This window comes from Membranihabitans marinus (assembly GCF_021729155.1).
Classification (GTDB): Bacteria; Bacteroidota; Bacteroidia; order Chitinophagales; family Saprospiraceae; genus Membranihabitans; species Membranihabitans marinus.
This window is the reverse complement of record NZ_JAJQYA010000008.1, coordinates 57,672-115,342: the sequence shown is the minus strand read 5'-3', so window position 1 is coordinate 115,342 and position 57,671 is coordinate 57,672. Positions and strand designations below refer to the sequence as shown.

General features: G+C 38.3%; 37 protein-coding genes (1 of these 37 only partly in view). 33 read left to right on the top strand and 4 right to left on the bottom strand.

The window, feature by feature from the left end; genetic code table 11:
• From LVD51_RS07330 to LVD51_RS07290, 9 genes are all read left to right on the top strand, one after another.
• Positions 1 to 1,003: the final stretch of a DUF6797 domain-containing protein gene (locus LVD51_RS07330; protein WP_236970559.1), read on the top strand. The gene continues 1,775 nt to the left of window position 1, outside the view; 1,003 of the gene's 2,778 nt are visible here — the last part of the coding sequence; its start codon lies off the left edge, out of view; it ends in the stop codon at positions 1,001 to 1,003.
• 4 nt (positions 1,004 to 1,007) lie between these two features.
• The gene (locus LVD51_RS07325; RefSeq protein WP_236970558.1) at positions 1,008 to 1,979 is read left to right on the top strand and encodes a sugar phosphate isomerase/epimerase family protein; all 972 of its coding nucleotides are present in this window, start codon (positions 1,008 to 1,010) and stop codon (positions 1,977 to 1,979) included.
• A gap of 68 nt (positions 1,980 to 2,047) precedes the next feature.
• The gene (locus LVD51_RS07320) at positions 2,048 to 3,424 is read left to right on the top strand and encodes a mandelate racemase/muconate lactonizing enzyme family protein (protein WP_236970557.1); all 1,377 of its coding nucleotides are present in this window, start codon (positions 2,048 to 2,050) and stop codon (positions 3,422 to 3,424) included.
• Between the two features lie 41 nt (positions 3,425 to 3,465).
• Complete coding sequence (locus LVD51_RS07315; RefSeq protein ID WP_236970556.1) at positions 3,466 to 4,395, top strand: AraC family transcriptional regulator; 930 nt, start codon at positions 3,466 to 3,468, stop codon at positions 4,393 to 4,395.
• A 69-nt stretch (positions 4,396 to 4,464) separates the two neighbouring features.
• Positions 4,465 to 5,841, top strand: a complete 1,377-nt coding sequence (locus LVD51_RS07310) for a glycosyl hydrolase (RefSeq protein WP_236970555.1) — start codon at positions 4,465 to 4,467, stop codon at positions 5,839 to 5,841.
• Between the two features lie 7 nt (positions 5,842 to 5,848).
• On the top strand, positions 5,849 to 6,679 hold the full coding sequence (locus LVD51_RS07305; protein ID WP_236970554.1) for a sugar phosphate isomerase/epimerase family protein: 831 nt from the start codon (positions 5,849 to 5,851) through the stop codon (positions 6,677 to 6,679).
• Between the two features lie 14 nt (positions 6,680 to 6,693).
• Positions 6,694 to 7,863 carry a Gfo/Idh/MocA family protein gene (locus LVD51_RS07300; RefSeq protein ID WP_236970553.1) on the top strand — a complete coding sequence of 390 codons (1,170 nt, stop codon included), beginning with the start codon at positions 6,694 to 6,696 and terminating at the stop codon, positions 7,861 to 7,863.
• Between the two features lie 3 nt (positions 7,864 to 7,866).
• On the top strand, positions 7,867 to 8,637 hold the full coding sequence (locus LVD51_RS07295; protein ID WP_236970552.1) for a 3-ketoacyl-ACP reductase: 771 nt from the start codon (positions 7,867 to 7,869) through the stop codon (positions 8,635 to 8,637).
• A gap of 42 nt (positions 8,638 to 8,679) precedes the next feature.
• On the top strand, positions 8,680 to 9,948 hold the full coding sequence (locus LVD51_RS07290) for an MFS transporter (RefSeq protein ID WP_236970551.1): 1,269 nt from the start codon (positions 8,680 to 8,682) through the stop codon (positions 9,946 to 9,948).
• Positions 9,949 to 10,539: 591 nt separating this feature from the next.
• Here the strand turns inward: LVD51_RS07290 and LVD51_RS07285 are convergent.
• Positions 10,540 to 10,725, bottom strand: a complete 186-nt coding sequence (locus LVD51_RS07285) for a DUF1801 domain-containing protein (protein WP_236970550.1) — start codon at positions 10,723 to 10,725, stop codon at positions 10,540 to 10,542.
• Between the two features lie 110 nt (positions 10,726 to 10,835).
• On the opposite strand from LVD51_RS07285, the gene LVD51_RS07280 reads away from it, so the two are divergent.
• The 3 genes from LVD51_RS07280 (at position 10,836) to LVD51_RS07270 (ending at position 18,372) form a co-directional block, all read left to right on the top strand.
• Entirely contained in the window at positions 10,836 to 11,684 is an 849-nt protein-coding gene (locus tag LVD51_RS07280) for a sugar phosphate isomerase/epimerase family protein (RefSeq protein WP_236970549.1), read from the top strand.
• 1,416 nt (positions 11,685 to 13,100) lie between these two features.
• A complete protein-coding gene (locus tag LVD51_RS07275; protein WP_236970548.1) occupies positions 13,101 to 16,313 on the top strand; it encodes a SusC/RagA family TonB-linked outer membrane protein in 3,213 nt (1,070 codons plus the stop codon).
• A gap of 55 nt (positions 16,314 to 16,368) precedes the next feature.
• Complete coding sequence (locus LVD51_RS07270; protein WP_236970547.1) at positions 16,369 to 18,372, top strand: RagB/SusD family nutrient uptake outer membrane protein; 2,004 nt, start codon at positions 16,369 to 16,371, stop codon at positions 18,370 to 18,372.
• A 162-nt stretch (positions 18,373 to 18,534) separates the two neighbouring features.
• Here LVD51_RS07270 and LVD51_RS07265 read toward each other — a convergent pair whose 3' ends face one another.
• Positions 18,535 to 19,074 (bottom strand): RNA polymerase sigma factor, encoded by a 540-nt coding sequence (locus LVD51_RS07265; protein ID WP_236970546.1) that lies wholly within the window; start codon positions 19,072 to 19,074, stop codon positions 18,535 to 18,537.
• Positions 19,075 to 19,298: 224 nt separating this feature from the next.
• Here LVD51_RS07265 and LVD51_RS07260 point away from each other — a divergent pair, with 224 nt between their 5' ends.
• The 6 genes from LVD51_RS07260 to LVD51_RS07235 all read left to right on the top strand — a co-directional run bounded on the left by LVD51_RS07260 (position 19,299) and on the right by LVD51_RS07235 (position 29,967).
• The gene (locus LVD51_RS07260) at positions 19,299 to 20,237 is read left to right on the top strand and encodes a FecR family protein (RefSeq protein ID WP_236970545.1); all 939 of its coding nucleotides are present in this window, start codon (positions 19,299 to 19,301) and stop codon (positions 20,235 to 20,237) included.
• Positions 20,238 to 20,264: 27 nt separating this feature from the next.
• Positions 20,265 to 23,810, top strand: a complete 3,546-nt coding sequence (locus tag LVD51_RS07255; RefSeq protein WP_236970544.1) for a SusC/RagA family TonB-linked outer membrane protein — start codon at positions 20,265 to 20,267, stop codon at positions 23,808 to 23,810.
• 20 nt (positions 23,811 to 23,830) lie between these two features.
• Complete coding sequence (locus LVD51_RS07250; protein ID WP_236970543.1) at positions 23,831 to 25,600, top strand: RagB/SusD family nutrient uptake outer membrane protein; 1,770 nt, start codon at positions 23,831 to 23,833, stop codon at positions 25,598 to 25,600.
• Between the two features lie 27 nt (positions 25,601 to 25,627).
• Positions 25,628 to 27,307: a family 10 glycosylhydrolase gene (locus tag LVD51_RS07245; protein ID WP_236970542.1), complete on the top strand. Its 1,680-nt coding sequence runs from the start codon at positions 25,628 to 25,630 to the stop codon at positions 27,305 to 27,307.
• A gap of 21 nt (positions 27,308 to 27,328) precedes the next feature.
• A complete protein-coding gene (locus LVD51_RS07240; RefSeq protein ID WP_236970541.1) occupies positions 27,329 to 28,549 on the top strand; it encodes an exo-alpha-sialidase in 1,221 nt (406 codons plus the stop codon).
• A 197-nt stretch (positions 28,550 to 28,746) separates the two neighbouring features.
• Entirely contained in the window at positions 28,747 to 29,967 is a 1,221-nt protein-coding gene (locus LVD51_RS07235) for a sialidase family protein (RefSeq protein ID WP_236970540.1), read from the top strand.
• A 468-nt stretch (positions 29,968 to 30,435) separates the two neighbouring features.
• On the opposite strand, the gene LVD51_RS07230 is transcribed toward LVD51_RS07235, so the two are convergent.
• Positions 30,436 to 30,975 carry an RNA polymerase sigma factor gene (locus LVD51_RS07230; RefSeq protein WP_236970539.1) on the bottom strand — a complete coding sequence of 180 codons (540 nt, stop codon included), beginning with the start codon at positions 30,973 to 30,975 and terminating at the stop codon, positions 30,436 to 30,438.
• A 219-nt stretch (positions 30,976 to 31,194) separates the two neighbouring features.
• On the opposite strand from LVD51_RS07230, the gene LVD51_RS07225 reads away from it, so the two are divergent.
• The 12 genes from LVD51_RS07225 to LVD51_RS07170 all read left to right on the top strand — a co-directional run bounded on the left by LVD51_RS07225 (position 31,195) and on the right by LVD51_RS07170 (position 51,728).
• Positions 31,195 to 32,112: a FecR family protein gene (locus tag LVD51_RS07225; protein ID WP_236970538.1), complete on the top strand. Its 918-nt coding sequence runs from the start codon at positions 31,195 to 31,197 to the stop codon at positions 32,110 to 32,112.
• A 26-nt stretch (positions 32,113 to 32,138) separates the two neighbouring features.
• Entirely contained in the window at positions 32,139 to 35,525 is a 3,387-nt protein-coding gene (locus LVD51_RS07220; RefSeq protein WP_236970537.1) for a SusC/RagA family TonB-linked outer membrane protein, read from the top strand.
• 22 nt (positions 35,526 to 35,547) lie between these two features.
• Positions 35,548 to 37,053, top strand: coding sequence for a RagB/SusD family nutrient uptake outer membrane protein (locus LVD51_RS07215; protein ID WP_236970536.1), 1,506 nt, complete (start codon positions 35,548 to 35,550; stop codon positions 37,051 to 37,053).
• Between the two features lie 10 nt (positions 37,054 to 37,063).
• Complete coding sequence (locus LVD51_RS07210; RefSeq protein WP_236970535.1) at positions 37,064 to 38,542, top strand: sulfatase; 1,479 nt, start codon at positions 37,064 to 37,066, stop codon at positions 38,540 to 38,542.
• A gap of 186 nt (positions 38,543 to 38,728) precedes the next feature.
• The gene (locus LVD51_RS07205; protein ID WP_236970534.1) at positions 38,729 to 40,096 is read left to right on the top strand and encodes a sulfatase-like hydrolase/transferase; all 1,368 of its coding nucleotides are present in this window, start codon (positions 38,729 to 38,731) and stop codon (positions 40,094 to 40,096) included.
• Between the two features lie 96 nt (positions 40,097 to 40,192).
• Entirely contained in the window at positions 40,193 to 41,677 is a 1,485-nt protein-coding gene (locus LVD51_RS07200) for a sulfatase (RefSeq protein WP_236970533.1), read from the top strand.
• 368 nt (positions 41,678 to 42,045) lie between these two features.
• Entirely contained in the window at positions 42,046 to 43,632 is a 1,587-nt protein-coding gene (locus LVD51_RS07195) for a sulfatase family protein (protein ID WP_236970532.1), read from the top strand.
• 99 nt (positions 43,633 to 43,731) lie between these two features.
• Entirely contained in the window at positions 43,732 to 45,201 is a 1,470-nt protein-coding gene (locus LVD51_RS07190) for a 3-keto-disaccharide hydrolase (protein WP_236970531.1), read from the top strand.
• Positions 45,202 to 45,221: 20 nt separating this feature from the next.
• Positions 45,222 to 47,171, top strand: coding sequence for a hypothetical protein (locus LVD51_RS07185; RefSeq protein WP_236970530.1), 1,950 nt, complete (start codon positions 45,222 to 45,224; stop codon positions 47,169 to 47,171).
• 6 nt (positions 47,172 to 47,177) lie between these two features.
• Positions 47,178 to 48,011, top strand: coding sequence for a helix-turn-helix domain-containing protein (locus LVD51_RS20125; protein WP_236970529.1), 834 nt, complete (start codon positions 47,178 to 47,180; stop codon positions 48,009 to 48,011).
• A 77-nt stretch (positions 48,012 to 48,088) separates the two neighbouring features.
• Positions 48,089 to 50,572, top strand: coding sequence for a TonB-dependent receptor domain-containing protein (locus tag LVD51_RS07175; RefSeq protein ID WP_236970528.1), 2,484 nt, complete (start codon positions 48,089 to 48,091; stop codon positions 50,570 to 50,572).
• A gap of 151 nt (positions 50,573 to 50,723) precedes the next feature.
• On the top strand, positions 50,724 to 51,728 hold the full coding sequence (locus LVD51_RS07170; RefSeq protein ID WP_236970527.1) for a DUF3500 domain-containing protein: 1,005 nt from the start codon (positions 50,724 to 50,726) through the stop codon (positions 51,726 to 51,728).
• A 140-nt stretch (positions 51,729 to 51,868) separates the two neighbouring features.
• On the opposite strand, the gene LVD51_RS07165 is transcribed toward LVD51_RS07170, so the two are convergent.
• A complete protein-coding gene (locus LVD51_RS07165) occupies positions 51,869 to 52,756 on the bottom strand; it encodes an IS1595 family transposase (protein ID WP_236970526.1) in 888 nt (295 codons plus the stop codon).
• A gap of 789 nt (positions 52,757 to 53,545) precedes the next feature.
• Between LVD51_RS07165 and LVD51_RS07160 the strand changes: the two genes are divergently transcribed.
• From LVD51_RS07160 to LVD51_RS07150, 3 genes are all read left to right on the top strand, one after another.
• The gene (locus tag LVD51_RS07160) at positions 53,546 to 55,441 is read left to right on the top strand and encodes a glycoside hydrolase family 97 protein (RefSeq protein ID WP_236970525.1); all 1,896 of its coding nucleotides are present in this window, start codon (positions 53,546 to 53,548) and stop codon (positions 55,439 to 55,441) included.
• Positions 55,442 to 55,585: 144 nt separating this feature from the next.
• A complete protein-coding gene (gpmI, locus tag LVD51_RS07155; protein WP_236970524.1) occupies positions 55,586 to 57,112 on the top strand; it encodes a 2,3-bisphosphoglycerate-independent phosphoglycerate mutase in 1,527 nt (508 codons plus the stop codon).
• On the top strand, positions 57,090 to 57,656 hold the full coding sequence (locus tag LVD51_RS07150) for a hypothetical protein (RefSeq protein ID WP_236970523.1): 567 nt from the start codon (positions 57,090 to 57,092) through the stop codon (positions 57,654 to 57,656). The genes gpmI and LVD51_RS07150 overlap by 23 nt, the downstream gene beginning before the upstream one ends.
• Positions 57,657 to 57,671 lie beyond the last annotated feature (15 nt).

Genomic DNA, 57,671 nt, shown 5'->3' with positions numbered 1-57,671 from the left:
CGATAAAATGGGCCCTCTTCAAGATGATTTAATCCACTTGTCATTTGGTAGACCCGGATTGTTTAGGGTCTTGTTGGACAGTACCTCGAATGATGTACAGGGAGGGATCTCTTATTTGCCAGGGTATTATCCTGCACCGACCAACAAAGGGGTGATGAATCCCGTGGATGGTCAGTTGTATGTAGCTGGGTTTAACCTATGGGGATCAAAATCCAAGGTGGTGAGTGCTATGTTGAGATTGCGATACACTGGAGCTGAGTTCTATTTGCCAGAAGGTTTTAAAGCTGGTCAGCAAGGGGTTATATTGCAATTCGAAAATGAATTGGACGAAGAAATGGCAGAAAATCCCGGTAATTTTATAGTGAAAAGATGGAATTATGATCGAACTGAAGAATATGGATCAGGTTATTTTAAAATGGATGGTAGCCCTGGTCAGGATGTGATTCCTGTGTTGGCCTCTCATTTGTCGGAAGATGGCAAGTCTGTTCTTTTGGTTGTTCCCAATATGAATGAGGTAATGCAAATGGAAATCGATTATCGATTGACGTCCAATGGTCAGGCGATTGAAGATGAATTTTGGTTGACCGTCAATGATTTGGAGCCATTGGCCTTGGAGGAATTGGGTTTTGGAGATGTGGAAATAGGTGATCTTAATATAGATATCAGTCAATTGGATATTGAGTCTAAATCAGAGGAAAAACCATCTATTGCCAAAGGTGAGGCAATCTTTAAAAATATGGCTTGTATTGGCTGCCACTCATCGGGAACAGTGACTAAGGGAATGTATGGTCCTCCTTTCCAAGATCTATTTGGAAGTACTCGAACTTTCAATGATGGGAGCAGTAGAAAGGCAGATGCTGAATATATCCGATCTTCTATCCTTACACCTGATTTGGAGGTCGTGGAAGGGTATGATTCAGAGATGCCTTCATTTGTAGGAATTCTTTCAGATACAGATATCGAATCGTTGACCTTGTATATTCAATCACTTTCAAAACATTAGAGTCATGGCAAATAAGATTCCAAAAATATATGGTTATCCTAGAAGACAATTTCTAAAAAATACAGCAGTGGTAGGAGCTATGTTGCCAATGGTGAATGTCATGGGCAATATTGGATCGAAGAATCAGTCAAACAATGGTATTGAGGTTCACGTGTTTTCAAAGCACTTGCAATTTTTAAATTATGAAAATATGGCTGGTCAAGCCAAGGCCTTAGGCTTTGATGGCATTGATCTGACGGTGCGGCCCAAAGGACATGTCTTGCCCGAGAATGTAGGGCGAGATTTGCCAAAAGCCGTTAAAGCCATTCGTTCAGCTGGACTCTTGTCTACCATGATGACTACGAGAATAGAAAATGTGGATGAGGATCATACAGAAGCAATTTTGCAAGCAGCCTCTGAATTGGAATTAAAGTATTATCGAACAGGTTATTTCAGTTACCGAAAAGATTCTACTATCCCAGAAGATATTAAATATTATCAGAAACAGGCTGTAAAGTTGTCAAAGTTAAATGCCAAATACGATTTGGTGGGGTGTTACCAAAATCATGCCGGTACTAGAATGGGGGCTTCGATTTGGGAATTATACGATATTCTTGACAAAGTGAAAAACGACCATTATAGCGTTCAATACGATATTCGCCATGCTGTAGTAGAAGGGGGATTGTCTTGGGAAAATGGATTGAGACTGATAGCGCCCAAGATTGATACTTTAGTGTTGAAAGATTTTAAATGGGGACAAGTCAATAATAAGTGGAGAGCCATTAATACACCCTTTGGCGAGGGTATGGTCGATTTTGCATCCTATTTCAAATGGTTGAAAGCCAATAATATCAATGTGCCCATGTCTATGCATTTTGAATATGAATTGGGAGGTGCCAATCACGGTGCTTTTAAAATAGATATTCCACCACATAAAGTATACAGTGCCATGCAAAGAGATTTGGATAGAGCACGTGAACTGTGGGCGTCGGTATAGTTATATGCATTTTTAGAGGGAAATATAGGGTTAGGAGGAGTGATTTTTTAATTCGTAAAATAACAAATATGGAGAGGAGAGATTTTATTCGATTGTCAACGGCCGCATCTGCCGCATCTGCATGGCCTCTAGATATTTTAAAATTTTCAAATACTCCTACGAAAAAAATTACCATTGTTGCTGTAGGTTCTAATTTTGAAAGAGAATCACTGAATCCATACCGATTTAAAGGGGGGGCAATTACCGATAGTTGGCAGTCTATAGCCTGCCTTAAGAGTGAAAGTGGAATTAAAAAAGTAGGTATTGGCACTCAAGGTGTTTTGTGGTCCGATGCCAGTGTGGCTGAGGCTCACTCTGAAGCAGGTGGCAATGCACTGATGTATGCTGTGACGGAATGGGCCTTGCAACAACTAAAAGGACGTTCGTTTTACAATCCTGTAGATTTATTGGATGAAATGTTTCCCGAAGTTTATGCCTATGCTCAGACGATAACGCAAAATTCAGATTTGAGAAAAACCTTTGCACTCAACGCTTTGGTAGCTGTGGACAACGCGGCGTGGTTGCTTTATGCAGCTGAAAATGGCATAACGACATTTGATGATATGATTCCCAAGGCCTATAGACCAGGGTTGGGATATCGTCAGGCTGGTGTGGCCAGTATCCCTTCTTTTCCCGTAGGTACGCCGGCTTCAAAGTTGGCTGAAGCTGCTGCAGAGGGATATTTTATAATGAAATTAAAAACCGGGGCACCGGGAAGCCAGCGGGAAATGCTAGAAAAAGATAAAGCATTTTTGACCGCAGTACACCAAACCATAGGCCATATCGAGACTCCTCATACTGCAGATGGGAAGATCCCGTACTACTTTGATGCCAATGGACGATATCATAAAAAAGAAACCTTGCTCAGATTTGTAGATCACGCCAAGAAAATAGGTGCTTTTGATCAACTCGCAGTCATCGAAGAACCCTTTCCCGAGTCCAATCAGGAATATGTAGGTGACATAGGGATACGAGTGGCAGCTGATGAAAGTGCCCACACCGTAGAAGATGCTGCACATCGAATCGAATTGGGTTATACTGCATTTGCCGTAAAAGCCATAGCCAAGACACTGAGTATGACTATGAAAATTACCCAGTTGGCTTTTGAAAAAGATATACCCTGCTTTTGTGCTGATTTAACCGTTAATCCGATATTGATTGAATGGAATAAAAATGTAGCAGCTCGACTCTCATCATTTCCCGATATATCGGTCGGATTGCAAGAGGCCAATGGGCATCAATATTATAAACATTGGGATAAATTGATGACCTATCACCCTATGCCCAATGCGAGTTGGGTAAAACCTGTGGATGGAGTCTTTCCGACAAAATCAGAATTTTTTGAAAAGAGTGGTGGTATTTTTTCACCTATACCTCATTATGAAGCCATGTTTGCAGATATGTAAACGAGAAATTTTTTTAGCGGTGAAACAATGGAATTGAGAAAATGAAATCCGGAGAAAATAAAAAGAAAATAATCCCAGTTCATCACCTTCCCGAAGACAGAAGTCAAGGTTTTGATTTTAAGTTGTATCATTTAAAAGGTGAATATGCTTACAATAAGAAGTTGACCTCTATGCCTGGAGAAACTTCAGTGCCTCATAGACATAAATTTTATGAAGTATGTTTTTTTACCAAAGGAGGTGGGGTTCATGAAATCGATTTTCAGTCTTATGAAATTAAGGAGCGCAGTATTCATTTTATATCACCTGGCCAGGTTCATCGGATTGCTGGAAAGGCAGAAAATCAAGGTTTTGTACTAGCCTTTACGGGTTCTTTTTTATTAGAAAATGATCAATATTTACCAGTTGGATTGAATTCCTTAGATTTTTTTAATCCCGTGCAAGGCAATCAAATTTTGCAACTCGATATCGAGGAGTATCGCAGAATTTTGCAATTGGTTGAAGGGATAGAAGTCGACCAACACGAAATGGGAGATTACGCCAGGGATATAGTTCGGTCTTATATAATGATTATTCTAAATAAATGCAAGCACTATTATTCACTATTGCGCTTGGACGATAGTCAACCGGAAGGCAGTGTTTTGAAGCTGGTTGAGAAGTTTAAGAACAAGGTGGATCAGCATTTCAGAACCATGCATCAGGTTCAGGAATACAGTCAATTGTTAAATATTACTCCCGGTCATCTCAATCGATGTTGCAAAAAATTGACAGGACTCAATGCCAGTGAATTGGTGTTGCACCGCATCGTTTTAGAAGCCAAGAGATTGCTGATATTTACAGAGAAAACAAGTAAGGAGGTCGCTTTTGAATTGAGTTTTGAAGACCCATCCTACTTCAGTCGAATATTTAAGAAGAAAACGGGATTTTCACCAACTAGTTTTAGGAATAGAATGCGCGATAAGTACCATCATTGACATGAAAAGTACCCGTTTATAATGAAATAAAATAATATTTTTGGTTATCGAATTTAAACAATACAAATAATGCGAATAAGAGAGGAATTGACGATTAATGATCTGAGTCAAAAATTAGATCTGTTTTGGGATTTGTCAGGACAAAAAATCCAATTGATTCAAAAGGAATACGACCACAACCAAGGGTCTCCTGTTTTTACTGCCAATGGAAAATACACGACCAGAGGGTGGACAGAATGGACTCAGGGCTTCGAATTTGGATCCGCCATACTTCAATTTGATCAAACGGGTAATGAGGAATTCCTCGAATTTGGACGAGAGTCTACCGTTGATAAAATGGCCGAACATGTAGGGCATTTTGGTGTTCACGATCACGGTTTCAATAATGTGAGTACATACGGTAATTTGTTGCGTCTGATGAAGGAAGGTCGCATCCCTCACAATCAATGGGAGCAAAACTTTTATGAATTGGCATTGAAGTTGACCGGTGCAGTTCAAGCTCATCGCTGGACTGACATTCCCGATGGAGGATATATGTATTCATTTAACGGACCGCATTCGCTTTTTGTAGATACCATCAGAACCGTACGTGCGCTATTGGTCAGTCATGAGCTTGGGTTTGCATTGATGGGCGAAAACGATAGTAGAACGAGTCTGTTGAAGCGAGCGATTTTGCATTCAGAAGCCACGGCCAAGTATTCCGTATATTATGGTGAAGGTAGAGACGATTACGATATTTGGGGACGTACTGCTCATGAGTCAGTATTCAATACCAATGATGGTCGATTTAGATGTCCCAATTCGCAACAGGGATATACTGGATTTACAACATGGACGAGAGGTTTGGCATGGGCGATCGCTGGTTTTGGTGAACAATTAGAATATTTGGATACCTTGTCTGAAGAGAGTTTAGCTGAGTTGGGTGGAAAGGAATCCATTAAAGAAACCTTCTTAAAGGCGGCCAAAGCAACCTGTGATTTTTATATAGCGCATACGCCAACCGACGGTATACCTTATTGGGATACTGGAGCACCGGACTTGCATAAGTTGGGTGATTACCTCAACCGACCAGCTGATCCATTCAATGATTTTGAGCCTGTGGATAGTTCCGCAGCAGCGATATCTGCTCAAGGGTTTTTGAGATTGGGTAAATATTTGCTTTCATCAGATCCAGAAAGTGCAAACAAATACTGGCAGGCAGGTTTGACCATATTGGATACTTTGTTTACAGAGCCGTATTTGAGTACAGATCCCAATCATCAAGGTCTTATTTTACACTCTATTTATCACCGACCCAATGGATGGGATTATGTCTATCCAGGTGCGAAAATTCCTTATGGAGAAGCCAGTATGTGGGGTGATTATCACGCTCGAGAGGTAGCGTTATATGTATCAAGATTGATAGATAGTAAGCCTTATTATACTTTTTTCAGCAGTGTAAAATAGTAGATTAATGATAAATAAATTAACAGATACTTCGAAGTTGTGCGTGCATACCATTACGACGAAGCCTTGGGAAATCGAACAATCTATTGACGAATTTTCGGCTGCTGGTGTAGGAGGTATTACCGTATGGAGAAATACATTAGAAGGTAGAGATATTACGGCTACTGGAGATCGAATCCGTTCCAATGGATTGGACGTCGTTTCCCTATGTCGCGGAGGATTCTTTCCTGCAGATACTGCAGCTCAAAGACAGGAAGCCATCGATGACAACAAGAGAGCCATAGATGAGGCCGCGGCCTTGGGAGCACCACTTATCGTATTGGTTTGTGGAGCCAATCCCAATATTCCGCTGGCTGCTTCCAGAGATCAGATTCAAGCTGGTATAGAAGCAGTTTTGCCCTATGCCGAACAACATAATATTCGCCTAGCTATAGAGCCTTTGCATCCCATGTATGCAGATACTCGGTCTGGAGTCAATACCATGACTCAGGCCAACGATATGGCTGAAGCCATCGGACACTCTTTGGTCGGTGTAGCCGTAGATGTTTTTCATTTGTGGTGGGATCCCAGGTTGGAACAGGAAATTCAAAGATGCGGAGACAATGGTCATTTGTTTGCTTTTCACATTTGTGATTGGAAATTTCCATTGGACGACATGCTCAACGATCGCGGATTGATGGGAGAAGGCTGTATCGATGTGCCTTTGATTAGATCATGGGTGGAAAAAGCTGGATTCAACGGATACAATGAGGTTGAGATTTTCTCCAATCGGCATTGGGCGAAAGATCAAAAAGTTTTTTTACAGGAAATAATAAATGCATATAAAAATAAATCTTAAGAAAAAATAGAAATATGAGTGAGGAGATTAAAATACATCATGTCGGTGTCATAATGAATGGTGTGACAGGACGAATGGGAACAAATCAGCATTTGATGAGGTCGATTGTGGCCATTATTGAGCAGGGAGGTGTAGCTATCAGCCCCAATGAAGTCATTATGCCTGACCCCATATTGGTCGGTAGAAATAAAGCCAAATTGAAAAAGCTTTGCGAAAGGTTTAATTTGGAAAAATATACAACGAATTTGGACGATGTCTTAAATGACGATTATTACCAAATTTATTTTGATGCTCAGACCACAGGTCGCAGAGCTGATGCGGTTAAAAGAGCTGCATCTGTAGGCAAGCATATTTATTGTGAAAAACCCATAGCCACCGATACGGCTACGGCCTTAGATTTATACCAATTTTGTAAGGAGCAAGGTGTGAAAAGTGGTGTGGTTCAAGACAAGTTGTTCTTGCCCGGTCTTATGAAGATTCAACGATTGATTCAAAATGGATTCTTCGGTGATATTTTATCTGTACGAGGAGAGTTTGGGTATTGGGTATTTGAAGGACAAAGTATCCCAGCTCAAAGACCTTCTTGGAATTACAAGAAAGAAGCCGATGGAGGAATTATCGTAGATATGTTGTGCCATTGGAGATATGTATTGGATAATATTTTTGGCAAGGTTAAGGCCGTTTCTTGTTTGGGAGCTACCCATATCCCCGAGCGAGTAGATGAAAACGGAGAAACCTATAAAGCGACTGCTGATGATTCAGCCTATGCTACATTTGAGTTGGAGGGCGGTGTTATTGCTCACTTCAATTCGTCTTGGACGGTGAGAGTTCGACGAGATGATTTGTTGACACTTCAAGTAGACGGTACCAAAGGTTCTGCAGTGGCGGGCTTGCGTGAATGTTGGATACAGCATTATGGCAATACCCCTAAGCCAATTTGGAATCCCGATGTAGATCAGCCTATTAATTTTTATGAAGGTTGGGCTAAGGTGCCAGATCAGGAGCATTACGACAATGCATTTAAAGTGCAGTGGGAAATGTTCTTAAGACATGTGGTCATCGATGAACCGTTCCCATACACTTTGTTGGAAGGAGCTAAGGGGGTTCAATTAGCCGACAAAGGATTGGAGAGTTGGGAGAAAAGAGCTTGGGTAGATGTAGAGGACTTGGAGCAATATCGATAGGTCATGAAGAAAGTAGCATTAATCACAGGGGGCAGTCGAGGGATAGGCTTTGGAGTGGCCCTAGAGTTAGCGAAAAATCAATTTGACATTGTCATCAACGGAATGCGAGATGAATCTTCAGTGTCGGAGGCCATTAAAGAATTGCAAGACCTAGGGGCTGAGGTTCTTTATTGTCAAGGCAATGTGGCATCTACTGAGGACAGAGCTTCGATCTTGGCCAAAATTAAAGAGCGTTTTGGACGATTGAATGTATTGGTCAACAATGCGGGAGTGGCACCTAGCGAGAGAAAAGATATTCTTGATGCCTCGGAGGAAAGCTATGAGCGCGTAATGAAGATCAATCTTCAAGGTCCATATTTTTTGACCCAAGCTGTGGCCAATTATATGATAGAACAGCGCAATGCCGATTCTGGATTTGAAGGATGTATTATCAATGTGTCCTCAGTGTCCACAGATATGGTGTCGGTCAATCGCGGTGAATACTGTATTTCCAAATCGGGGATGGCTATGATGACGCAATTGTTTGCTGTGCGAATGGGAGAATTCGATATACCGGTATTTGAAATTAGACCGGGAGTGATCAAGACCGATATGACGGCTGGTGTAAAGGAGAAATACGATGCATTAATAGAGGAGGGATTGTTTGTTCAACCAAGATGGGGATTGCCAAGTGATATAGGTAAGGCAGCCGCTGCATTGGCGTTGAAATATTTCCCTTATTCTACAGGTCAAGTCATCATGGTTGATGGTGGTATGACGATAGCAAGGCTTTGATAGGGAGTTTTTTAAATTAATAGAATATAAAATATAATGGATATGGAAGACGGAAAAATTAATTCTGCTATAGACTCAAAATATGATAATTATACAGTGATGCAGCACATGTTGAGGCTGCCTGTGCTAGTGGCTGCCTTAGGGTATTTGGTAGACATGTACGATTTGTTCTTATTTAGTATTGTTCGGGTGCCCAGTTTGACAGATTTGGGCTTAACTGGTGACCAATTATTGGAAGATGGGGTAATGTTGCTCAATCTTCAGATGGCTGGATTGCTGATAGGAGGAATATTTTGGGGTATACTGGGAGATAAAAAGGGCCGTCTTTCCGTTCTGTTTGGTTCCATATTAATTTATTCTCTCGCCAATATAGCCAACGGATTTGTGACTTCATTTAATCAATATGCGGTATTGCGATTTATTGCCGGTGTTGGATTGGCAGGTGAATTGGGTGCAGGTATTACCTTAGTTAGTGAAATTTTGCCAAAGAAAATTCGCGGTTATGGAACTACTTTAGTGGCAACACTTGGTGTGTTGGGAGCAATATTGGCTTATGTTGTAGCTGAATTATTTGCTTGGAGAGCTTCATACTCTATAGGAGGTGTAATGGGCTTGGTCTTATTGGTTATGAGATTTAGAGTGTTTGAATCTGGAATGTTTATGGAGTCCAAGGAGAAGAAGGTGGATAGAGGAAATGTGATGTTGTTGTTCAACAATAGAGCGCGTTTCTTTAAGTACTTAAAGAGTATTGTCATCGGATTTCCGATTTGGTTTGTGGTAGGGGTATTAATTACTTTTTCTCCAGAATTAGGAGCAGCCATAGGATTGGATGAGCCTGTAGATGCAGGGATTGCTGTGATGTTGTCTTTTGCATTCCAAGCACTGGGTAATGTAGTGAGTGGGATATTGAGTCAGCGATATCAGAGTAGAAAGAAAATTATTGGAGCCTTTATTGTGTTGTCATTTGTTTTTGCCGTCATCTATTTATGGTTGCCAAGTACTTCGGTGTTTGTTTTCTATCTTCTTTGTGCTTTGTTGGGTTTTGCCAATGGTTATTGGACTTTGTTTATTACCGTGGCAGCCGAATTGTTCGGTACCAATATCAGAGCGACAGTGGCTACAACGGTGCCCAATTTTGTAAGAGGTGCGGTAATACCCATCACTACAATGTTCTTATTTCTTAAGACGGGAATGGGTGTAATCAATAGTGCATTGATTGTCGGTGCCATTACGACCATCCTCGCTTTGTTGGCCTTGTGGACATTGCCTGAGACCTTCCATAAAGATTTGAATTACAACGAGGAAAATTAAGAGTAAAATATAGTTACTACGAATTTGTGAATAGCCCTTTTCTAACGGAAAGGGCTATTTGTATTTATCGTGTAGGCCTTTTCCCATTAAGATTTAATACGAATTACATTTATAATTTATAAGCTTACCCACCCACGACACGGGGGGCTTTCCCACCCGAAACACGGAGGTTTCGTTTCCCTCGCCAAAGGTCGATTTACGACCTTTGATCCTTCGGATTTAGCTCGATCATCCTCGTTGAAGGTAGATTTACTACCTTCAGTACTTCGTACTTTACTCGGTTATCTTTCGATTTATTGTAGAGCCGCAATGCATTGCGACTTAAATATTGTGGATTAAGACGTTATGCTATATTGATAGTATCTTAACAAGGAATTCCAGGGTAATCACGCCTCGGCACAGTGGCCTACCCACCCGAAACACGGAGGTTTCGGTTCCCTCACCATTGATCCATTTAGGATCAATGATGCTGCGCATTTTGTTCGGTCATCTTCATCAAAGGTCGATTTACGACCTTTGATTGCTCAAAGAGCAATTCTGTTCAGTCATAGCCTCGTCAAACTTCAAATATTCTCAAAATCTTTACCGTCATTATAAAATGTAATTCGTATTAAAAGCTACCAGTCCAATTACATTTTTGCCCTTCAGTGAATAGCAGGGCCTGTTCCATTTTACTTCTTCTAATAGGTTAGTTGATCGGTATATATCCACCAATATTTTTAATTCTGACTGCCAAGTTTTTTGATAGTACATAAACGCTTTAACTGATTTTTTCATGTTTGCAATTTTATTTGTTATATTGCTTAATCTGTTGTTTGTAATTGCTGTATTTATAAAGATATTGCATATTTTAGATTGATTTTTTCAAATTAAATATAAATACAATAATGACTTACAGGTGGATTTTATTAATGGTAATTGGATTGTTTGGCTCTTCGGTTAGTGGTCAAGATTATACTGCAGCTTATAATTTGGGATGGAATATTGGTTCTCAAGCTTATACCTTTAAAGAATTTACTTTAGAGCAGACGCTGGATAAGTTGTCTAGTGTGGGATTAAAATATGTAGAATTGTATAGTGGTCAAAAAATTGGAGCCGGTATTGAGGGCAGTACTGATTTTAAAATGACTGAGGAAAAAAGGGATTTATTAAAGAAATTATTGAAGTCAAAGGGAATTCAAGCTCATGCTTATGGGGTGACTTCTCCCAAATCAAAACAGGAGTGGGAAGAATTGTTTGAATTCGCACAGGATTTGGGAATTTCTGTTTTGACTTCTGAGCCAGAATTTAGAGATCTGAAGATGATTGATGAATTGGCTCAAAAGTATAATATAAAAGTGGCTATTCACAATCATCCTCGACCTTCAAAGTATTGGCATCCAGATGTGGTGATGGAGCAATTGGAAGGCAAGAGTTCGATGATCGGAGTTTGTGCCGATATTGGGCATTGGGTGCGATCAGGTTTGGATCCTGTTGAATGTTTAAAGAAAGTGGAAGGTCGATTAATTAGTTTTCATTTTAAAGATCTAAAGGAATTTGATGTCAAGAAAACTCATGATGTACCTTGGGGCACAGGTGTAAGTAATGTGGCAGGAGTAATGAATGAAATGAAGCGCCAGAACTTTCGAGGTCCAATCTCTGTGGAATACGAGCACAATTGGAAGAATAGTTTACCAGAGGTAGAAGAAAGTTTATTGTACTTCGCTCGGGTAGCAAAAGCCATCAGTAATCGATAGCGGTCATTATTTGTTGTTGTCGCGTCGCAGGACAGTAGCTTCTTACTTGCGGTTTCTTGGGCAATCATTTTCCTCGTTCACAGCCGGAGCCAGTGGCTGTGGTTACCTCAAGGCAATAATATTATTACTGTGACAAGTTTTTAAACCTGTCAATTTAAATGCAGTGTTTTCGCAGCACAGTGGCTGAATCCTTACGAATTACAGGGCAGTCACGCCGGAGCCAGTGGCTCCGGTTCCTTCATCCAATTGATATTTAATCAATTGGGTTGCACTCTGTGCAACTGCATTCAGTCATCCTCGCCATTGATCCATTTAGGATCAATGGTGCTACGCACTTTGCTCGGTCATCCTCGCCAAATGTCCATTAAGGACATTTGGTTGCTCTAAGGAGCAACTTCGCTCGGTCATCCCAAGTTGATTTGGCGGGATTTTTGCCAAGTTGAAATTAATTATTTTTAGATCCACAAATGGATTTATCATGATTTTCACAATATCTAATTGCAAAAATCATGACAAATCCATTTGAATACCTCTGTGATTCAGATCAAAGCCATAGATTGTCGGATGACGAATTACGTTGTAACCAAGCCGGTGCCAGTCGCTAATGGGCTATAAAATCGCCTTGTATTCACACCATTTACGGTGGCTAAAACAGTCTAAAATGGGATTAATTTAATTTGTATTGTTGTTGTGAACAATGTGAAATAAAAGTTAAAATAGTATTAGTTTTGATTTGGATAGTATTTATTGTTTTGATTGATTTGTTTTTTTCAGGTTTTTGATCTTTATTCTGGATTTTCCTCAAATTATTTAGTTGGTTATCGGCATTTACTAGTGTTTCCGTGGCTTGTGGTTTTGTTTTGTTGGATTATGAATTATAATTTGGTGTATGTGTGTAGTTTTTTGATAATGTAGTCCTTATTTTAAATGTTTGTAAAAAACAAACATATCTAGAAATTACTTTCGAATTCATTAATAAATTACAAATTTTTATTTTCAAAAGTTAAGATTTTTTGATCTAATCTTAGTTTGATAGGAGTTGGGGGTAAAGTCTTAACATTTGTTTTTGTTGTATTGGTTTTTTATTAACTATGTAATATGTTGGTAAACAGGTAATAGTATTATGTTGAATTGTTATTTTCAAGGTTTATTTCTATTTTTATAATTTTTATGAAAGCGCTTTAAAGTGGTAATTATAGCTCTTAAGCGACGTTAAGCCAATATTAATTTGGCTTTTTTGGCGTGTAAACCCATTACATTTATTTTCATTTTTTTGTTTCTTTCGATTAATGTGCTAATTTGGCATCTTATTAACTCAATATTAATAATTAGTTAAAAAGGGAATTAAAACTTCATTATTAGTAATTAACTTATCGCAAGGTCATATTTGATGATTGAGCGACAAAATGAAAGAACATGAAAAGAAACATTACACATTTTTTGGGTAGGGGAAAATTACTGCCTAAACAGGGTATGCTATTTTTAGCATTTTTAATGACTTCGCTGTGCTTTAATGCATCAGCGCAAAGTCCAGCCTCCATAACGGGTACCGTCTCAGACGCCGATGGAGAAGTGTTAATTGGTGTAAACGTTCAAGTGAAAGGAACAACCAATGGTGCATCAACTGATTTTGATGGAAAATACACATTGAATGATGTGCCAGACGAAGCAGTTTTGGTGTTTTCCTATATTGGTTTTCAAGATCAAGAAGTTGCTGTGAATGGTAAGAACACTGTAGATGTTACGCTATTAGATGATGCTCAGCTTTTAGACGAATTGGTCGTCGTAGGTTATGGTACGGCCAAGAAAAAAGATGTGACCGGTGCTATTGTCAATGTGCGCGCAGAAGATATTATCAAATTTCAGCCTTCCAATGTACAGGAGATGTTGCGATCTGCTGTTCCCGGTCTGAAAGTAGGTTATAGTACTTCAGCTAAAAATACTCCGGAATTTGAAATTAGAGGAGATAATACCATCAAATCAGACGATGCTACAGAGATTTCTGCCAATCGACCATTGATTGTATTAGATGGAGTGATCTTTAACGGAGATTTGGCTGAAATCAATGTCAATGACATTGCCAGTATAGATGTGTTGAAAGATGCCAGTGCAGCTTCAATTTATGGATCTCGTGCTTCCAATGGTGTCATCATGGTGACCACTAAAAAGGGTACTTCCTCAAAGCCAACCATCAGTGCGAGTGCAAAGGTAGGATTTGTAACCGGGGCCAAAAGGATAAATACCTTTAAGGCTGGAGATGAAGTTACATCTTGGTTGACAGATATGAATGAATCCATCAATAGCTTATCTCAAGATCCTTGGTCGAAATATGATCAATATGAAAAAGTGGATCCTCAGTATCAGAGTGCTTGGTTGGATGCCAATGGGATTCCTGGGGCTACCGATCCTACTACCATCACTAATGCATGGTTAGATGCTTTTGGTTTTGAGCAAAATGAAAAAGAAAATTATTTATTGGGTAGAGAATTCGACTGGCAAGATTGGTTGTTCCATACAGGGCTTAGACAGAACTATGACGTAAGTGTTTCGGGAAGAGCAGACAGAGTGTCCTATTACTGGTCAATGGGCTATGGCAATAGTGAGTCAGTGCAGGTAGGTGAAAGTTTTTCTACTGTAACGTCCAGATTAAACTTAGATGTCAAAGCGACAGATTTTCTTAACATTGGTATTAATGCCAATTTCGCTTATCAAGATGAGGGCAATGAGCCAATTGAGAGCGGTGGCTATCGTACAGCATCTCCCTATGATGCCCCTTGGGATAATATAGTGTATAATGACAATATTCCCACGACTGGAGATTTGCCAAATTTATATGAGAGACAGTATTTGAAAACTGCTGGTGCGGGATCAAATAGAGGTAATCCATTTTTAGATCCAGCTTATAAGACCAGAAAGTATGATCGATTTAAGATCTTTCCTACTATGTACGCTAAAGTAGCATTGCCTTTTAATATTAATTTCACTTCTAATTTCACAACTAGACTCGACTTTAGAGATCGATTGTATTATGAAGATAGTGCCAATCCCAACTGGGCCCATGGTGGATATGCGAGACGGCAAAATAATAAAACTTATGAGTGGCAGTCAGATAATATCTTAAACTGGAATTATGAATTTGGAGATCATCGATTAGATGTAACGGGTTTGGTTAATGCAGAGCGTAATCAGTTGTGGTATAACCAATCTGAGGCATCCAATTTTTCACCGACTGAAGCATTAGGTTATCATGGCTTGCCTTTTGGGTTGGTAGCAAAGGTTGATGCATCCGATGAAGTAATTACACGTAATGCTTTGATGGGGCGTATTAGTTATGGTTTTGCTAATAAATATAATTTATCCGCTTCTATGAGACGTGACGGTTATTCCCGTTTTGGATCCAATAGTAAATATGCAACATTCCCATCAATCTCAGGTGCTTGGACAATAACCAATGAAGAATTTATGTCAGGAGCTCCGGCATGGTTGTCCTTTGCCAAGTTGAGAGTGAGCTGGGGTGTAAATGGGAACAGTAGTGGTTTGGGATCTTATGCTTCCTATGCTACTTTATCAAATGATAAATACTTGAATTATAACAACGGTTATTATGTCGCTCCATATTTGTCGATCAATCGAATGGCCAATCCCACTTTGGCTTGGGAAAAGAACCAAGCATGGAATTTTGGTTTGGATTATGGAATAATAGGTGGTCGTGTTCGCGGCGCCATCGATGTGTACACTTCTACGACGACGGATATGTTGTTGGATAAAAAGTTGCCCATCGTTACTGGATTTAGCAGTATTACTACCAATGTGGGTAGCTTGAAAAACACAGGTGTGGATTTATCTATTAATACCATTAATATTGAAAACTCTGTGTTCTCATGGACGAGTAATCTGAATATGAGTTACAACAGCAATCAAATTGTATCCTTAACAGGTGAAAAAATAGAATTGTTAGATGAAAATGGAAATACTTACCTAGGTGAACCTGATGACATCGACAATGGATGGTTTATTGGGCGAAACAAAGATGTGATTTGGGATTTTGAGACCGATGGGGTGTACAAGATTGGTGAAGAAGATGAAGCCGCTCAGTTTGGATTATTCCCTGGAGATTTTAGAATCGTAGATCAAAACAATGATGGGGTACTTAACTCTAACGATAAGGTTTTTCAAGGCTTGAAAAAGAATCCTTGGTATTTGACTTTGACCAATAGTGCTCAGTATAAAGGCTTTGATCTTGGAGTGGTGTTATTGGCGAAATTGGGTTATAAAGGTGGAACAGATTTTCCGTTTAATAATAGACAGGAATATATCAAAAATCACAACTGGTTCAATATCCCTTATTGGACGCCGAATAATCAAGTGGACAATGCGGCGAGAATTAATTCTATAAAATTTGGAGAAGTCGATTATTATCTATCGAAATCCTATTTGAGAATTCAAAATATCTCTTTGGGTTATTCTGTTCCCACTCAAATACTCGATGCGATGAAGTTTGCTCGAAGTATACGTTTATCATTTACGGTGGAAAATGCTGGTGTAATGACAAATTGGATTTATGGAGATCCTGAATCGGAAAGAGAGATGCCTAGAGTCTTTTCTTTTAGCCTAAATATGTCCTTGTAATAAATTTAAAAATTGAAAAATGAGGATCATACTTAACAGAAAAATTAATATAAAAATGAAAAAAATAAAGAATATAACAAGGTTGGCACTTGCTTTTGTCCTAACAATAACCTTTTCTTGTAAAGACGAATTCTTGGAGCAAGCCCCATTGTCGACACTAAGTCCAGAAAATACATTTATTGATGCCACAGGTTTGCAAACCGCTTTGGATGCGGCCTTGAAGGGTGTATTTAATCAATGGAATGGAGATAATCGTGAGATTTTGTTCAATCACAATATGAGTGAAGCCACTGTGGTTAGTGCGACGGATAAACCAGATGCATTTGTGGATATGAGGACTTACGCCACACCGCAGAATTCTAGAAATAATGATGCCGCGCGTGCAAGGTCGTTTTATGAAGGCGATTATGTAAATATTAAGAGTTGTAATACCGTCATAGAATATATAGATATTCCAGATTGGGATGGAGGGGTTAATAATCCCGATAGAAATCACCTTTTGGGTAGTGCTTATTTCTTGAGAGCCTTTTTTTATATGCAGTTGACCATGCAATTTGGCAATGTAGCATTTCCATTAAATTTGATTGCTGAAGCCCGACAAGATTTTAAAGTTTTTCATATGCAAGGTATTTGGGATCAAATGATAGCTGATTTGGAATATGCTGTCCAACATGTGAAGCCTAAGAGTGAGCTGCCCATCGGTCAGGCGCCTAAAGATGCGGTGAAAATCTTATTGGCTAAGTATTATATGTTGAATGAGCGATTTGCCGATGCAGAAAGATTGATGGATGAAGTGATCAACGATCCAGAGTCTCGATTATTTACCGATGCCGATGTCAATGTAGATATCGTTAGAGTGGGAAACAATCTAAATCCATTTACAGGTGAGGAGTTGGACGGATTTGACTGTAATCAACCAGCTGATGCGATTAATTTATTGCATATGGATGCTGGTGCTCAAAAGACGAGTAACCCAGAAGGTATCTGGTTGATGGTCAATGAGCCATTTATCGATGGTAGTCAAGGGAGATCAGCTTCTTTGCGTGCATGGGGGCCGAATTTTGTAAGTACCAACAAAGGGGTCAAAGCACCACCAGCTGGTACGGTAACTGGTATGGATATTGCTCAAAATGAGAGATCTAAGCAAATGCATAAATGGGGGCGTGGTCAAGGCTTTGCTCGTCCGACCAATTATTCACAGTTTGAAATATGGAAGTTTAAAGGTGAAAATGATACCCAGGATTATCGTCACAAACGAGGAAACTGGTTTGATATGGATATGTTGATCTATGACAATCCCGATCTTCAAGGTACGGAATGGTATGGAAAACCTGCGAGATTGTATGAAGATGGTGTATTGTTGTGTGAAGATTCCATCCGTTGCTGGTATGGTTATCCTATGTATAAGTTTTATGCAGAAAATCTGGAAGACCAAGTCAAAAGACAGGATGGAGGTAAGAGAGATATCTATATTTTGAGAGAAGCAGAGGCTTATTTGTTGAGAGCAGAGGCTAGATTTTGGCAAGGGAATAGCGCTGGTGCAGCCGACGATATCAATGTGATTCGACAGCGTGCCAATGCCATCCATATGTACACAGCCGGGGATGTTCAAGCAGAAGGTATAGGTGCTATATTAGATGAAAGATGTCGTGAATTATATGGAGAGGAATATCGTCATGATGAATTGGTTCGTATATCTATTATTTTTGCTAAAACAGGTAAAACGGCCTATAACGGCAATACTTATAGCTGGGATGGTCAGGATATGGAAAAATCATTGTCTCAAAATAATTTCTATTATGATAGACAAATGGAAAGAAATAATTTCTATAAAAATAATGTTCCTTGGTCTACTTACCCTGAAACGAAATATACTTTAGATAAATACCATATTTTCTGGCCGGTATATGAGCCTTACTTAATAGGTAATGTAGGTAATATATTGAATCAAACTACAGGATATGATGGATCTGAGCGAAATGTAGAGCCTTTGGTTCACGTGGTGCAAACCCCTGGATTGCCCAATGTAGATCCTATGGATGCTATAGGAGCTAGATAGTGTTGTTATACAAAAACTTGATTTTTAATATTGAAGCATACTGTTCGCAAGAGCAGTATGCTTTTTTTCTTATTCACCTTCATATGAGGAGATTTCCCAAAGGGGGGAGGCTAAATCCTATATAAATTTAGAAATGTCGATTAGACTGATGACTTTAGATTACTATAGTAGACTGGAGAGAAAAATAAGTATGGCTGGGTAAAGTTTATTCTCAAGCATATGAGTTCTTATTTTTTTTAGGGCAGAGACCATATGGTTTTTAACGGTAGATCTCGAAAGGTGGAGTTGTTCAGCAATTTCGTTGTACGAAAATCCATCGTTGCGATTGAGAGAAAATATAATTTTTTGTTGGTCGGTTAATATTTGATTGATTTCGTTGAGTAAGATATTTTTGTCGTGTTGTAAAAATGGAAATTCCTGTATCGTCCTTTCCTTTTCCATATTGTTCCAAAATTCTTCTTGAACCCTTTTGTCAACAGCGACCTTACGCCAATAGTCGATAACCATATTTCTGGCTATAGAGAAGAGGTAGGAGGCAGGTTGGTCTATGTCGAGAGCAGTCTTATTAGATACATAGATTTTCAAATAAATATCTTGTAATAAATCCTCAGCTAAATCGTGACTTTTAACATGTACCTTTAGGTATACAAGCATTGCATCCCTGTGCTCAATAAACAATTTTTCTAAAGTATCGATTTGCATTCTATTTCTAATAAGTTCGTTTGGTTAATTTTAACGTATTGGTTAATTAAAGACTAATATAAGGGAATAATTTTATTTGTAGGATGAATTGATTGATTCGTCTATTTCTTTTATGGAATAAATAAATTTTTAAAAAATAATTTCGATTCTATTAGACCTAGTACCCTATTTATTCCGTCCTATATAATATAAGGCAGTTTGATTATTTAAAATTTGAGAATACATTGAAAGAAAATACTGAGTTTTTGAGGTTGTATGAGAAATTAAAGCGCAATGCTTTGAATCCCTCCGAATACCAGCTATTCTTGGAGTATATCAAAGATGTCAATAATGCAGAGGAAGTACAAAAGGTGTTAGACGCTGAATCGCTGCAGTACCTATCACAGAATAAAAAGAAGAATAAAAAGGACAAAGGATTAAATGGCCAAGTAAAAATGGCTTGGTTAATGAAGGCTGCAGCTGTATTGTTATTGGTTGTAGGGCTGGTCGGTATAATGAGTTATTTTTCCGATTTGGCCGGGTCTAATCTTGTTTATACAACCGGAAATGGAGAGACATTGGATATATTGTTGCCAGATAGCAGTCGTGTTACTTTGAATGCCAATTCTAGTTTAGTTTGGAATGAGTCAGAATCAATCATGAGAGAGGTGTCTCTTCAAGGAGAAGCTTATTTTGAAATCCTTCATATGAAGGATAATCGTCCTTTTATTGTTTCAACTGAGGCATCTAAGATTACGGTTTTAGGAACTTCATTTAATGTTAATAGCAGGGATGAAGCGGATAAGATTTATTTGGCTGAGGGATCTATTCAATTAGAGCGGCCAGAGAATATATCTAATGACAAAATATTGATGAAACCAGGTGAAGCTGCGGTGGTTTACAAAGACAATGAAAATATAGAAATAAGCCATTCAAAAATCATTGAGAATGAAGTAGCATGGAAGAAGGGGTTGTTAAGGTTTTCAGATGTCCAATTGTCCACTATTGTTGAACGACTGGAAGAAATATATGGCAAGGAGATACGAGTTACTAATCCGTCAGCATTGGATAAAGAAATGGAGTTTACCCTGCCATATGCCAATTGGAAAGTAACCAGTATGGCATTAGCATTAGCAGTTAATTTAGAGTTAATAGAAAATAAGGGTTTCGTTGAATTAAAATAATATTTCAAGAACAAAATACATTCAATTATGACAACAGGAATACTCCAAAGAGTATCCATATGGCGGGTACTACTATGTCTCATGGTTTTTGGTACGCACCTAGATGCATCCAAAGCAGAAGACATTGACATTGAAAAGATAGAGCTAAAGGAAGCTCTGCAAAAACTTACAGACAAATACGATGTCTATTTCACCTATGATAAGTCGTTGGTGAAAAACGTGAAGGTGAACTATGAAGAAATAGGACAGTCGGTGTCCGAGGAACTTTCGTTGTTGTTGGCAGGAACCGACTTGCATTTCAAGATCTTTGAATCTAGATTTGTGATTATATATAAGCTGGACAAGCAAGGTATTTCATCTTTGCGCTCTATGGTAGAGCATTTTAGTGAGATCATTGCCAAAGATGATTCTCGAACCAATTTTAAACCGACTCCAACCATTCCCCTGCGTGAGGCATGGAAACCTGAACCTAGGGAGTTAACAGGATTGGTCCTGTCTGTCAGTGGTCAAGTCGTCGATCAATCTGGCGAGCCTTTAATTGGTGTAAACGTTATGGTCAAAGGAACCTCCATTGGTGGATCTACTGATTTCGATGGGAAATACACCCTTAATGATGTTAATGAAAATGCCACCTTGGTGTTCTCATACATCGGATATCAGACCATTGAGATCCCTGTAGATGGACGACAAGTAGTAACTGTAACCATGCTTTCCGATTCTGAACTGTTGGATGAAATAGTTGTAGTAGGATATGGTAGTCAGAAGAAGGCAAATTTGACAGGAGCTGTAGGTGTCGCTTCTAGTGAACGATTGGAAAATAGAACGATAACCTCTTTAGGTCAAGGTCTTCAGGGAGTTATACCAGGATTAAATATTACCTATGCCAATGGGGATCCAAATGAGGGGGCTGATTTTAATATTCGTGGATTTGAATCTATTAATGGAGGTTCCCCTTTGATATTGGTAGATGGAGTACCTATGGATGCAGAAAGGATTAATCCTAATGATGTGCAATCTGTAAGTGTGTTAAAGGATGCTTCTTCGGCAGCTATTTATGGTGCAAGAGCTGCCTTCGGTGTGATCTTGATCGAAACCAAAAAAGGAGAGAAAGGAAAAAATAATATTAATTTTTCTACTCAATATACATCCAATAAGGCTATTTTCCCTGGTTACGAACCTGTAGCAGGGGGAGGGACTGCCCGACAAATTCAAAATGAAGCCTACAAAACTACAGTGGGTAGAAGTTTGTTTCCCGATGAAGTGGTGAATGCTGCCTTGGCTTATGAAAACATGGAAAACCCTAGTCCAGAAGATGCATGGCTGTATCATGAAGGTTTCTTGTATCCATTAGAGAATAGCTATATGAAGGACTTGGTGTTGAGGGATTATGCACCTCAAAAACAAATGGACTTTAGTATTAACGGGGCAAATGAGAAAGCAAGTTACTATGTGTCTTTGGGTTTGGTGGACAAGGAAGGATTTTTTAATGTTGGCAACGAACAATACAATCGATACAATGCCCTTACCAAGACCAATTTTCAAGTTACTGATTGGCTTTCCTTGGATAATCGAATATCCTTTAGTGCTGTAAAAAATGACAATCCACATGAATACCACAGTCAGTGGTATCGTCAGTCAATTGCTAGGCACTTTTACTTTCCTCATACCTTTCCTGATTTGTCTTATTACAAAGAACCTGGAGATAGAGATCAATATGAACACTTGATTGGTATGGGACTTGATAATAGGAATCCCACCCCTTATTTAGAGAATGGTGGTCGTGACATCAGTACCGATAACGATATTTGGTTGACTCAGGGAGTTACTGTGACTCCTTTGAAAGGATTGAAATTAATAGGAGATTTCTCCTATCGATACTATTGGAACGACTTTGAGAATGTTGCATCAAAAGTCGATGTGCTTCGAGGTTCTAATGGTTTTGAATTAAGTGATAATATTATTTACAATGGAATAAGTGCCAATGATTATATTGAAGTAGGTTCTAGTAAAAACACCTACTACGTGCTCAACACCTATGCAGAATATACTTGGGATAAATGGAGTGATCATATGTTCAAAGGAGTAGTTGGTTTTAACCAAGAATACGGGAGTAATCATTCCGTGGTTACCAGAGCTACCCAATTATTGGCTCCTAACATAGCTTCTTTGTCTGCAGCGACTGGATTAAGAACCAATTCGGATTCCAAAAATGAGATCATGCTTCGTGGTGTTTTTTATCGTTTTAATTATAATTATAAAGAAAAATATCTTTTTGAGGCCAACGGTAGGTACGATGGAACTTCACGATTCCCTAGTGAAAAAAGATTTGGATTTTTCCCTTCCTTTTCTGCGGCCTGGAGAATCACTCAGGAACCCTTTATGGCAGGTACCAGGAATTGGTTAGACAATTTGAAAATTCGAGCTTCCTATGGGGAATTGGGCAATCAAGCGGTTGGATCTTATTATCCTTATATATCTTCCATGGCCTCAGGCACCTCTAATTTCCTTTTAGGTGGGGGAGGAAATCTGACCAATATTATATCTCCTGGAGGCTTGGTTAGTAATTCATTGACATGGGAGTCGGTAACCAGTAGAAATGTGGGAATTGACTTTAGTGTGTTTAATACCAAATTTGATTTTAGCTTAGATTACTTTATACGAGAAACCAAAGATATGTTGATGCAACGGGAATATCCCGGAACTTTGGGTGCCACTTCTCCCAATGAAAATGCAGCAGATTTACGCAACAATGGATGGGAAGTATCCGTAACCTATAATGAAAAAATAGGTGAAGATTTACAATTTAGGTTCAATGTTGCTCTGTCAGATTATACCACAGAAATCACTAAATACGATAATCCAACAGGAGCCATAGATAACTATTATGTAGGGAAGAAAGTAGGAGAAATCTGGGGATATGAAACAGTGGGCTTATATCAAACCCAATCTGATTTAGATAATTCTGCTGATCAATCCAGACTGGGAGCGAATTGGAAACTAGGAGATGTGCAATATGCTGACCTTAATGGCGATGGTGTGATCTCAAGTGGTGATAATGTCTTGGAAAATACTGGCGATTTAGTTCGAATTGGAAACTCTACGCCTAGGTATTCTTTTGGTTTAAATCCAAGCGTGAAATATAAGAACTTTTCATTAAATGTATTCTTTCAAGGAATTCTTAAGAAAGATTGGTATCCGTCACGTGGTAATTTTATTCGATTCTTTCCTTTCAAAACCCTGTCAATGGAACAATGGTGGCTTGATGATTCATGGTCTGAGGACAATAGAGATGCTTATTTCCCTGGAGTGCAATTTGCTTATTCTGATAATAAGAACACTTATTCTCAAACTAGATATCTGCAAAATGCAGCCTATATCCGATTAAAAAACTTGACCTTAGGCTATGACATTCCAATCAGCTTTCTCAGCTCGGCACACGTGTACGTAAACGGGGCTAATTTGTGGGAGGCAACGGGTATGTACAAAACCTTAGATCCTGAATATTCTACGGACTTAATACCGGATTATATGTTTCAACGATCCTATACTGTGGGATTAAGAATCACTTTTTAATCTCAAAAAACAAGAATAACATGAAAAATATAGTTTTAAAATATATTGCGATATTTATTTTTTTCGCAACGAGTTGTAATGATGATGCCTTGGATCGATTTCCATTGACCAGTGTCTCTAACGAGACCTTTTGGAATTCAGAAAATGATCTCATCGTTTACAATAATAATTTTTACAATTTTGCCAAATCAAATGCCATGCGCTTGTTGAATGGCAATCACGAGGGAGCCAATAGAAATGGTCAGTATTCTTTAGATGGTATGACGGATAATGATGTTAGATCTCTTTCCTTTAATCCCAATCATGTAATCATCAGATCTGGTCAGATCACTTCGGAAAACAATCCGATTTCATTTGGTTGGAACAACACTTGTTTTTCGTTTGTACGATCTATCAACATAGGATTGGCCAATTATGATAAAGCGGATATTCCACAGCAAACCATCGATCAATACAAAGGCGAAGCTAGACTGTTTAGAGCTTGGGTTGTCGCTGATAAAGTGTCTCTATATGGCGATTATCCTTGGATAGAAGAAGAATTGAATATTACTTCAGAAGAACTATTCGATTCGAGGACTCCCCGAGAAGAAGTCATGGCCAAAGTGTTAGAAGATCTCAATTTTGCTACTTCAAATTTGCCGGACGACTGGGGAGATGGAGGTGCACCTGGAAGGCTCAATCGATGGGCAGCCTTGTTGATTAAATCCAGAATATGTCTTTTTGAAGGGACTTGGAGAAAATACCATGGTGGAAGTAATGCCGAAATGTGGTTAACGGAGGCGGCTAATGCAGCCAATGAAGTTATTGAAAACGGACCTTATCAATTGTATTCTACAGGAGATCCTTTACATGACTACAATGCTATTTTCCAGAAATCGAATTTAGAGGGAGTGGATGAAGTTATGTATTGGAGACGTTATGAGCAAGGTGTCGTTGCCAATTCTTGGCAGATTTATTATTACGTATCTAATGCAACCAAGAATATGGTAGAGGATTATTTATGTATTGATGGACAGCCTATTACGATGTCAGATCTTTATCAAGGTGATAGTGACTTCGAAAAAGTGTTTGAGAATAGAGATCCTAGACTTAGACAGACAGTACTTCACCCAGATGATGTTGATTATTATAATTATGCAGGATTGGGAGGAACTGATGCACAAATACCAAATTTACTTGGTATGACAGGGGACTGGGTTTCTTTAACGGGTTATCATCAAGTGAAACATGTCAATCAGGAACAGAATGTATTTTTCCACGATGGATATACGCCTTGTGTGGTACTTAGGTACGGAGAAGTTTTGATGAATTATGCTGAAGCCAAAGCTGAACTTGGAACCATATCCCAAGCAGATTTGGATAAAAGTATCAATCTGCTAAGAGACAGAGTCGGTATGCCTCACATGGATCTTGCCAATATTCCCGTGGATCCTAGATATGTAGATGATGGTGTCTCTCCTCTAATCGTAGAGATCAGAAGAGAGCGCAGAGTGGAATTGTTTGCGGAAGGATTCAGATTTGACGATATCCGTCGATGGAAGCAAGGACAGAAAATGCAGAAAATCGATTATGGTATTCGATGGGATGAAGCCAATCGAACTAAAATTGATCCAGGCAATACAACCCAACTAGACTATGCCGTTGAGCCAGAATCTGGTATTGAATACATTATACCTAATAAAGGTAGTGATTTTGAAAATCCAGTTTTTGAAGAAAAACATTATTTATGGCCTATACCAGTGAGTGCTAGATCTCAGAATCCTAATTTAGGTCAAAATCCAGGTTGGTAAAATAGAATGATCATTTAATATAATATTATGAGATATGTAGATTTATTGTTGGTTTGGAGGAATTATATAGCCATGTATGGTTTATTTGGACTCACTTGTTTGATGTCTTGTACAAGTGCCGATAAAAACAATAGATCTACAATATCTGATATAGAAGCTTATCGAGAACAAAGGGATGAAAAACTCAATCAGCCTAGACCACTTATTCATAATAATGATGGTTGCGATGTGATATATTTTCCAACAAAAGAATTGTATACTGCTGAAAATTATTTGGATAAAAGAACAGACGGTCTGATCGGTACAGATGTAACTACCATTTCCTTTTGTCCTACAGCTTCTGGTTTTGGTAATTTTACCTATAATACCAAAGTTGGAGAAGTGTTTTCCAAAAATGGTTTTGATTATGGTATCCATGAAGACTCTAGGAATTTAACAGCGGAAATGATCGCCAAGGGAACAGATCCTCTGGAAATTAATTCAAATTTTGCCGATTTACATGATTTTGAATTTTTCTTTTCCAATAGAATGAATGATACCCATGATGCGAGTCATCGAAAAGATAAACCCTATTTATTGTGGACTGAATTCAAAGAAAATAATCCAGAATATTTATTTGGAAAAATAGGTGAGAGATTGCCGAATGGTAGATGGAGTTCACTGAATTTCGATCACAAAGAAGTTAGAGATTTATGCGTTCAATTCTTTAAAGAAGTTTGCGATAATTATCCTGTGGATGGAGTTGAACTTGACTTCTTAAGACATTTTGAATTATTCGAGTCTGTTGGCCGTGGAGGAGTTGCTTCCCAAAAACAACTGGATTTATTAACTGAAATGGTTCGGGAAATAAGAACGGTTACAGAAGAAGCCGGGATGAAACGAGGTCGCCCCATTTTGGTGTTGATTCGTGTACCCACTTCTGCTGAATATGCCAAAAAAGCTGGGGCTGATTATCAAAGATGGATAGATGAAGAACTGGTTGATATTGTGGTTGGATCCTGTTATTTTAGATTGGAATATTGGGAGGATTTCGCTCGTTTGGGAGATGATAAGAAAGTCAAAATATACGCGGGTTTAAGTGAATCGAGAGTATTGGATGAACATCCATTGCTAAAAAGACAACAAAATGCAGTCTTTAGAGCACGCGCTGCAGCAGCATGGGAAGCTGGCATAGATGGAATCTATTCTTTCAATGAATACAATACTCGGGTGAAATACCTGTCCCAAATTGGGACGCCAAGTAAACTTCAGAATACAAACAATTTGTACTTCGTAACCTATAGAGATTACACTGCGGACAGATATCTGAAGGGAGGGAATGACTTTTTCAAACTGCCTATTTTATCACCGAGTAAAGGAAAGTATAAGGATTTAAATCAGCAAAAAATGGAGCTGAACATAGAATTGGGAGACGAATCTACTCAGTCCGTGACATATGCTATAGTTTATACTGAAAACGCCGATCCCAACAAATTGGAGATAGCAATAAACGGCAATTCCATAGAATTTGTCAAATCATCTACTGATGGGATTTCCTTGTATAAAGTAAATCAAGCCGACTTGAAAGCAGGTAAAAACAATATTGAACTACAGTATACGGGTGCAGCTAACCGAGATGCAAAAATAAGAGATCTAGCTCTGTTTTTCTGTAGAGATACAGAAGATTTGGAAATGAGATCATTGATACAGTTCTGTCAAGGGGATTAGGACGATCTCAAAATATTAAATATGAAATTTTTTATTTACTCAATTCTTATACTGGTTACGATTCTTCAGTGTAAGTCCCCTGACACTTCAGAGAGTGGAGGATCTGATATGGTGCTCGAATACTCAATTGATATAGATACGCTTATACAAGGCCATACGGATTCCTCAACTTGGTTCTACCCATCAGTGGGCGTAATCCCCAATAATCAACCTATTTTTGTTTTTGCCATTCAAGAATGGTTTAAAGGTCGATCCGATGTTTTTAGTCCGGTCGTATCGAGTTATAGTTTGGATAAAGGTCAAAGCTGGACCGAATTAGAAGATCCCCAAAGTGCATTTACTTATAGGAGTGAGAGTGATAATATAGATGTTGGCATTTGTAATTTTACCCTAAAATGGCATAAGAAAACCAAGTCCTTATTGGGTACTGCCCATACGGTTCGGTACCGTGAAAAATCTTTGGTATCGGGACTGCGATCTACCATTTGGGCGACTTATGATGAAACAACCATGAGCTGGAATAAATGGAAATCCTTGGAGATGCCAAATGATCCTAAGTTTTATGATTCGGGCGCTTGTGCGGATCAACGAGTAGATTTACCTAATGGAGATGTTTTACTCCCCATTTACTATAGGGCGAAAGGAGTGGATCGATACACTAGTTCGGTAATACGATGTTCTTATGACGGTGAAGATTTAGTATTTAAGGAAATTGGAAACGCTCTTGATTTGAATATTCGACGAGGATTCTTTGAGCCTTCTATTGCGTTTTACAAAGGCAAATATTATTTAACTATTCGCAATGATGAAAATGGCTATGTGGCTGTTAGCGAAGATGGATTGAATTTTTCTGAACCAGTGATTTGGCACTTTGATAACGGAAAAGAAATAGGTACTTACAATACTCAGCAACATTGGATTGTTCACTCTGATGGTTTGTATTTGGTATACACGAGACGTGGGGCTGATAATGATCATGTGATTAGGCATCGAGCTCCCTTATTTATTGCCGAAGTCGATGTAGAAAAGATGGTGTTGAAGAAGGAGACTGAAAAGATCGTTATTCCAAATCGAGGAGCTTTATTGGGAAATTTTTCAATTGCCAATATTAATGAAAATGAAACTTGGGTTACTGCTGCTGAACTAATGATGGGTAAAGGCGAGGAAAAGTATGGAGCTGAGGGAAATGTTTATGCCGCAAAAATCCTATGGAATAAACCCAATAAAGATTGGATGAATTAGCAATGTGGATGACATTTGTTAATATTGTTACATCCAAAGAGGATAGATAGTTGAGAGACCATTTATGTAAGCTTACATTTATTACTAGACATCATTCGCCAATGAAGATTGGGGTTTTGAAATCTGAATATACATTCCGTTATGAATAGTAATGTGTTCAATATTTTGATTCTATTATAAGTGAAAATAAAAGAGGTATGAAATTGAAAATCTATTATGTTTTCTTTTTATTAATATTATTTCAGTGTAATTCTTCCGAAAACAAGGAGGGGGAGTCGAAGGATTTAAGTTTGGATTATTCAATCGATATAGATACTCTTTTACAAGGTCATACAGATTCTACGACATGGTTTTATCCTTCTGTAGGTGTGATTCCAGGGAAGGAGCCGAAATATGTATTGGCTATTCAAGAATGGTTAAAAGGGAGATCTGATGTTTTTAAATCAGTAGTATCGAGCTATAGTTTGGATAAAGGTCAAAGTTGGACAGAATTAGAGGATCCCCAAAATGCATTTATATATAGAAGTGAACCAGGTAATTTGGATGTTGGAATTTGCAATTTCACACTAAAATGGCACGAGAAGACACAAAGTTTATTGGGTACCGCTCATACTGTTCGCTATAGAGACAAGACATTGGTTAGTGGATTGCGATCTACTATTTATGCCACTTATGATGAGGAAACGATGAGTTGGAATAAATGGAAATCAGTGGAAATGCCACCAGAGCCTCAATTTTATGATTCAGGTGCTTGCGCAGATCAACGAGTGGATTTACCTAATGGTGATGTTTTACTCCCCATATACTACAGAGCGAAAGGTGTGGATCGATATACTACATCAGTGATTAGATGTTCTTATGATGGAGAGAACTTAGAATTTAAAGAGATTGGTAATGCATTGGATTTGCCTATTCGTCGGGGATATTTTGAACCCTCTCTTGCTGAGTTTAAAGGAAAATACTATTTGACTATCCGGAATGACGAAAATGGTTATGTGACGGTAAGCGATGATGGATTGAATTTTACAGAACCCAAAGTTTGGTCTTTTGACAACGGAGAAGAAATAGGTACCTACAATACACAACAACATTGGATTATTCATTCAGATGGTTTGTATTTGGTCTATACAAGACGAGGCGCCGATAATGACCATGTTTTTCGCCATCGAGCTCCGTTGTTTATGGCGGAAGTAGATGTAGATAAAATGGTTTTAAAGAAAAGTACAGAAAAAGTTGTTGCTCCCAATAGAGGTGCTAGATTAGGGAATTTTGCGATTACCAATATCAGTGAAAACGAAACTTGGATTACCGCTGCAGAGTTGATGATGGGCAAGGGAGAGGAAGCGTATGGAGCAGAAGGCAATGTGTTCGCTTCAAGAATTCTTTGGAATAAACCCAACAAGGATTGGTTGAAATAGCCTAGTGGGTTGTAAACAAAGTACATTTAATATTAATAGTAAACGTTCGATTTATAAATGTAGAGACACAAGATTTTGCGACTTTTAATACCACCCATTGAGACCCAAGGTGTTGGGTGTCCCAATATGTTTAAATGAGATTTAAAACGGCGCCACCCAGAGCGCAGTGCTCATCAACCGGAGCACACTGGCTTCGACTTCCTAAATACAATTTAAGTATTGCTGTAATAACTAATTAATTTTTGTCATTTTTAATGTAGTATTGTCACGACATGGAGGTCTTGACTTCTCTCGCCCAATGTTCTAAATGAACATTGGATATTCCATATTTTACTCGTTCACTTCGTAGACCTAATACCGGTTTTCGATGCTTGTATTTTCATCGTTCATACGAAGGGATTTCTCAAAGGGACTAGCCTATTCCTACATGAATATAGAAATGTCGGTAATACTGAGGGTTTGAGATTATTAAAGTAGAAAGGAGAGAAAAATAAGAATGGCTGGGTATAGTTTATTCTCCAGAATATGAGCTCTTATTTTTTTTAGGGCAGAGACCATATGGTTTTTAACGGTAGATTTCGAAAGGTGGAGTTGTTCTGCGATCTCGTTGTAGGTGTATCCATCCTTGCGATTGAGAGAAAATATAATTTTTTGTTGGTCGGTTAATATTTGATTGATTTCGTTGAGCAGAATTTTTTTGTCGTGTTGTAAAAAAGGAAACTCCTGTATCGTCCTTTCTTTTTCCATATTGTTCCAAAATTCTTCTTGAACCCTTTTGTCAACAGCGGCCTTACGCCAGTAATCGATAACCATATTTCTAGCTATAATGAAGAGGTAGGAGGCAGGTTGGTCTAACTTGTCGATATCGGTATTTGAGGCTAATATTTTAATAAAGATATCTTGTAAAACATCTTCTGCTAGAGCGGAACACTTAAGGTTGGATCTTAAATAATCATAGAGTTCTTTTCTATGTTGAATAAATAATATTTCTAGTTTGTTTTGTTTCATTTTAAATGAAATAGCACTGGTTTTGTTTTAGTATATTTTGGTGTAGTGAACGAATATAGTGTAAAATAATAAATGATGGGTATAATTATTTGAAAAGTTAGTCAGAGAAATAGGGGAACTGAATTTTTTTAAAAAAAATCAACTTTGATTAGACCTATGATATTAAAATTTCGTCCTTGATGGTGAAGTCGGCTTAATAGACGGATAAATATTATTGAAGTGAAAGATAAATTGGATTTTTCGGAGTTGTATAATAAGTTAAAAAGCAATAATTTAACTCAAGCTGAGTATCAAGAATTTTTAAAGTACATAGAGGATGTTAATCATTCTGATGAAGTTAAGTCTTTGTTGGACAATGAAGCATTGACTTATTATCAAAAATCTAAGAATGTTCCCAAATCTAGGTTTGGAGTTAAATGGATGATGAGGGCAGCAGCCATACTGCTGATATTTTTAGCTGGTAGTTTCGTATTCAATTATTTTGGGTCAGATAATACAGTATTGTATGTGACAGGAAACGGGGAGACTATGGAAGTCTATTTGCCGGACAGTAGTCGGGTGGCTTTAAATGCCAATACGAGATTAGAGTGGCGAGGAGATCTAGCTGGCAATACTAGACTGGTGGAATTAGAAGGAGAGGCTTATTTTGATATTGTTCATACCTATGATGATCGATCATTTGTCGTACAGACAGAATCGTCAAAAATAACCGTATTGGGTACCTCTTTCAATGTGAATAGTCGAATAACAGAAGATAAGATTTATTTATCTGAAGGATCGATACAGTTGGAACCATCATCACCGTCAAAGGAAGAAGTGGTAATGATGCGGCCAGGTCAGGCAGCCATTGTGAATCCGAGTTCTGCCAAGATTGAAGTGATGGAGTCTGTGGAGATTCAGAATGAGGTAGCATGGAAGGATGGACTGCTTCGGTTTTCGGGATTGCCGTTATCCATTATTATACAGCGGATGGAGGAAATCTATGGGAAGGAAATACGGGTGAGTAATCCTTCAGTATTGGATATGGAAATGGAATTTACTCTGCCTTATGGCAATTGGGAGGTGACGAGCACGGCTTTTGCATTGGCAGCAGATTTAGAAATAATACAACACAAGGATTTTGTTGAGTTAAGATAATTTTTCGAATATAAATAGAATACATTATGGAAATAGGATTACTTCAAAGAGTGTCCATATGGCGGATACTCCTATGTTTAGTATTAAGTACAATGCTGCTTGATAATAGTTATGGAAAAAAGATCGATTATTCATCCCAAGAGATAGAACTTGCGGATGCCTTACAAAAATTGACGGAAAAATACGATGTGTATTTTACCTATGACAAGTCATTGGTGCGGGATGTCACAGTGAATTATTCCGATCAAGGGAATACGGTAGAGGAAGATCTAAATTACTTACTTAAGGGGACAGAATTACAGTTTAAGATTTTTGAAGATCGTTTTGTTATTATCTATAGGTTGGATAAAGAAGGGATGTCTTCATTGCGTTCTATGGTTGAGCACTTCAGTGATATCTTAGAGAAGGATGACAACCGATCAAATTTCAAGCCGACAAAAAGTATTCCCATTCGTGAAGCATGGAAGCCCAAACAACGTGAGTTGACGGGATTGGCTTTGTCGGTGTCGGGAACGGTCAAGGATCAACAAGGAGAGGTGCTTATCGGTGTAAATGTGCTTGTGAAAGGTACTACTAATGGGACATCGACCGATTTTGATGGACGATATACATTGGAAAACGTCAATGAAAATGCTACACTAGTATTCTCCTATATCGGATATCAAACCATAGAAATACCGGTCGATGGTCGAAGAGAAGTTGAAGTTACCATGATTTCGGACTCTGAATTATTGGAGGAAGTAGTAGTTGTCGGTTATGGAACGGTGAAAAAAAGTGATTTGACAGGTTCTGTCTCAAGTGTAAAAGATTCGGAATTGAATTTATTTCCTACTACCAGTGCAATACACGCTTTGCAAGGTAAAACAGCAGGTGTAATGGTTCAATCTACGAATGGAGAGCCAGGGGGAAGTTTTAAGATTCGAGTTCGGGGTTCTACCTCAATTAACGCCAGCAGTAATCCTCTTTTTGTGGTGGATGGATTTGTCGGAGGAGTGTTGCCACCTACTGAAGATATAGCCTCAATGGAGATCTTGAAGGATGCTTCGGCTACGGCTATTTATGGTTCGAGAGGAGCCAATGGAGTGGTTATGGTTACTACAAAATCAGGCGCAGAAGGTAGGGCAAGATTTAATTATAATACATATTATTCAGCGCAACGAGAAATTGATCGATTAGAATTGTTAGGAGCTCAAGATTTTGCAGAATATATCAACGAGGCTCGTAATTCAGATTTTTACGATTTAGATAATATTCAAACTAATACGGATTGGCAAGACCTTATATTTAGACCAGGATATGCACAAAATCATCAGTTGTCTATGTCTGGAGGAAGCGAGAAAGTAAAATATTATGTGTCTGGAGTTTATTTTGATCAAAAAGGAGTGATAAATAATTCAGATTACGATAGACTTTCATTGCTGACCAATATTAGTTTTCAGGCAACGAATAGAATAAATATTAAATTAAATTCCACCATCAGAGGAACTAATAAAGATGGGATTCCAACCCAAACAGGTGGTATTGCAAATAACTCTGGTGTGGTTTCAGCGGCGCAAAGATTTGATCCAAATCAGGGCATATTAGATGAAGATGGAACCTATACAAAGAGTAGGGTAGGAATTGCGGCCTTTGAAAATCCTATGGCAATATTGGATGGTAGAACTGAGGAAAATGTTCAAGATGAATTTCAGACTAATCTTCAAGCTACTGTCGATGTTTTTGAAAATCTTACCTTTAACTCCTCCTATGGTTTAAAGGTTGTTAATTCAAGAAATGGAGTGTATAATAGTCGAATTACCAATTTGGGAGAGGGTAATCTTGGTCAAGGAAATTTGGGTTATACCAAAAACAAAAATTTTATTACCGAACAGTATTTCTTGTTTACGCCAGATCTAGGTAGTCATTCAAGATTAAGTCTAACCACAGGTTTCTCCTTTCAGCAATTTAATTCTGAATCCTTGAATGCAAGTAATACAGGGTTTTTGTCAGATGCATTAGGGTTTTGGAATTTGGCCGCTGGAGTAAATTTACTTCCCCCGAGTTCCAATTATACCGAATCGGCAATAGTTTCTGGTTATGGGAGAGCTAATTATAGCATTCTCGATAAATATATATTTACATTCACAGGGAGGTATGATGGAGCATCTCAATTTAGTGAGGGTAATAAATGGTCATTTTTCCCTTCAGGAGCATTTTCGTGGAATATAAGTAAGGAAGGTTTCTTTCCCCAAAATAAATTGCTGACCAATTTAAGATTGAGAACGAGTTATGGATTGACTGGGAACCAGGCGATTTCTTCCTATCAATCCCTGTCCAAACTGTCTACTACTTATTTCGTATACAACAATGGTTCGGTTAGTTCGGTTAGACCTACTGCTATAGCAAACAAGGATTTAACTTGGGAGACTACAGAGCAGGTTAATTTTGGATTGGACGGAGAGTTGTTCGAAGGAAGGTTGAATTTTGTAATGGAATATTATTATAAGAAAACTAGAGATTTGCTCTTTAATGTTCCTATTCCAATATTTTCTGGGTATCAAAACCGTCTAGAGAACATTGGTGCTTTAGAGAATAAGGGGTTTGAATTCCAGCTGGGTTACAAGATATTTACTGAAGGATTTAAGTGGGATGCTACTTTTAATATTTCTCAGAATAAGAATAAAGTATTGAAATTGCCTAGTGGTAATGATATTATATTTACGGCTGCGCCAAGTGCACCCGCAAGTGTGCCCAACTCCATATTGCGTGAAGGTTATCCTGTAGGGTCATTTTATGGTTTTGTATTTGAAGGATTATATCAAGAAGGCGATGATTTTATACCAGGCGGTGGATTTGAAACTTCGCCAGGAGGTGAAAAATTTGCCGATTTAAATAACGATGGTGTTCTCAATTCTGATGATAGAAAAATTATTGGTGACCCCAATCCTGATTTTGTTTGGGGGTTAAATAATGAAATGTCCTATAAAGGGTTTAGCTTAAATCTCTTTTTTCAAGCATATGTAGGAGGAGATATGTTAAATATTGTGAGAATGGAACTGGATCGATTAAGTGGAAATTCAAATGCTACTATAAGGGCATTGGATCGATGGACTCCTAGTAATACTGATACAGATGTGCCTAAAGCAACATCGGATAGAGCGGCAAGAACATCGACTCGATTTGTGGAAGATGGGACATATATCCGACTTAAGAATATTTCTTTTGGATATAATTTGCCTAAAAATGCACTAGAAAAATTGAAGTTGAATTCAGCAAGAATTTATTTGAGTGGTCAAAACGTAATCACCTTTACCGATTATTCAGGCGTTGATCCGGAGGTGGCTTTTAGATCAAGCAATACCAATTTAGGTTTAGACTTTGGTAGTTATCCCAATATAAAATCTTTAACAATAGGCTTGAATCTAGGTTTTTAATAACCATTAAAAAATGAAAATCATGAAAATATTATCATATAAAATTTTAAGTATAGCATTGATATTGTCTATGTTCAATTGCAATGCATTAGAAGAAGATCCCAAGGGATTGTTGGCGCCAGAAGGTTTTTTTAAATCAGCCGCCGATGTAGAAGCAGCCATTAATGGAGCTTATGCTGAATGGGTGACTACACAGGTTGAAAAGTCATATCTTTTATCGGTTATGTTGAGGAGCGACATGGTGGAAATAGGTGATAGAAATACCAGTAGCGATAGAATAGCCATCAACGATTTTAGTATGGATGCATCTAATACTTTGGTAAGAGAAGGTTGGATTCGAATGTTTCAGTCTATTTCTGCTGCCAATACAGCCATTAAAGGCGCAAGGGCAATAGATGCTAGTGAGGATGTGAAAAACAATTTAGAGGCAAAGGCAAGGTTTATTCGAGGCTTTACATATTTTCATTTGGTTAGATATTTTGGGCCTGTACCTTTAATTTTGGAACCTATTGACAATTCGGAGGCGTTGAATTCATTTACAAGGTCTAGTGAAGAAGAGGTTTATGCGGAAATCATTAATGATTTAAAATTTGCCAAGGAGCATTTAAATGACACGAATCCAAATTCAACTAGAAATATTGGTACAAAGGGAAGTGCAAGTACTGTTTTACTCGATGTTTATTTAACCTTAAACCAATTTGAAGATGCGGTAAAAGAAGGTCAAGAGATTATCAGTAATGCATCTTCTTATGATTTTGCTCTTGTCGCAAATTACCAAGATTTATTTAATGCCAATTTGGCGGGCAGTTTAAAGGAACCTATATTGACCATTGATCTTAAGAATGATTTGAATTCAGGGAGTTATAACCAAACAGATGGAATGATTAATCTTACTAGGGTCAGAGATTATGCACCGCGAAGTTTATCAGTGGCAGTACCTTCAGAAAAAGTGTATCATGAATGGGATTCGAGAGATTATAGAAAGAAGGTTAGTTTTGAAGATTCTGTTAGCATAAATGGTGTTCAGACCTCTTTGTTTAATACTGGATTCCGAGTACCTAGACCGCATATTGCCAAGTATTTTAGATTTCCAGGCCCTCAGGAAGCTGGAGATGATCGTGCAAGTGACCATCATTACAGTTTGTATCGATATGCCGATGTATTGTTGATGACGGCAGAAGCCATCAACGAATCAGTGGGCCCAACAGATCAAGCATTAGAACTGATTAATTTAGTTCGCAAAAGAGCTAGATTTAATGGAGAGTTTGAGTCAACATTTCCAGAGGACGTAGAAGCGGGCATATCTCAAACGGAGTTGAGGGACATTATCCGAAATGAAAGACGATATGAGTTTGCTTTTGAATTCAAAAGATGGTTTGATATAAAAAGGTGGAATATTTTGGAGTCAACTTTTACATCAGAAGAGTCATTAGAGCACCATGAAGTTGATCCTTCAAGGGATTATTATTTTCCTATACCTCAGACAGAGATAGACGCGACTAATTTTGCACAAAATTATGGGTATTAAAAAAGTAGAAATGATATCAAAATATTATTTATTAAGAGCTAAGTTGTCTGTTGTTATATCATCCGTTGTATTGCTCTTGTCATCATTTCAACTTTTGGCTCAAACAGACAAACCCAATATTGTCTTTATTGCTGTCGATGATCTCAATGATTGGATTGGACCACTTCGCGGACATCCTAATGTGTCCACTCCCAATATAGATCGATTGGCGGCTAAGTCTATTTTGTTTTCCAATGCTCATTGTCAGGCTCCATTATGTGGTCCTTCGAGGGCTTCAATTATGACGGGATTGAGGCCTTCAACTACAGGGATATATGGAATGGTAGGGGATGATGAGATTGTGATAGATAACTCTCCGACCAGTGATATTGTATTTTTGCCTGAATATTTTAAAAATAATGGTTACCATACCATGGGCATCGGTAAGTTATTTCATTCTCATGCGCCTAAAAATATGTTTGACGAATCGGGCGGAAGGGCAAAGGGTTTTGGTCCTAAGCCAGAAAATAGGTTTGTTTGGGAAGGTGATGCAGGTCCATCTTATGGTAGAACAAGTACTGATTGGGGAGCTTTTCCTGAAAGTGATCATTTGATGCCGGATTATAAATCTACTCAATGGGCAATCGAGCGTTTGGGTAAAGATTATGATCAGCCTTTTTTCTTGGCAGTAGGTTTTTTAAGGCCACATGTGCCTTGGTATGTGCCAGAGAAATGGTTGAATTCGTTTGATCCCGATTTACTGACTTTGCCACCCTATAAATTAGATGATTTGGATGATGTTCCTCCTATAGCATTGGAAATTAACGATCTGCCGATGATGCCTACTACGAAATGGGCCGTAGAGAGTGGTGAATATAAGAATATTGTGCAAGCTTATTTGGCTTGTGTAAAATTTGTAGATGATCAAGTTGGACAAATCCTAGATGCGATTGAAAGTAGCAGATATAGTGACAATACTATTATCGTATTGTGGTCTGACCATGGATATCGGTTGGGAGAAAAAGGTAGTTTTGCTAAGCATTGTCTTTGGGAAGAAGCTACCAAAGTGCCTTTGATTATCTATTCCCCCAAACATCAGAGTAGGGTAGTCGATGACGCCGTTGAACTATTGTCTTTATATCCTACTTTAGTCGACTTGGCTGAATTGCCGAAAAATGAAAGCAATGAAGGATTGAGTCTAATTCCATTAATGGATGGGCGATCTCTGGATGGTCATCGCTATGCGATAACTACATTTGGAAAGAATAATCATGCCGTAAGGAGTAAAGATTTTAGATATATAGTGTACGAAGATGGTAGTGAAGAATTGTACGACCACAGGATTGATCCCAATGAATGGGTGAATGAAATTGAGAATGAAAATTACAAATACGTATTGGAGGAATTGAGACAGCAAATTCCGACGGTCAATGCCAATTGGCATAAAAATTCTAGCTATGATTTTCAACCTTATTTTAAGGATCAAAAAAAGAGGTTTCCTTCAAACTAGTCAATCATGTGGGTTAATCTTCGATTCTTTTGAATTATTCAAGGTTGAGCATGGATAGATATAAAAAATGAAATAAATCGCTGTGTTAATAGCATCGTTGACTCAGCAAATAATTCTAATTATTTGCTGAGTCATATTAATATTGTATACTATTGGTTATTTTGAGCCATTAACTTTGTATTTATTATGAAACGATATTTTATTCTTTTTTTATTGATAATTCAATTGATGGCTGAGGGGTATGCTCAATCCTCAGAAAATCCCAATGTTTTATTGATTCTCGCAGATGATTTGGGGTCAATAGATTTAAATTGCTACGGAGCATTGGACCTAGCCACCCCTAATTTGGATCGACTTGCCCAGAGGGGAGTGCGATTTACACAGTTTTATGCGGGGGCGCCAGTTTGCTCGCCTTCAAGAGCTTCTTTGTTGACGGGTAAGACGAATTTGTCGGCTGGAATGCCGGGGAATGTACCCGTGCCTGCATATGATCCTGAGCATAAAGCGGGATTGCCTTCGTCACAAGTGACCATAGCCGAAATGCTAAAGGAAAATGACTATCGCACCGCTTTAATAGGAAAATGGCATTTGGGACATAGTTTGGAGAAATTGCCCAATGGCCAGGGCTTTGATTATTTTTTTGGCCATCAAAGTGGCTGTATCGACAACTATTCTCATTTTTTCTACTGGAGTGGACCGAATAAACATGACCTGTATCGAAATAATGAAGAAGTACATTATCCAGGTAGGTTTTTTCTGGATTTAATGGTGGATGAAATCGAAGACATCGTCGATCAATCTTCGGCTGATCCGTTTTTTATTTACTGGGCTATTAATGTTCCGCATTATCCCTATCAAGGCAGTGAGAAGTGGTTGGAATACTACAAAGATTTGCCTACCCCTCGAAGGGAATATGCCGCATTTGTGTCCACTATGGATGAGGGAATTGGAAAGGTGTTGGATAAATTGGAATCTGCGGGAATAGATGAAAATACTTTGGTGATTTTTCAATCCGATCACGGACATTCCTATGAGGAGAGAGCATTCTTTGGGGGAGGAAATTCAGGACCTTATCGAGGGGGTAAATTTAGTATGTTCGAAGGTGGTCTGCGAGTACCGGCTATTATCTCTTGGCCCAATGTTATTCCTCAAAATGAAGTGCGCAGTCAATTGACTACCAGCATGGATTGGTTGCCCACCATAGCACATTATACCGACTCTGAAATAATAGATAAGGATATCGATGGAAAAAATATGGTTTCCATTATTAATAATCCGAATGCGAAAACCAAGCACGAAGTGGTTCATTGGCAGAAAGGTGAGGCGAGTGATCTCAAAAGCGGTTGGGCAGTTCGAAAGGGGGATTGGAAATTATTGGGACATCCTTTTGATTCCTCGGTTAATAAAAAATTATTAGATTCAGATACCTTGTTTTTGGTTAATCTTATCGATGATATAGGAGAAAGACAAAATTTAAGAAAGAAATATCCGGAAAAGGTAGATGAATTATTGAAAGAGCACCAACGTTGGTTGGCAACCATAGAAAATCAATAGCAGGGTCTTGGAATATTCAATGGGTAGATTATTTATATGGAATATTTTAATGTTGTGTAGATATGATTAAATTTAGGATTTAATCGCAAATGAATTATGGTCCGATATATTGTTTTTGTTATAATATTGCTCCAGTTTAAGATTTCAGTAGGTGCTCAGTCTAGTAAACCCAATGTGGTGTTCATAGCCATCGATGATCTCAACGATTGGATAGGAGTGCTCAATGGTCATCCTCAGGTGTTGACGCCCAATATGGATCGATTGGCCAAAAGCGGTACTTTGTTTACCAATGCACACACCCAATCTCCATTGTGCAATCCTTCTCGAACCAGCGTGTTGACCAGTATTCGACCTTCAAATTCTGGTATATACGGATTGGCACCTAGATATCGAGATACTGAAAAAACAAAGAATGTCGTTTCTCTGCCGCAGTATTTTGCCAATGCAGGATATAAGACCATATCCACTGGGAAAATTCTCCATGGAGGAATAACGGCAAAAGAGAGAAAGACAGAATTTCAAGAATGGGGGCCAGATGGTGGTTTTGGTCCTGTGCCCAAGGAGAAAATTGTAAATATTCCCTTGGATATGGTGGATCACCCATTGTTGGACTGGGGGGTATTTCCTCTCGATAACAAAGATTCACTATTGTCAGATTACAAAACAGCCACTTGGGCAGTAAATAAGATAGATGAATTAGCCAAAGAGCAGAATCAACCTTTTTTCCTAGCCGTTGGTTTTCATCGACCCCATGTACCCTTGTTGGTTACTCAACGTTGGTTTGACCTTTATCCCTTGGAAGAAGTAATTCTACCACCTGCTCCACCTCAAGATCGAAACGATATTCCCGATTTTGCATGGTATTTACACTGGTTTTTACCAGAACCAAGACTTTCATGGTTAGAAGCCAATCACCAATGGCGCAACAAGGTCAGAGCCTATTTGGCCTCAGTTAGTTTTGTGGATGCTCAAGTGGGACGGGTCTTAGATGCCATCGAAGCAGGTAAATTATCCGACAATACTATTATTGTGTTGTGGTCAGATCACGGATATCATTTGGGCGAAAAAAGTATTACCGGAAAAAACACCCTCTGGGAGCGGTCTACTCATGTGCCTTTGATATTTTCTGGGCCCGGTGTTCCTGCGAATCAAGTGTGTGGCGAAGCCGTTGAACTTTTGGATATATATCCGTCCTTGCTAGATCTTGCTGATTTAACTCCCAATGAACAGGTTGAAGGAATCTCTCTATTGTCCCTTATTCAAAATCCAAACTCGAAGAGGGATCGGCCCGCTATTACTACCCATAATCCAGGCAATCACAGTGTGAAAACGGAGGAGTGGCGATATATCAGATATAGTAATGGCGATGAGGAATTGTACAATGTGATAGAGGATCCCAATGAATGGTATAATTTAGCTGAGGATAGAGAGTATTTTTCGATTATTCATAGGTTAAAAAAGTATTTGCCCGAGACGAGTGAAGTTTTGGCACCAGGTAGTAAACATAGAGTGTTGGAAAAAAGAGGGCTGGATTGGTATTGGGAGAATAAGCGAATCGTGTTTGATGAATTGATTAGATAAATACTATTTAATGGCTTCGGATCTTAAGTTTGGTTAAAAACTATTTGATTTTATTATATAATGTAAGAGAGACAATTTAGTTGGAAGGCTCTTTTTGTGAAAAGAAGATTTATGGGTTATAAATGAGTGGTTAATATTGTATAACTACAATTGGATTAAATTCCATTTATTTATCTTGTCTAAATCATATACTGAAATTATTATTTTGTGTTGTTGATTCAATGAAAATGTCTGGTTTTATCTAGGCTTAGCTATTAATATAATAGAAGATATTGTGTTTGATATTTAATACTTGTCAATCGGATTATTACTTTTATCTTCGTTTATAATATTTATTTTTTATTTGAGATTGCTATTAAATTTTAACTATGAATAAGATTGCCATTTATTATTATATCCTGTTTTGTGCTGTTTTGTTGGCTAGTTGTGCCGATGAAGAACCAGTACAAGACGAAACTCCTCCGAATATTTTATTTGTTATGAGTGACGATCACGCTTTCCAGGCCATTTCAGCCTATGGTCAAAACCTAAATCATACTCCCAATATCGATAGAATAGCCAAAGAGGGGGCAATTTTTACCCGAGCAACGGTGACCAATTCCATTTGCGCTCCAAGTAGAGCGGTTATGTTGACCGGAAAACACAGCTTTATCAATGGCAAGGTTGATAATGTACAGCCTTTCGATTGGGAACAAGACAATTTTCCTAAATTGCTACAAGCCAATGGCTATCAAACGGCTTTGGTGGGTAAAATTCACTTAGATGGATTACCTACAGGATTCGACCACTCTATGGTGCTTAAAGGCCAAGGACATTATTATAATCCAGATTTTCAAGTTAATGGTGAAATGCAAAGATTTGAAGGCTATGTAACTGATCTCACTACAGAGTTTGCTCTAGATTGGCTGGATAACAAAAGAGATAAATCTAAGCCTTTTTGTTTGTTGTATCATCAAAAGGCACCCCATAGAAATTGGAAGCCCAGTCCGCGTTATTTGACCTTGTTTGACGATACTACCTTTACCCCACCAGCCAATTATTTTGACGATTATACCAATCGAGGAACTGCAGCAAAAGAGCAGGAAATGAAGATTGATGGTCATGCGGGATGGGGCCATGATTTCAAAATGGTAATCGATCCCGATGGCAATCCCACTGGGTTTGATAAAGAATTGGCTCGATTGAATGATGTTCAACGAGCGGAATGGGAAGCGGCATATAATCCTAAAAACGATGCCATGAAAGCAGCCAAATTATCGGGAAAGGATTTGGCGATATGGAAATACAATCGATATATCAAGGATTATTTACGTACCATTCAATCCGTTGATGATGGAGTAGGGGATGTATTGGATTATCTAGATGCCAATGGCTTGGCTGAAAATACGATTGTAGTTTACACTTCGGATCAAGGCTTTTATCTCGGTGAGCACGGTTGGTTTGACAAGAGATTTATGTATGAAGAATCGTTTAGAACCCCATTGTTGATAAGATATCCCAAAGAAATTAAACCTGGTACAAAAATTGATAAACTCGTCCAAAACCTCGATTTTGCACCGACATTTTTAGATTATGCGGGAATTGAAGTTCCTCAAGATATGCAGGGTAAATCCTTCCGCAAGTTGATGAAGGGAGAAGACGATACTTGGAGGGATGCGGTGTATTATACATATTACGAATATCCTTCTGTCCATATGGTTAAGCGACACTATGGTGTGTCTACAGAGCGGTATAAATTAATGCATTTTTACTATGATATCGATGAGTGGGAAATGTATGATTTGGAAAAAGATCCCAGTGAAATGAATAATATTTATGGCGATCCCGCCTATGCTGATGTTCAAGCTATGATGCATGAGAGATTGAAGGAATTGCGGATGGAATATGGGGACAGTGATGAAAACGATGAAAAATTTTTAAAGGCATATTTAGATCATCGAAATGGGAAGAAGTAATTCAGATATAGAAAAATTGAACTTGGTTAAGTCTGTTTATAAATTAATTTTTGGTTATTAACCAGGTTCTACATACCATCATTTTTTGTAATTGTACCTATGAATAAAATAAAAAAAAGAAGATCCTTTTTAGTCGTTTCAAGTTTGTGTTTCGCTATTGTGATAAGTTCTGTCGTCTTGGCAAGGGGTCAAATGTCTAAGGATTCATCGATGGATTTTGATTCCACGTCAGTGTTGATAGATGATCTTTCTGCCTTTCAATCGGTGAGTTCAACTTGGAGTGTGGTAGGCAATGCATGGGCTGATTTGTATGGAGATGGACAGATTTCTACAGAGCCAGGTACAGGTATTATAGTCAATAAGGTGTCGGAAAACCAGCACGGCAAAGATTTAGTAACCAAAGCCGAATTTGGAGATCTTCATTTGTCCATGGAATACATGATGACTAAGGGGGGGAATTCTGGGATTTATCTCCAAGGTTTGTACGAAATTCAATTGCTGGATTCATGGATGAATAAGGTAGTAAGGCCTGGAGACAATGGAGGACTCTATAATCGCTGGGACGAAAGTCGTCCTGATGGTAACAAGGGATACGGAGGACGTGCACCGAGATGGAATGTGTCCAAAGCCCCGGGATTATGGCAACATTTGGATATTGTCTTTCGAGCTCCTCGATTTGATGATGATGGGAATCGTACAGAAAAGGCCATCTTGAAAAGCGTTCGTTTAAATGGGGTGTTGATCCACGACAATGTCCAACTGTCTGGCCCTACCCGAGGATCATTGTCGGGCAAAGAAACCTCACACGGACCACTGAGAATTCAAGGAGATCACGGAAGTTTGGCACTGAGAAATATTTCTTTGACTCCTCTTGATTTACCTGGAGCATCAGATGAAGAAGAAAATAGAAGGATAACCAATCCAATTTATTTAGAGGCCAAGAACAATACGGTACATCGAAGTTTTATGGACGTTGCTGACGATTATAGGGTGACGAGATCTGTGTCTGTAGGTAGTCCAGAAGATATTCATTATTCCTATGATATGGATTGTGGCAATGTGTTTCAGGTATGGAGAGGTCCTTTTCTAAATACTACTCCGATGTGGCACAGTAGAGGGGATGGATCGGCAAGACCGCAAGGAGGCCTTACATCTTTTGGATATCCAGTATTGTCAGTAGCTGTATTGGAAAATAGTCAATCTTTATGGCCTACAGATACCTTGGGCACTGGATTTAGACCAATGGGATATCGCATGACCAAAGATGATTTACCCATTTTTACCTATAAGCAGAATGGAGTAGAGATTCACGACCAAATCGGTGTTTTGGAGAATAGAGAAGGTTTATTAAGAGAAATTTCTACTGAGTCAGTAACCAGTAATTTGTTCCATCAATTGGCTTCGGCTAGTATGATTGAAAAAGTTGGTGAAAATTTATTTTTAATAGGAGATCACTCCTATTACATTGCCGTAGACTCAACGGAAAAACCCATAATAAGAGAAGATGGAGGGAAGTATTCTCTTATTATACCCTTGAAAGACAGTATTAAATATTCCATTTTATTCTAATCGAGAGTCAATAATAAAATATGCAAAAGATATATATAACGATTTTTATCGGATTTATTTTAGGATTAATTTTTCCGAGCTATGGTCAAGAGAGTCCGATGGAGGAGGATTTCTTTGAGATAAAGACATTGGCGGTACCAGAAGGTATATTGTTGGAAGTGGGAGGTGTTGTGGTTTTACCAGATGGAAATTTGGGATTGGCAACCAGACGAGGAGATGTGTATATTGTTGAAAACCCTTATTCCCGACAACCACACTATAGAAAATTTGCCTCAGGCTTACATGAAATTTTGGGATTGGTATGGAAAGATAACTCGTTTTACTGTGTGCAACGCAGTGAGTTGACAAGGTTGGAGGATACAGATTTGGACGGGAAGGCCGATATTTATGAAACCTTTGCAGTATGGCCGATTACGGGTAATTATCACGAATATAGCTATGGTCCGGTAGTTGCACCCGATGGTTCTTTTTATGTAACCACCAACGTCGGTTTTTGGGGAGAACAATGGTGGCGTGGAGATAGTAGACTACCTTGGAGGGGATGGACACTGAGAATAACAGCAGATGGTCAAGTTCATCCATGGGCTACAGGAATGCGATCTCCTGCAGGACCAGGAATCATTGATGGTGAATTTTTTTATACTGAAAATCAAGGAGATTGGATTGGGTCAGGTGGATTGTGGCATATAGAAGAAGGCGATTTTTCGGGCAATCCTGCCGGTTTGAAATGGGCTCATTTGCCCAATTCCCCTGTAGATTTGACCTATAAGGATTTTGTATCCAAGATTGATATTAGAGAAAATAAAAGGCCTGATGGAAGATACATTAAACCCGAGAATGTAGTGAAAGAATCTTATCAAACCGCATTTGATGTGGAGGAGATATTTCCAGCCATGAAGTTGCCTGCGGTATGGTTGCCTCATGGTATTCTGGGGATTTCGAGTGCTCAGCCATTAGAAATTCCCGAGGAAAATTTTGGTCCTTTTGGGGGGCAAATTCTCGTGGGAGATCAGGGAATGAGTATGATTTCGCGCATTATGTTGGAGAAGGTAAATGGGGTGTATCAAGGTGCGGCTATAGCATTTAGAAGTGGGTTTCAATCTGGTGTCTTGAGAATGGATTGGGCGCAAGACGGTTCTCTTTTTGTCGGAGAAACCAATAGAGGATGGGGGTCAGCCGGTGATGCCGATGAGGGATTGCAACGATTGGTTTGGAATGGAGAAACCCCATTTGAAATGAAAAATATAAAAGCAATGGCCGATGGGTTTGAAATTGAATTTACCTTGCCGGTAGATCCTGTTTCAGCTAAGAATCCAGACTCTTATGATATTTCCAATTTTATTTATAAATACCATCCTGTATACGGAAGTCCACCAGTAGATGAAAGTCCCTGTACTATCGAGTCCATACAATTGTCTGATGATGGGATGAAGGTGAGATTGGTGTTGAATAATCTCAAAGAACATTATATTCATACTATATCATTGCCTGGATTGCGTGATAAAAACCACTTTTATTCTTTGGTTCACCCTACGGCTTATTATACGTTGAACAGTATTCCTGGAGGAGGAAAAATAAATAATACTAATCAGAAGGTTTCTATGGCCAAGGGGACAGGGGCTGTAATTCAGAAAGATAAACCAGTGAATGCCAATGAGCATTTGAGGATGAGTGATATTACCGGTCAGAAGAAAGTCTCGGCAGAAGCGTACATTAATCTGGACCAAGTAAATGTATTGTTGACAAAATATACCTGTATAGCTTGTCATGATGCCAATAAGCGCAAGATTGGTCCTTCATACAAAGCCATTGCAAAGCGGAAATATTCAAATAATAAAATAGTAGAATTAATTCATCAGCCCCAACCACAAAATTGGCCGGGGTATGCAACGGAAATGCCACCTATGTCACATGTGCCTACTAGTGAAGCTTTGAAAATTGCTGAATATATCAATTCTTTAACTAAATAGTCAGAGGTGAAAACGACAGGGGATTTTGAAAGAAAGCAAAAGATTAGTGGAGAGGAAAAATTTAAGATAGCCCCTTTCAAGAAAAAGTTAAAGAAAACCAAGCCACATAAACACGGGGATTATTATGAACTCATTTATATTGAGTCAGGGCAGGGCTTTCATTGGATAGAAACGGAAAGATATCCCATCCGTCCACCTGAATTGTATTTTTTACAACCGGGACAGTTGCATTGTTGGCAGTTTACAGAGATTCCAGATGGTTATGTGTGTTTATTTAAAACAGGTTTTTTTGATGCATTGGGTGATGGTCGGTTGATTGAATTGCTGGAAATGATTGATGGCAAACATCGAATACCATTAAGAGATGAGGCTTTTATTCGGTCTATTTTTCAAGATCTTTACCATACTTATCAATCTAAGTCAGAATTTGCTAGGGATAAAATTCTTGGAAATTTAAGGGTTTTATTTGCCAAAATATTGAGTCATCAAAGTCAAGAATTGACCGATGGTTTGAAGAATGATTCTATTTTTGTACAGTTTCAAAAAATGTTGGTCCTTCATTGTCCGAAAATACATACGGTAAAGGAATATGCTCAATTGTTACACACGAGCCCACAAAACTTAAATGCGGTCTGTCGAAAAAATTCGCCTTTTACTGCCAACGAAATGATTATCGATCAAATATTACTGGAAAGTAAGCGGTATTTGTTGTACACCGATCGCAATATTGGCGAGATCAGCGAATTAATGCATTTTAACGATGCTTCCTATTTTGTGAAATTTTTCAAAAAGCATGAATCGATAACTCCACATAAATACAGACAACAATATTTTCAATAGTACCATTTATGTAGAATTAATTACCATCTTCTAGGTTCGTTTTGGATTAATTTTGAAGCGAAATAACAAGATGGAATATGAATGGGAAAAAATACAGTTGGATTGTTGGAATATTGTTGATTTTGTGGATGCCAGCTGTGGGGTTTTGTCAAGCCAATGTAGAAGGTAGCTTGCAGGATGGATCATCAGGCCAACCTTTGGCTTATGCTAATGTGGTCTTGTACGCTTTACCAGATACTATAATCTCAGCAGGAGTAATAAGTGAAGACGATGGTAGTTTTAAATTCGAAAATATTAAACCTGGTAGGTATTTTATTGAAACCCAATATATAGGATATCAGTCACAACGCTCGGAAAATTTGTTCATAGAAAAGAAGATGGATTTGGAATTGGATGTCCTTTCCATGCATCCAAGTGCATCAATGTTGGAAGAAATTAGGATTGAAGGCAAGACAATGACTGCCGTTCACAAAATGGATCGCCAAGTATATGAAGCTTCAAAGTTTCAATCAGCCCAAGGTGGAACAGCCACCGATTTGTTGAGAAATGTGCCATCGGTCGTCGTTAATGCCACTGGTGAAATATCGGTGAGGGGAAGTTCCGGATTTGTAGTTTTGTTAAATGGTAAGCCGGTTCAATCTTCTCCCGAAGTAATTCTTAGTCAAATACCAGCCAACGCTATCAAGAATGTTGAAATCATCACCGCGCCTTCTGCGAAATACGATCCAGATGGCAAAGCGGGTTTAATAAATATTGTGACCGAACGTGGAGCTGTAGATGGGGCTTTTACTCAAATCAATCTCAAATATGGATTGCCCAGCATAGAACCCTACAACAATGCTGAGAGTGTCACGCGATTTGGTGGAGACATTATATATAATTATCAAAAGAATAAATGGGATTTTTCTGCAGGGGCTAGTTATTTGAGAAATGATCTTTCTGGGCGACGCGAAGGAGATGTATGGACGATAATTGATGGTGTTAAAACGCAATTTCCATCAGATGGCGAGAGGAGTTTTGATGAGGTAAATTATTCTGGTCGTTTTTCTATAGGTTATACCCCACATAAAAACAACAGTATGAGATTGGGATTTTTTGCAGGTAAAAGATCGAAAGATCGAAGGGCTGATATTCTCTATTACAACAATGAAAAAACCGATGAAAATACGAGGAACACAATCTCTAATTATACTTATTACAATGAAAACCTAAGAATTAGAAAAGGGGACTTTGCCTTGGGAAATTTTGATTACAACTATATTTTCGATAATTCTAGTGCTTTGAATTTTTCTGCACTGTATGAATACACCCTGTTAGGTGGGCCGACGACAAATCTCAATCTCGCATGGCCCAATGTGTCGGAGGTGATTCAGGATGAGTATAATACGAATGATAATCCTTTGACAGGTATTCGAATGTCCTTAAATTACAAGATGCCGGCTTGGGAAGTTGGACAGTTGGAATGGGGATATCAATTTAGGAATTTAGACCATTCTGGGGATTTTGTATATGAGCGAAAAAACAATGAAACAGGTCTTTTTGAACTGGTTAGTGCTTTTTCTAGTGAGGTTGATTTGACTAGGATTATCCATGCGGGTTTTGGGCAATTCAGCGGCAGTATTGATAGTTGGAGTTATGGCATTGGATTGAGGTTGGAGGCCATGGACAGAGAACTGCATTTAAAGGATAAAGCAGGATTGGTAGATAGTCTTTATACCTATTCTTTTCTTCGTCCTTTTCCATCTATTAATGTGATGTATTCGGTAAATGATCATGTGAAGTGGAAGGCTGGATATAGCAAGCGCGTAGAGAGAACGACAACATTTAAAATGAATCCCTTTCCGGAGAGAGAACATTCAGAAACCTTGGAACAAGGGGACCCTACTTTATTGCCAGAATTAATAGACAATGTCGAAGCCGGATTGTCGGTGCAAAAAGGATCGCATTCTTTTTCCACTAATTTGTATTTTAGAACTACTGATAATCTTATTAATAGGGTAAATACCATTTATAACGATACTATATTAAACAGGATATACTCCAATGTAGGTCGTGGCAATGCTATTGGGTTGGAATTGAGTGATGATTGGAATGTAAATGATCAAATCAATATATTTGCAGGAGGGAATATCTATCACAATTCCATTAAAGGAGAGTTTGATCAACGACCTATAGATTCGAAGAGTTGGGTATATTCTATTAATGCCAATATTGGATATTCATTTGGAGAGACCTGGCAATTCCAGTGGAATTTTAATTATTTATCTAAGCGAAATACAGCTCAAGGAGAAGATTCTGCTTTTTATTCGCCCAATTTATCTTTGAAAAAATCCTTTTTAAATGGACGGCTCAATATAAATATGCAATGGTTGAATATGGATTTGGGGTTGCTGAATACCAATGAGCAACGCATTACGACTTATCGCAGTAACGAATTTTATACGACGACGAATTATGTATATGAGGTCGATATGATAACCTTGAACATAGGATATACTTTCAATTATCAAAAAAATCAATCCAAGTTTGTCAAGAGTGAATTTGGAGCAAAAGAGTTTTAAATCTTGACTGTGTTTGTTAATTGGGATTATATTTGCGTTTACTGTGGTTTATTCCATTTTTTGTTAGGACAATTCACTCCAATGCCATAAATTAGAGTAATGTAAGATCTGTTGTTTTTACATATTTACAGAAAATGGTTAATCTAAGCATATGTTAAAGGGAGTATTCGTATTTGTTCTTGTTTTATTGTCTTTTCTTACTTTTCAAAATTGGAAGGTAGATCCAGCAGTTGATTTTTTAAATAGTCTGACAGAAGCACAGCGCAATAAAACCCAATTGGAGATGTCCGATGAAGGTCGTATGAAGTGGCACTTTTTACCTACCAGAAACTATAAAAGAGATGGATTGCCTTTGTACGAAATGTCAGATGATCAAAAGGAGTCTTTGTTGACGTTGCTGAAGAATTATTTAAGTGAGGCTGGTTACGAAAAGACTCAGAGAATTATAGGATTGGAAGAGGTATTGGCCGAATTGGAAAACGATCCTGAATATCGGGATCCAGAAAAATATTTTGTTACTTTTTACGGAGATCCTGAGGAAGACGAGACTTGGGCTTGGTCTTTTGAGGGGCACCATATTTCACTTCATTTTACCATAGTAGATGGAGATATTTCCATGGCACCTAGATTTTTTGGTGCCAATCCTGCTCGGATTCCTTCTGGTGAGCGGGAAGGAGAGAGAACTTTGGATGTTGAAGAGGACTTGGGTTTGGAGCTCATCAACACCATGAGTGCACAAAAGCAGGAACGGGCTATATTTTCATTGCAAACATTCAGGGATATAGTTACCATGAATGCTTCGAAGGTGGATCCATTGGATCGAGTAGGTATTCCAATGAAGGAATTAAATAAAAAAGAGAAAGCTTTAGTTTGGGCGATTATCGATGAATTTTTAAGTGCAATGCCGATAGATTTGGCTGAGAAGCGAAGTGAGAATATAGCGTCTGAGGAAGAAGATGAAATTACCTTTGGCTGGGCAGGGGCATTGAAATTGGGCCAGCCTCATTATTATCGCATTCAGGGAAAGACTTTTTTAATCGAATTTGACAACACACAAAACAATGCCAATCATATTCATACGATATGGCGGGATTTTGATGGAGATTTTGGACGCGATTTAATTCGAGAGCATTATCAAAATTCTGATCATCATTAAGGAGTATAAGATCATAGAAAGTTATTCTGTGAGCTATGTTTTATGATCCAACAAAGTTTGAATAGTTAGAGGGGATAAACATTTGATTGGTTTTTAGGGGTTTTGAACTGATGGGTAGGGAAGCCGATATAATTAGTTATTTAGTGGATAATGTCTAAATAGGTTCGTGGCCTATGACAAACCATGCGCTCCAATAAATGATCGAAGATTTCAGCCTTCATCTTATTGCGATTAAAACGATAGCAAAATTCGTCCAAATAATACTGCAATAATTCGGCATGGTGATGAGTGCCTCTCAACCAAGTCGTTATACTATTCTTCATTCTATTCGATAGAGGCATTATCGATTTTTTAGATTTTCTAATTCTTTTCACTACCGGATATTTCTGGCAAATTTGGTCATAGCCATGCTTCTTATAACAAGTGATTTTCGCGTCTAGATTTACACATCTATCTGATAAACGGTTGATTTCTTTGGCGCTTCGACTATTTGTAGAAATAGCATAACCATGAGATATTCCCTTGCCTTTTTTCTCTATGGCAAGGACTACGATCTTCTTGTACTGTACTTCTTGGCCGTTTTGCAAGGTCTTTTTCATGCCGATTTTAAAATCAGAAATTTCCACCTTGCCACTTAATCCGACTTTTTGATGGCTTTTCATGGCCTGCATTACTTTGAGCCGAAACAGCCAACAAGTCTTTTGTCTCACCTGTAACTTGCGGCCCAATTCACAAGATGAGATACCCTTTTTACTGGTGGCGATTAAGTAGACAATGGTGAACGCTTTGAGCAGGTCAAACTTTACTTTGTGAAATAAGGTATTGGCCGTGGCCGATTCTTTATATCGGCATTTTGAGCATTGCCTAATGTGGGGCTTTCCGCCGCTGCAATATCGATGATGTCCACAATGTTTACAGGTAAATCCGGATGCCCACTTTTGGTGAGCCAGGTAATTTAAGCAACTTTTACTATTTGGGAAACGCTTGTAAAAGTCCTCGATTGATAGGCTTTTAAATTTATCTTCCATGACTTAATAAATTTTCGTTACTATAATTGAATAATTGCTTATCCTTTAAATAACTAATTATATTTTCTCCCTCCCAGTTCCAACCCTCAATCTCACCTCTCATTTCAAAATGTGATTTGTATTCCTCCTCTATCCCTTTAATAATCATAAATCCATTGCGAATTATTCACTGCCAAAATTGATTATAACTTCATTATTGCGAAATCGAACAAATACATATTTCCCTAAAATTTTGCCGCAATTGCCACCTTGGATTAATACTCAATAAATATGATAGAAGATTGATATAATCTATTTAGTGTCCATTCGGAATATTATAGTGCAAACAATAATTTTGTTGAGTTAATGGATTCTTTGGGCAATATATTTTGCTATCCTATTCTATGGTATCTAAATTGCTTCCTTGCTGTTTAGGTCCTCTTCTCATCGTTTTGCGTGCAGATTTAATATCATCATTAGGTATAAAATAGATTATATACTTTTTCCTGAATCTCCTTCTCAATCCATTAATGTAAAAGTGTGAAGACTACCTAATGGAAATTTATATCAAATAGAAATTTCAGAATGAAGAGGGCTATAAAGATGCATTCTTTAACTGGAAACCAATTCGATTGGATACGAATAAAAACATACCGACCTATTTCGAAAAAGTCATAGATTATCTATTATTTCCACTTTGGATTCCATATCTGGTAAGGATTTATTACTTTGCCGTGGTTTTTTGCCAGAGGTAATTTTGTTATTAATTACTGTCAGACCCTTTTTTAATAGGATATAAAAAATACATTTATGAAATTATTATTGCTTCATCTTTACACTTTTTTGGTTTGTTCACTATTGCCTTCATCTTTATTTGCTGATGATGAGGTAGTTATTGTCAGTCCCAATGGTCAGGTCGAACTTAAACTGGAAGTATTGTCCGGTCAACCATATTACAGTGTGTTTGTCGATGGTGAAGAATGGGTAGGATATTCAGAACTGGGACTGGAAATGGCTGGGAGCGAAATTTCTTTTAAAGATGTATCAATGGCTTCGGTAAACATATATAGTATAGATAGTTTATGGTCTCCGGTCTACGGGGAGGCCAGTGTGTATCGTGAACATTTTCAAGGAGGTAATATCCAATACAAGGCCAACCAATCCACGCAAAAGGGATATAACTTGGAAGTTAAAGTTTTTGATACCGGGATTGCTTTTAGATATCATATAGCATCAGAGCAATCAGTGACGGTACTGTCTGAATTGACGACTTTTAATTTGCCTTCAAATGCGCAAACATGGGTTACTCATACCGCCCAAGGCAAAATTGAAAAGATGTCGGTGTCTAATATAGAGGAGGAAGCAGTTGAAAGACCTTTACTGGTTGAATTGTCCGATCATCAATATATAGCTATAGGAGAAGCCGGTCTTTATGATTTTGCGAGAATGAAATTGAAGGGAAATAAAACTGGCCCAGGTTTACAGGCTAGTTTGGCGAGTAAAATAGAATATCCAGGTAGTTTTAAATCACCTTGGCGTTTTATTATGTTGGGGCATTCCCCCAATACTTTGTTGCAAAACAATGAATTGGTTTTACATCTAAGTCCACCCAATGCCATAGGGAAGACGGATTGGATTGAACCCGGTAAAGTGATTCGAGAAGTGACTCTAACGACTCAAGGCGGTATGGCCTGTGTGGATTTTGCAGTTAAACACGGAATTCGCTATGTTGAATTTGATGCGGGATGGTATGGTAATGAATACGACGATGCCTCTGATGCAACTACAGTTACTGTCGATCCCAAACGGTCAAAAGGTCCATTAGAGCTGCAAAAAGTCATCGATTATGCTGAAAGTAAAAACATAGGGATCATTCTATACCTCAATCGAAGATCTTTGGAACGGCAGTTGGAAGAAGTGCTTCCTCTCTTGCATTCTTGGGGTATTAAAGGAGTAAAATACGGATTTGTCCGGGTAGGCGATCAAGAGTGGACGAAATGGTTGCACGATGCTGTGGCTTTGGCTGCTAAATATAAATTGATGGTAGATATTCACGACGAATATCGTCCCACAGGAATGTCGCGTACCTATCCAAATTTACTAACCCAAGAAGGGATTCGCGGCGATGAAGAATCTCCGGACAATACAATGGTTCTAAAAACTATTTATACCAGGATGTTGGCCGGTGCCGGTGATCATACGGTATGTTATTTTGCTGATCGAGTCGAGACCATGGGGTCTCATGGATCTCAATTGGCAAAGACTGTCTGCCTTTACAGTCCTTGGCAATTTGTTTATTGGTATGATCGACCTGAAGCATCTCCAAGAAAGGTGGGAGGTGCAGGTAAAAATGAAATGTTTATAGCTGAAATTCCAGAATTGGGTTTCTTTGATGCCGTACCTACAGTTTGGGACGAAACCAAAATTTTGGGGGGATACCCCGGTCTTTATAACGTAACGGCCAGAAGAAATGGAAAAAATTGGTATTTAGGTGTTATTAATGGAGAAGAAGAGCGGAAATTAGATTTGTCCCTGACATTTTTAGACGATAATGCCACTTATGATGCCATAATCTACACTGATGATCCTTCATTGAATCCTCCTCATCGATTGCGAATTGATCAAGAAGTGGTCGATAGTAGATCTCAATTGTCATTAGAGATAAATTCAAACAATGGAGCCGCTATTCTGTTTAGAAAACGGTAGCACAGATTAGTGAATACATTTTTTACCTCTAAATAAGTGAAAATGGGGCATTAGTGAGATTTTACATCTAATTTAACTAATATACTTTGTTACATTGGATAGCTTTCTTAAATTGCCTGCTTACCTATTATGAAAAATGACGATATGAAAAAATGCTTTTTGATGATATTAGATGGATGGGGAATAGGACCCGATCCCAAAGTGAGCGCTATAGCACAAGCAAATACACCATTTATTGACGGATTAAATAGTAAATATCCACATGGACAGTTGGTGACCTATGGTATGGATGTCGGATTGCCAGAAGGACAAATGGGGAATTCAGAAGTGGGACACTTGAATATCGGTGCAGGAAGAGTCGTTTACCAAGAGTTGGCCAGGATAAATAAAGCCATCAAAGACCAAACTTTCGAGCAAGAAAAAGAAATTCAAAATCTGGTATCCTATTGTAAAGAAAATAATAAACCGGCTCATATCATGGGATTGTTGTCCGATGGAGGCGTGCATTCACATATACAACACATCAAAGCCACAGTTGACATATTGGACAAGGCTGGAATTACTACTTTTATCCATTGTTTTTTAGATGGCAGAGACACTAGTCCTCATGGTGGAGCCAATTATCTTGAAGAATTGGTTGATTACACCAAAGGGAAAAGTGCCACCATCGCTACCGTAATTGGTAGATATTATGCCATGGATAGAGACAATCGATGGGAGAGAATAGCTTTGGCCTATCAATTAATGGTCAATGGAGTAGGTCGTAAAACGCAAGATGTTGTTGCCTTGGTCAAAGCCGATTATGAGGGTGGAACAACAGATGAGTTTATACAACCCATAATATTGGTCGACGAATCAGATAATGCTTTGGCTACTATTTCAGACCAAGATGCAGTATTTTTTGTCAATTTTAGAACGGATCGACCTCGCCAAATAACCAATGCCTTGACTCAGTCTGATTTCCCGGATTATGAAATGAAGGCGTTGGACTTGTATTTCTTAACCATGACCAATTATGATCAGACTTTCAAAGGTCTACACGTGGTTTACGATAAAGAAGATATTCAAAATACCTTGGGTGAATATTTAGCGAGTCAAGGTCGAACCCAAGTACGAATCGCAGAGACGGAAAAATACCCTCACGTAACCTTTTTCTTCTCAGGTGGTCGAGAAGAGGCTTTTGAAGGAGAAAGCAGAATTTTAATTCCTTCCCCTAAAGTAGCCACCTACGATTTGCAGCCAGAAATGAGTGCGGTAGAAATAACTTCAGCCATTGTAAAGGAAATAGAAAGCAATAAACCCGATTTTATTTGTTTAAATTATGCCAATACAGATATGGTCGGCCATACAGGTGATTTCAATGCAGCAATGGTTGCCGCTGAAACAGTAGATCAATGTGCTCAGCAAGCGGTGGAAGCAGCCCTAGATCAGGATTACTCCATAATTATTATTGCAGATCACGGAAACTCCGATTATATGGTAAACCCTGATGGTTCGCCTAATACAGCCCATACGACAAATCCAGTGCCCGTATATTATATCGATGGCAATTCTGAATACAATACCATTAAAGATGGTAAATTGGGTGACTTGGCTCCGACAATTTTAACCATCATGGGACTTGAAATTCCAACAGAAATGACAGGAGATGTATTGGTGGAAAATAAATAGAATATTACTGCTACTAATAATAGGCAATCTAATGGTGTCCTGTATTCCTGACAATGATGAAGTCGTCATTCAATCAGGGGAATTCAGTGTGGGCCTTTGGATGGATTCTATATTTAATAACAATATCATTGATAGTGTTCAGTCTGAAGTGACCAAAACTATAGTGGTAAACGATTTAGATCCGGAAACAAAATCCATTAAAGATTATCACATTTTAACCGATTTAAAACAAATCAAGGAAATGGATTTTTCTTCTGTTCGATGGGTGGATAGCTATGATAAGACATCTAGGGATAGTGGTCAATATCGGATAGTAGAGTATATAACCGACAATACTAAGGCCCCAGCTACTTATTTTAAAGCGGAATACGACTCTTTGGGACAGTTGCAGACTATTTTTATTAAAAAAAATAAGCAAAGTATTGTTTCGGATCAAAGTTCAACCATTCGCTGGCAAAAAAATAGCGGGTATACAGTGTTAAATCAATCTAAATTTTTGTTTCAATCTCCGGCTCTTTTTAAAATGGAAGTCGTTTATGATTAGGAGGGAAATAATAGA

Bases quoted from the DNA above. Each gene is read 5' to 3' on its own strand.
- LVD51_RS07325 (WP_236970558.1), top strand. From the start codon at position 1,008: ATGGCAAATAAGATTCCAAAAATATATGGTTATCCTAGAAGACAATTT.
- LVD51_RS07320 (WP_236970557.1), top strand. From the start codon at position 2,048: ATGGAGAGGAGAGATTTTATTCGATTGTCAACGGCCGCATCTGCCGCA.
- LVD51_RS07315 (WP_236970556.1), top strand. From the start codon at position 3,466: ATGAAATCCGGAGAAAATAAAAAGAAAATAATCCCAGTTCATCACCTT.
- LVD51_RS07310 (WP_236970555.1), top strand. From the start codon at position 4,465: ATGCGAATAAGAGAGGAATTGACGATTAATGATCTGAGTCAAAAATTA.
- LVD51_RS07305 (WP_236970554.1), top strand. From the start codon at position 5,849: ATGATAAATAAATTAACAGATACTTCGAAGTTGTGCGTGCATACCATT.
- LVD51_RS07300 (WP_236970553.1), top strand. From the start codon at position 6,694: ATGAGTGAGGAGATTAAAATACATCATGTCGGTGTCATAATGAATGGT.
- LVD51_RS07295 (WP_236970552.1), top strand. From the start codon at position 7,867: ATGAAGAAAGTAGCATTAATCACAGGGGGCAGTCGAGGGATAGGCTTT.
- LVD51_RS07290 (WP_236970551.1), top strand. From the start codon at position 8,680: ATGGAAGACGGAAAAATTAATTCTGCTATAGACTCAAAATATGATAAT.
- LVD51_RS07285 (WP_236970550.1), bottom strand. From the start codon at position 10,725: ATGAAAAAATCAGTTAAAGCGTTTATGTACTATCAAAAAACTTGGCAG.
- LVD51_RS07280 (WP_236970549.1), top strand. From the start codon at position 10,836: ATGACTTACAGGTGGATTTTATTAATGGTAATTGGATTGTTTGGCTCT.
- LVD51_RS07275 (WP_236970548.1), top strand. From the start codon at position 13,101: ATGAAAAGAAACATTACACATTTTTTGGGTAGGGGAAAATTACTGCCT.
- LVD51_RS07270 (WP_236970547.1), top strand. From the start codon at position 16,369: ATGAAAAAAATAAAGAATATAACAAGGTTGGCACTTGCTTTTGTCCTA.
- LVD51_RS07265 (WP_236970546.1), bottom strand. From the start codon at position 19,074: ATGCAAATCGATACTTTAGAAAAATTGTTTATTGAGCACAGGGATGCA.
- LVD51_RS07255 (WP_236970544.1), top strand. From the start codon at position 20,265: ATGACAACAGGAATACTCCAAAGAGTATCCATATGGCGGGTACTACTA.
- LVD51_RS07250 (WP_236970543.1), top strand. From the start codon at position 23,831: ATGAAAAATATAGTTTTAAAATATATTGCGATATTTATTTTTTTCGCA.
- LVD51_RS07245 (WP_236970542.1), top strand. From the start codon at position 25,628: ATGAGATATGTAGATTTATTGTTGGTTTGGAGGAATTATATAGCCATG.
- LVD51_RS07240 (WP_236970541.1), top strand. From the start codon at position 27,329: ATGAAATTTTTTATTTACTCAATTCTTATACTGGTTACGATTCTTCAG.
- LVD51_RS07235 (WP_236970540.1), top strand. From the start codon at position 28,747: ATGAAATTGAAAATCTATTATGTTTTCTTTTTATTAATATTATTTCAG.
- LVD51_RS07230 (WP_236970539.1), bottom strand. From the start codon at position 30,975: ATGAAACAAAACAAACTAGAAATATTATTTATTCAACATAGAAAAGAA.
- LVD51_RS07220 (WP_236970537.1), top strand. From the start codon at position 32,139: ATGGAAATAGGATTACTTCAAAGAGTGTCCATATGGCGGATACTCCTA.
- LVD51_RS07215 (WP_236970536.1), top strand. From the start codon at position 35,548: ATGAAAATATTATCATATAAAATTTTAAGTATAGCATTGATATTGTCT.
- LVD51_RS07210 (WP_236970535.1), top strand. From the start codon at position 37,064: ATGATATCAAAATATTATTTATTAAGAGCTAAGTTGTCTGTTGTTATA.
- LVD51_RS07205 (WP_236970534.1), top strand. From the start codon at position 38,729: ATGAAACGATATTTTATTCTTTTTTTATTGATAATTCAATTGATGGCT.
- LVD51_RS07200 (WP_236970533.1), top strand. From the start codon at position 40,193: ATGGTCCGATATATTGTTTTTGTTATAATATTGCTCCAGTTTAAGATT.
- LVD51_RS07195 (WP_236970532.1), top strand. From the start codon at position 42,046: ATGAATAAGATTGCCATTTATTATTATATCCTGTTTTGTGCTGTTTTG.
- LVD51_RS07190 (WP_236970531.1), top strand. From the start codon at position 43,732: ATGAATAAAATAAAAAAAAGAAGATCCTTTTTAGTCGTTTCAAGTTTG.
- LVD51_RS07185 (WP_236970530.1), top strand. From the start codon at position 45,222: ATGCAAAAGATATATATAACGATTTTTATCGGATTTATTTTAGGATTA.
- LVD51_RS07175 (WP_236970528.1), top strand. From the start codon at position 48,089: ATGAATGGGAAAAAATACAGTTGGATTGTTGGAATATTGTTGATTTTG.
- LVD51_RS07170 (WP_236970527.1), top strand. From the start codon at position 50,724: ATGTTAAAGGGAGTATTCGTATTTGTTCTTGTTTTATTGTCTTTTCTT.
- LVD51_RS07165 (WP_236970526.1), bottom strand. From the start codon at position 52,756: ATGGAAGATAAATTTAAAAGCCTATCAATCGAGGACTTTTACAAGCGT.
- LVD51_RS07160 (WP_236970525.1), top strand. From the start codon at position 53,546: ATGAAATTATTATTGCTTCATCTTTACACTTTTTTGGTTTGTTCACTA.
- gpmI (WP_236970524.1), top strand. From the start codon at position 55,586: ATGAAAAAATGCTTTTTGATGATATTAGATGGATGGGGAATAGGACCC.
- LVD51_RS07150 (WP_236970523.1), top strand. From the start codon at position 57,090: ATGTATTGGTGGAAAATAAATAGAATATTACTGCTACTAATAATAGGC.